The sequence below is a fragment of the Streptomyces sp. NPDC007907 genome (assembly GCF_042959365.1).
In the GTDB taxonomy this organism is placed as follows: domain Bacteria; phylum Actinomycetota; class Actinomycetes; order Streptomycetales; family Streptomycetaceae; genus Streptomyces; species Streptomyces indiaensis.
This window is the reverse complement of record NZ_JBIBKR010000008.1, coordinates 104780-160980: the sequence shown is the minus strand read 5'-3', so window position 1 is coordinate 160980 and position 56201 is coordinate 104780. Positions and strand designations below refer to the sequence as shown.

The window sequence follows — 56201 nt, the reverse complement described above, 5'->3', positions numbered from 1 at the left end:
ACCGCAAGCTGCTGCGGGAGAACCGGCGCATCGTCGCCAAGACCGACGCCCGCCTCCGGGCCGAGATCCACAAGGACTGGAAGCGGAAGGAGGCGATGGGCCGCGCCGCGATGAAGGCGAAGCGGGGCGCCCATGGGCGCGCGTAGCCGCTGCGCGACCTGCTGCCGACCCGCGTGCCCGCGGGGCATGCGGGTCCGGCCGGGCACAGCCTCGGCCCGCCGGCCCGCACCGGCCCCGTGCCCGGGCCCCGGCCCGCACCGGGAGCTGGGCCCAGGGCCCGGTTTCGGCAGGTCGTGGTGTGTCCCCTCCGCCGTGTCCGGGCACCGCCCGATCGTGGTGTCCGATTTCCGCCAGCGGGGGGCCGGGCGGCGGCGGAGACTGGAGCTGTGACGCATCAGGGAACGGACGAGGACACCAGGTACGAGGCCGTACGCAGCCGCGACGCCCGCTTCGACGGCGTGTTCTTCTTCGCCGTCGAGACGACCGGCATCTACTGCCGGCCCAGCTGCCCCGCAGTCACCCCGAAGCGGGCCAACGTACGGTTCTTCGCCACGGCCGCCGCCGCGCAGGGCTCCGGCTTCCGCGCCTGCCGGCGATGCCGTCCGGACGCCGTGCCCGGCTCCGCCGAGTGGAACGTCCGCGCGGACGTGGTCGGCCGGGCCGTCCGGCTGATCGCCGACGGCGTCGTCGACCGGGAGGGCGTCGCCGGTCTCGCCGTACGCCTCGGCTACAGCGCACGGCAGGTGCAGCGGCAGCTCACCGCCGAGCTCGGCGCCGGACCGGTCGCCCTCGCCCGGGCCCAGCGGGCCCACACGGCCCGTGTCCTCGTGCAGACCACCGACCTGCCGATCACCGAGATCGCCTTCGCGTCGGGCTTCGCCAGTGTGCGGCAGTTCAACGACACGATGCGGGCGGTGTACGCGTCGACGCCGAGCGAGCTGCGCGCCGCCGCACCGAAGCACGGCCGGGGCCGCCGTACCGCCACCCCGAACGCCGGCATCCCGCTCCGGCTCGCCCACCGCGGCCCCTACCAGGCGGGACCCGTCTTCGACCTGCTGGAACACGAGGCCGTACCCGGCATCGAGGAGGTGAGCGGCCCGCCCGGCGCCCGCACCTACCGGCGCACCCTCCGCCTCCCGTACGGCACCGGCATCGTCGCCGTCGACGAACGCCCCGGCACCGCCCGGACCGGACTCGGAGCCCACCCGGGCGGCTGGCTCGACGCCCGGCTGCACCTCACCGACCCGCGCGATCTGACCACCGCCGTCCAGCGGCTGCGGCGCCTGTTCGACCTCGACGCCGACCCCTACGCCGTCGACGAGCGCCTCGCCGCCGACCCACGGCTCGCACCCCTGGTCGCCGCCCGGCCCGGGCTGCGCTCGCCGGGCACCGCCGACCCGGAGGAACTCGCCGTGCGCGCCCTGGCCGGCCGCACGGAGGCGGAACGGCTCGTAAGGCGCTACGGCAAGGCCCTCGACGCCCCCTGCGGGAGCCTCACCCACCTCTTCCCCGAGCCGGCCGTGCTGGCCGCGGCCGAGCCCGCAGGCACCCTAGGCGCGCTCACCGCCGCCCTCGCCGACCGGGCCGTACGCCTGGACCCGGGCGCCGACCGGGACGCCGCGCAGGACGCCCTGCGGGCCGTGCCCGGTCTGGACTCCCGTACTGTCGCCGAGATCCGCGCCCGCGCCCTCGGCGACCCGGACGTGGCCCCGCCCGGCCTCGACGCACCCGACAGCTGGCGCCCCTGGCGCTCGTACGCACTGAACCACCTGCGCGCAGCAGGGGAGTGGGAGTCCCGATGACCGGCCCGACCTACTGGACGAGCGTGCCCGGCCCCCTCGGGCCGCTGCTCCTCACCGCCGCCCCGACCGGTGAGCTGACCTCGCTGTCGGTGCCCGGCCAGAAGGGCGGACGCGAGGTGCGGGACGACTGGCGGCGCGACCCCGGGCCCTTCCGGGAGGCCGAGGAGCAGCTCGCCGCGTACTTCGCCGGGGAGCTGAAGGAGTTCCGCCTGGCCTGGCGCACCGAGGGCACCGCCTTCCGCGAGAAGGTCTGGGCCGCGCTGGACGACATCCCGTACGGCGCGACCACGACCTACGGCGAGATCGCCGCGCGCATCGGAGCGCCCCGGGCCGCCGTGCGGGCGGTCGGCGGTGCGATCGGCGCGAATCCGCTGCTGGTGGTCCGCCCGTGCCACCGGGTGATCGGGGCGGGCGGGGCGCTGACCGGGTACGCCGGCGGCCTGGACCGCAAGGTACGGCTGCTGACCCACGAGGGAGTGCTGCCGGCCTGACGGCCACCCGTTCAGCCCCAGACGACGGCGCCCACCCAGGCCGCCGCGATCAGCTGGCAGGTGAACAACTCGGCCAGAATGCTCGAGCCGCCCGCGCGCATGACCGTGCGCAGGGCGGCCACCGCGTCGGCGTGACGGCCGAGGCGGAACCGTTCGAAGAGGTAGACCCCGCCCAGGAAGCCGGGGACCGCGCCGAGGACGGGGATCAGGACGAAGCCCAGGACGGAACCGGTGCCGGCGCAGGCCAGCATGCGGAGGGTGGTGCGGTTCATCCGCAGCCGGCGGGGTGGCAGCGCCCAGCGGACGGCCTGGGAGACCAGCAGCAGGGCCGTGGCCCCGACCAGCACCCACCATGCGACGGGCTGCGGGTCCTTCAGCGCCCACCACATGACCGCGGCCCACACCAGCAACGATCCCGGCATGGCGGGCAGCAGCACTCCGCACAGCCCGAGCAGGATGACCAGCCCGACCAGCAGGAGGTCCCACACTCCCATCTGACCAGACTGCCGGAACACCGGAGAACGCGCAGGTCAGGAGCGTGTCTGGGGCCCAGACCCGCAGGTCAGCCGCACGCACTGCACCGGACCCCGCCCTTCGTACGGCCGTTCTACGGCTCACCCGACGTGTCGTTCACGGCCCCTCGGCGGGCCGGTTTTTTCCACAAGCCCCGTTTTCATCCCGCTCGTGCGGTGGACAATTAGGGGCATGAGCCAGCAGGGGGGAAGGCCCACCGGTCACGAGGACGACTGGTGGAGGGAGTTGTACGACGACTCCACCGACGACACGGGCCCCACACCGGCGCGCGATTCCCTGGACGACCGGTTCGCGTCGGCGTCGGGGGCCGTGGGGGACGGGGCCCAGGAGCGCGCCGGCTCCCCGAACCGGTCGGCGGCGCGGCCCTTCGGCGCGGAGCCGGTGGTCCCGGCGCCCAGGACCGGAGCCGACGACGTACTCGACCCGCCCCGCGAGCCCGGCCGGCACCGGCAGCGCGCCCCCTGGGAGCCGCCACCGGAGCGCCCCGCGGGCCCGGTGAGCTTCCCGACCCAGCAGCAGCGGCCGCCGCAGCGGCCCGACCGAACAGCCACCGCCCCGCCCTCGCCCGAGCGACCACCCCACACGGCCCCACCGACCGACGCCCGCGCGTCGTCGAGCGGGGGAGCCGCGCCCGCGGTCGGCCCCGTTGCGCCCCCGGGCGAGCAGTCGGGCGAGGCGGCCCCGTCAGCGGCCGACCCCCGTGCGTCCTCGGGCAGCTCGGAGCGGTCGTCGTCCGCCCCGCCGGTCCCCGACCCACGGACGTCCCGGATTCCGCCACCCCCCTCGGACCCTCCGCACGCAGCCGCGTACGGCGCTCCGGCCGACCGGCCGCCCGTACCGCCCCCGCCCACCGCCGCCCCGGCGTCCGCCCCTTCGGCTCCCGCCGCCGGGGCGCCGGTACCGCCCCCGCCCGCCGAGCCGCCGTCCGCGGCTCCACAGCCCCAGGACGCCCCGTCAGCGCCCGCGCGTCCCGCCGAGCCGCCCTCCGCCGTTCCGCAACCGGAAGACACCCCGTCGGTGCTGGAGCGCCCCGCGTCCACCCCCGGACCCCGTGGCCACGTCGGTACGCGCCCGCCGACCTATGACGCCGAACCCACCGCGCTCCCGGCCGCCGATCCGGACGATCTCGACGATCTAGTGGCGGACACCGTGCTGGACGGGGCCCGGTACGGGGCCTGCACAGTGCGGGCCGTCTCCCTGCGGGGGGACTCCGCGCGGTACCGGGGGGAGCCCCGCAGGGATGCGCTGCTCACCGCCCGGTTCGGCGTGGGCGAGCACGCGCTGCTGCTGGTGGCGATGGCCACCGGGGCCCGGGCCGCGCCCGGCGCGCACCGGGCGGCCGCCGAGGCCTGTCACTGGATCGGACGAGCCGTCGGACGCAGCCACGCCCGGCTGGTCGAGGACATAAGGAACGGCCGGCGCGGCGACCTGAAGTCCGGGCTGCACCGGCTCACCGACCGCAGCCTCGGCAAGCTCCGGGCCAGCGCCTCCGAACAGGGCGTCGCCCCCGAGGAGTACGCGGCCAGCCTGCGCTGCCTGCTGCTGTCGGCGGACCCCCGGTGCCGCACCCGGGTGTTCTTCGGGGTCGGGCCGGGCGGGCTGTTCCGGTTGCGCGAGGGGGAGTGGCAGGACATCGAGCCACAGGTCGCGGAGGTCAAGGGCGAACCCGTCCTGGGCTTCGGCTCGCCGCCCTCCGAGACCCCCGAGGGCGACCGGCTCACCATGGACCTGGGCATCCCCACTCCCCCCAGCCCCTACGAACCGGCCCCGGAGCCGCCCCGCGAGCCCTTCCGCTTCCGGACGTCCGTCGCCCGCCCGGGTGACACGCTCCTGATGTGCAGCGGTGGCCTCGCCGACCCCCTGCGCGGCGAGCCCGAACTCGGCGAGTACCTCGCCGAGCGGTGGTCCCGTCCCGATCCGCCCGGCCTCGCCGCGTTCCTCGCCGACTCCCAGGTGCGGGTCAAGGGTTATGCGGACGACCGTACGGCCGCCGCGGTGTGGGAGGCGTGAGCGCGAGCCGTGTGACTTGATGGAACCCGGAGGGATCCCAGGAGACCGAAGGGGCAGACGAGAACCATGGCCAAACAGAACGTCGCGGAACAGTTCGTCGACATCCTGACCCGCGCCGGGGTCAAGCGTCTCTACGGCGTCGTCGGCGACAGCCTCAACCCGGTCGTCGACGCAGTCCGCCGCAACTCCGCCATCGACTGGATCCACGTCCGGCACGAGGAGACCGCCGCCTTCGCCGCCAGTGCCGAGGCGCAGATCACCGGCTCCCTCGCCGCCTGCGCCGGTTCCTGCGGCCCCGGCAACCTCCACCTCATCAACGGCCTCTACGACGCCCACCGCTCCATGGCCCCGGTCCTCGCCCTCGCCTCGCACATCCCCTCCAGCGAGATCGGCCTCAGCTACTTCCAGGAGACCCACCCCGACCGGCTGTTCGCCGAGTGCAGCCACTACAGCGAGATGATCTCCAGCCCGCAGCAGATGCCGCGGCTGCTGCAGACCGCCATTCAGAACGCCGTCGGCCGCAGCGGCGTCAGCGTCGTCACCCTGCCCGGCGACATCGCCGACCGGCCCGCCCCGGAGAAGGCCGCCGAGACCGCCCTCGTGACGTCCCGCCCGACGGTCCGTCCGGGTGACGCCGAGATCGACCGGCTCGTCGAGATGATCGACGAGGCCGGCAAGGTCACCCTCTTCTGCGGCAGCGGCACGGCCGGAGCGCACACCGAGGTCATGGAGTTCGCCGGGAAGATCAAGTCCCCGGTCGGACACGCCCTGCGCGGCAAGGAATGGATCCAGTACGACAACCCCTTCGACGTCGGCATGAGCGGACTGCTCGGATACGGCGCCGCCTACGAGGCCACCCACGAGTGCGACCTGCTGATCCTGCTCGGCACCGACTTCCCCTACAACGCCTTCCTCCCCGACGATGTCAAGATCGCCCAGGTCGACGTCCGGCCCGAGAACCTCGGCCGCCGCTCGAAACTGGACCTCGCGGTGTGGGGCGACGTGCGGGAGACACTGCGCTGCCTGATCCCGCGGGTGCGGGAGAAGAAGAACCGGCGCTTCCTCGACCGGATGCTGAAGAAGCACGCGGACGCGCTGGAGGGCGTGGTCAAGGCGTACACCCGCAAGGTGGAGAAGCACACGCCGATCCACCCCGAGTACGTGGCGTCCGTGCTCGATGAAGTGGCCTCCGACGATGCCGTGTTCACCGTGGACACCGGCATGTGCAACGTCTGGGCCGCCCGCTACATCTCACCCAACGGCCGTCGCCGCGTCATCGGATCCTTCTCCCACGGCTCGATGGCCAACGCCCTGCCCATGGCGATCGGCGCGCAGTTCACCGACCGCAAACGGCAGGTCGTGTCGATGTCCGGCGACGGCGGCTTCTCCATGCTGATGGGCGACTTCCTCACGCTGGTCCAGTACGACCTGCCCGTGAAGGTCGTCCTGTTCAACAACTCCTCCCTCGGCATGGTCGAGTTGGAGATGCTGGTCGCCGGTCTCCCGTCGTACGGCACCGCCAACAAGAACCCCGACTTCGCCGCCGTCGCCCGTGCCTGCGGGGCGTACGGGGTGCGCGTCGAGAAGCCCAAGGATCTCCCCGGGGCCCTGAGGGACGCGTTCAAGCACAAGGGGCCGGCCCTCGTCGACGTGGTCACCGACCCCAACGCGCTGTCCATCCCGCCGAAGATCAAGGCCGAGATGGTGACCGGGTTCGCCCTGTCGGCCTCGAAGATCGTGCTGGACGGCGGGGTCGGCCGCATGCTGCAGATGGCCCGCTCCAACCTGCGCAACGTGCCGCGGTTCTAGAGGTCCCTCAGCTGTAGGGCGTCCAGGCGCGCGCGGAGGTGTCGTACACATAGCGGGGCAGGCCCTTGATGCCGCTGGTCCGGAACGGGCGGCCGTCGTCGTCGATCCGGACCGTGCCCCTGCGGCCCTGGGAGGACCAGTCCAGCTCCAGGTACCAGCGGCAGTCGCACGCCTGGGTCCGGGCGTTGACCAGCAGCACCTCGGGGTCCCGGGCCGACACCCGGTAGGGCATGCGCACCGCCGGGATCGGCGTACCCGCGTCGCTCCCGGCGACCGCGCGGGCGAGGGGACGGTCCTTGTCCAGGTTCACGTCGAAGGAGCGCGGGGTGATCGAACCGCCGCAGCCCCGGTCCATGGCGTAGGCGTTGCCCTGCGCCGGGGCCGTCCGCCCCACCACGCGCACGCGCAGCGCCTCCAGCACGACGGCCGTGTCGGTCCGCCCCTGCACCGTCAGCTCCACGAGCGTCTCGCCGCCGTGCACCGCGTTCTGCGATGCGGCCCAGACGCCCGCGTCCTGCGGGACGGGAGGCGGCGCCACCTGCCCGGGCGGCCTGGCGATGACGTAGTCGTGAGCGCAGCCCAGCTCCCAGGCCTGGGAGTCGGCCGACCAGGTGAGGGGGACGGCGGGGCCGGCCGCGTCGGCGGGCGGTGGGGTGGTGCGGGTGGAGGGCGACGGGGAGGGCTTCGACTGCTTCGGGGTGGCGGAGGGAGAGGACCGCTGGGGGGTCGGGGAACCGCCGCTCGGCGTGGGGGAGGCGTCGCGCCGGTCCGGCGCTCTGGTCTCCGTCATGCCGGAGGGGGCCGGACCGGCCGAGCCGGCCCGGTCGCCGGCGGACGCATGCCGCCCGTCCGGCAGTGCGGCGAGGCTCCCGAGAGCCGCGAGCACCGCGCAGCCGGCAGCCAGCCCGACCGCGACGCGTCCACGGCGGTACCAGGGGCGACGGGGGAGCGGCGCCGCGACGCCGGCAGGACCACCGACGCCGAGGGGTGCGGCCGCCGGTTCTTGAGCTTCGGGCTCGACCGTGCTCTCTTCGGCCACCGGTTCCTGCGCTTGGGGGGCGCCCGCGTCGTTCTTGGTCTTCGCTTTCTGCGATGCGACGGCGACCACCCTCTCTTCGGCCACCGGTTCCTGCGCTTGGGGGGCGCCCGCGTCGTTCTTGGTCTTCGCTTTCTGCGGTGCGACGGCGACCGTGCTCTCTTCGGCCACCGGTTCCTGCGCTTGGGGGGCGCCCGCGTCGTTCTTGGCCTCCGGTTCCTGCGATGCGACGGCGGCCGTGCTGTCTTCGGCTCTCGGGTCCTCCACCCCGGCGGGCGTGGCCGCCGCGCTCGGCGTGCGGGGGCGTTGGCGTGCCGCCACCGCCAGGAGCCAGCGGCGGTGGAGCTCCAGACGTTCCTGCGGGGACGCCCCGCACAGGGCGGCGAAGCGCTCCGCGGGGGCGAAGTCGACCGGGACCGCCTCGCCGGCGCAGTAGCGGTGCAGGGTCGAGGTGTTCATGGCCAGGCGCCGGGCCAGGGAACCGTAACTGCGGTCCGTGCGCTCCTTCAGCGTCCTCAGCAGCGCCGCGAACTCCGCGACGTCGTCGACGTCGTCCTGTGCCGACACCCTTCCCCCGTCCCCGTAGGTCCGACCCGGCCCGGAACGGCATCCCAGGCACCCCATGTACCTGCACGTCAGACGGCCTGGGATGGTTCCACCGTGCCGGATCGGGTGCGGGCCGTTGCGTCCCCCGGGTGTGACCGCTGATGCTTCTGGTGTCGCACCGAGCAGACCAGGGCCGGCCGGCCGGCCTCGCGGCGGCATCGACCATCCACGCATTCACCCACGGGGGACACCCATGCCCAAGCACCTCCGAGCCAGCGCGCTCACCGCACTCACCGTCGCCGCCCTCGCGGCGGGCACGGTCCTCACGGCCCCGGCCGCCGGAGCCGCGCCGACGGCCGCCGCACCGAAGTTCCTCTCGGCGTCCCAGCTCCCGCCGCACCCGTCCTCCACCTGGACGGCCGGCCCGGTCACCGAGGGGTTCCCGGAGGCACTCGGCACCTGCGTGAGCACGGAGGGCGTGCCCTCCTACGACTACCGGTACCGGGAGTTCCGCACCGACCTGGACACCAGCGCCGTGCAGCTGACCGTCGTGGCGGACACCTCCGCCCTGGCCAAGGCCCTGGCGAAGCACTACGACGACCTGATCCGCACCTGCGCCGACCGCCTGGAGAAGAACGACCCCGACATCGAGGCCGAGGGCCGGGACTACGGTTCGCTGCCCGTCGAGGAGGGCGCCCACGTCCGCGGCGTGCACACCGAGACGTCCGGGGGCTCCACGGACATCTCGCTGCTGTCCGTCGGGCGCGACGGCAGGACGGTCACCGTCGTGCGGTGGGGCCAGATGGGCGACTTCGGAGACGCCCCCGTCGCGGCCTTCAAGAAGACGACGACCATCGCCGTCAACAAGCTCTACTGACGCGCGTCCCTCGCGAGATGCGGGGCCGTCCTCCCTCCACGGGGGTGGGGAGGACGGCCCCGTACCGGTTCCGGAGGCCGTCAAGACCGTCGTACTTCAGCCAACTTCACCGAGGCACCGCGCACCCGGTGCCCTCGCCCGGGCCCCTCCCCGTGTACGCACGGATCGGCAGTCGGCCATCGGCCCATCGTCCGATCTCCGGCGGTCAGCATCCGTCCGGGGACGACGACCGGCTACCCTCTTGTCCCCCTCCCCTCCGTCGCCGTACCGCTCGGCGGCCAACTGCCCACGCCGCCCGCGCCGTTCCGATGGCCGAACACCCGGTCGTCGACGATCCCGCATGACTGCCGCGTTCCCGATGGGGCATGGATCCCCGTGAACGTGTTCGAGCAGGAGGGGAACCGACATCGGCGCGCGGGCGGGGGTCATGGAGAGGCAGGCACGACGAGGCGGTCCCATAGCGATCGGGGGCTTCTCGGCGAAGACGGTGGAGGACAGGACCGACGATGTCACGGAACACGATCCGGCGCCGCAGTTGAGGCGCCGACTCGGGCGGGCGGACCTGCGGGCCGTCCCCGAAGCGCGCAGGGCCCTGCGGGAACTGCTCGGGCAGTGGGGGAAACACGGGCAGTCCGACGTGGCCGAACTGCTCACCAGCGAGCTCGTCACCAACGCGATCGTCCACACCGACCACGACGCGGTCCTCACGGCCACCGTCGGGCCCCGCGGACTGCGGGTGGAGGTGCGGGACTTCGTGGCCCGCAGACCCCGGCTGCGTGTACCGGTCGCCGACGACGGTACGAACGGCAGGGGCCTGCTCCTGGTGCAGTCCCTCGCGGACTCCTGGGGCGTGCGGCCGCACGGCGTGGGCAAGTCCGTCTGGTTCGAGCTGGGGGCCGGCGCGGCGTGAACGCCGAAGGGGCGCGGCCCGCAGGCCACGCCCCCTCGCCACTGTGCTCGGGCTCGGCTAACCGAACTGCTGCTCAAGGTCCTTGAGCTTGCGCTCCAGGGAGTCCAGACGCGGCAGTGCCATCGTGTCGTCCTCCGCGGTGAGGTCGACGGTCACCGCGTCAGCTCCTTTGCGCACCGGCTGAAGGGAGGGACGCGAGCGCACGGGCAGGGGCTCCGGCGCGGATATGGCAGGCTCCGCGGAGACCTGCGAGGAGCCGCGCTCCACCTGCACCTCCAGCTCCCGTCCGCCACCGCGGCCGAAGTGGCCGCGGTGACCGCGGCTGATCGCCTTCAGCTGGGCCCGCTCCACGCGCTGCTGGTCGCGCCGCCGCTGCCGGGCCTCCTCCTTCTTGCGCATGTCGTCGCGCACCTCGTCGACCGCCTCGTCCAGGCTGCGCACACCCTCCAGGAGCATCAGCGACCAGGCGCGGTAGGTCTCGCGGGGGGCCCGCAGCCAGCGCACCATGCGGATCTGCGGCAGCGGGCGGGGCACCAGACCCTGCTCCCGCAGGGCGGCGCGGCGGGTCTGCTTCAGCGCGCGGTCGAAGAGGACCGCGGCCGAGAGGGACATGCCCGCGAAGAAGTGGGGGGCACCCGCGTGGCCGACGCCCCGCGGGGCGTGCACCCAGTTGAACCAGGCCGCGGCGAAGGCGAACGTCCAGACGAGTATCCGGGAGCCGAGCGCCGCGTCACCGTGGCTGGCCTCGCGCACCGCGAGGACGGAGCAGAACATCGCCGCACCGTCCAGGCCGAACGGGACGAGGTACTGCCAGCCGCCGGACAGTCCGAGGTTCTGCTCGCCGAAACCGACCAGGCCGTGGAAGGAGAGCAGGGCGGCGACGGCCGCACAGCAGAACAGAAGAAGATAGGAGAGGGTGCCGTAGAGGGCTTCTTTGCGTCTGCGGCGTTCCTCGCTGCGCTCCCAGGAGTCGTCCGCGCTCGTGTCCTTGACCGAGGAGCGCTTGCCGCGCGCGAGCACCGCCACCGCCGCCAGCATGCCCAGGAGAAGCACGGCGCCCGGAAGCAGCCAGTTCAGCGATATGTCGGTCAGTCTCATCTGGGTGGTCCCTTGCATTGGGATAGGGCGTAACGCCCGCCATAGTGGCCCAATCCCATCGGCCCTCAGGGGGTTTCGGGGCAAGAGACCGCCAAGGAAGTGCAAGGGAATGCCCAGGACGGCGATCTGCTCGAACTGTCGCTTGAGGGGCGGGAGTTGAGTTCGAACAAGACTACCCGCACGAGTGGTTCTCCGGAAAGTTCCCGTGACCCGTGGGGATGCTGTGAATCGCCTGAGCGGGTGTGTGGTTTCGCGATGATCCTACGGGGGGCAGGCCCCCGTGTGTGCGTCAACTGGCCGTGGCGAGCAGCTTGGTGACGCGGTCCGTGTCGCAGGTGCGCGGGCAGGTGGCGCAGGTGTCCTCGGGACGCAGGGTGTAGAACATGCAGCAGCTCGCGCGGTCCCGGGTGAGCAGCGGCTCGCCGCCGGGGCCGGTCAGCTCCCGGAACGCCGCCGTGCCGACGTACGGCTTGCTCGCGCCCGGCAGGAGCAGCTCCAGTTCGCGCATCGCGCGCCGCTCCTCGGTCTCGCCGAGCAACTGGGCGACGTACCAGAGCCCTTCGACGATCTCGTCGGTCGCCATGCCCCACAGGGCGCGCCCGCGGCGGCGCATCCGGGGGCCGAAGCCGGTCAGCACCGGCTCCAGGTGCTCCGCGACCGCCGACCGGACCTCCGCCCGCAGTGCCTCCTCGTCCGGGACGACCCGGGCGCCGGGCAGCCCGGCCGCCTCGTCGCCCGGCAGGCAGGCGAAGCCGGCGGGGCGGACGGCCAGGTGCCCGAGGGCGTGGCCCGGGTCGGTGCGGTCGTAGGAGACGTGGGTCACGGGGTAGCGGGGGACCCGGCGGTGCAGGAACCACGGCACGGTGATCAGGAGGCAGGCGGGCCATGCGTAGCGGTGCAGGCCAAAGCCGGCGACGACGTCGGGCCGGGCCTGCCGGCCGTAGTCGCGCCGGATCTGGTCCACGTCCCACGCCAGGAAGCGGTCGAGGGCGGGGCCGGCGGCTGCGAGGTCGTCGGCCGCTGTCCAGCCGTCGCCGCGCGGGGTCTCGTCCGTGGCGTTCAGTTCGGTGACGGCGAGGCCCGGGAGGACGTCGGCCAGGCGGGCGTAGGCGCCGGAGACGGCCGAAACGGGCGCAGGCATGTGATCACCGATCCGTCGGGAGAAACGGGGTTCTTGAAGGTAAGCCTAACCTTACTCAAGATCGCCGGAAGTTGAAGGAGGGATTTGAACTGGGGGCTTCGGCGCTTATGGTGCTTGACGGACGAGTAACAACCCGCCGTAATGACCCCAAGTACCGATACGTCCGGAGGAGGACCCGTGAGGCAGGGAGCGCAGGGCTCTGCGGGCACGGGGGCTCCGTGGGCAGCCGCGGCGGCGTCGGCACCGGCGTCGGCTTCGCCGTCGGGATCGGCTTCGGCGGCAGCGGCTTCGCCGTCGGCTTCGGTGGCAGCGGCAGCGGCTGAGCCGGCCGGGTCCGTGCGGGTGCCGCGGCAGGTCGGGGAGGTGCGGGGGGAACACACGCACAGTGAGCCGGCCGCGCCGGTCGCCCCGCGGGTTCGGCCCGTGGTGCAGCGGGCCTCGGTGCGCGGGCAGATCCTGGACGCGTTGCGCGCCGCGCTGGTGGCGGGGGATCTGCGGCCCGGTGAGGTGTACTCTGCGCCGGTGCTCGGCGAGCGGTTCGGGGTCTCGGCGACGCCGGTCCGGGAGGCCATGCAGCAACTCGCCCTCGAAGGCGCCGTCGAGGTCGTTCCCAACCGTGGGTTCCGGGTGGTCGAGCGGGGGGCTCGGGAACTGGCGGAGCTGGCCGAGGTCCGGGCGCTGCTCGAAGTCCCGGTGATGCTGCGGCTGGCCCGCACCGTTCCCGCCGAGCGCTGGGCCGAGCTGCGCCCTCTCGCCGAGGCGACGGTCCGCGCGGCGGCCTCGGGATGCCGCGCCACCTACGCGGAGTCCGACCGGCGGTTCCACCGGGCTGTGCTGTCCCTGGCGGGCAACGCGCAGCTGGTGCAGATCGCGGAGGACCTGCACCGCAGGGCGCAGTGGCCGTTGGTCGGGGGTGCGCGCGGGGTGCGGGCGCGGGCCGATCTGCTGGCGGACGCGCATGAGCACACGGCGTTGCTGGACGCGCTGGTCGCACGGGATCTGGATGTGGTCAGGGCGCTGGTGGGGGAGCACTTCGCGGGGGCGGGTGCCGTCGGCTGACCGGCCGGGGTTCGCGCGTTTCGCCTTCTCGCCGGATGGGGGCCGGGCCGCGCCGGGGGGTGTCCGTCCTCGGAACGGCGCGATGGGCTTGCACACCGACTGACTGTTCGTTGACGGGCCAACCGCTGCGGGCGGACACCCCCCGACACGTCCCCTTCTCGCCGTACGCGGGTGTGGGCGCGCTCTGGCTCAGCAGCGGGCGGTCGTGCCGCTGGGGCGGCACGGGTCCGCCCCGGCGGCAACGCCTAAGCCGTCGCAGCCGGCGGTACCGGTGGAGCCAACTGGCGGGACAGCCACGTCGGTACGCCGCCGAGCAGCCGGAACAACCGCCTCGCTTCCTCGCGCAGTCGCGACGCCTCCGGCTCCGTCTCCGTGTCTGCGAGGGACACCAGCGCCGGGGCCGTACCGACGAGATAGCCCAGCTCCTCCCGGAGCCGCAGCGACTCCGAGAACCCGTGCCGTGCCTCCGCCAACTCCCCTTCGCGGAGGGCGAGTCCGGCCAGGTGGCGCCAGGTGAACGACAGCAGCAGCGGGTCGGAGTGCGCCGTCGCGCCCGCGTGGGCCCGGCGGTACGCGGCCCGGGCGGCCTGGGGCGCGCTCGTCAGGTTCTCCGCCAGCAGGCCGCGACGGAAGTCCAGCAGAGCCCGCGCGGGAGCACCGGGAGGAAGCAGCGCCGCCGCCCGGCCGAGCGCGGCCCGGGCCTCGTCGGCCCGGTCCCGTACCGCGAGCAGGGTCGCCGCGTAGGCCAAGTAACCGCGTTCACAAGCGGCCGCGCCCCGCTCGTCGTCGCTGTGGGCCATCGCCTCGGCCGTGCGCAGCGCGTCCTCGGCCTCCTCCCAGCCCTGCTCGGTGTACAGACACCGCTCCACCAGGAGCGACGCACGTTGCAGCGCCGCCGCCGGTGTGGCCGGCAGGAGCAGGGCGGCCGCGTCGGCCCAGCACCCGCGCGAGCGCAGCCGCCATACCGCGGTCTGGAGGGGATCGTCACCGGCGGTCGTTCCGTTACCAGACATGGCGGTATGCGCCACGTTGCCCTCCCCGAGCACGCCATCGAGCTGTTGAGTGGTGGCGGCATCTCAGCACGAATCGGCGGGCCGGGCCAAGGGGGTGGGTGAAGGATTTCACAAAGTCGTGGGATCCCGGGGTGCCCCGGGTTTGCCCCCGGGACACCCCGCGTATCAGCTCATCCGCAGTGCCAGGAAGAAGTCCAGCTTGTCCTCGAGGCGCGACAGGTCACGACTCGTCAACTGCTCGATTCGGCCGACCCGGTAGCGCAGCGTGTTGACGTGCAGGTGCAGACGGGTGGCGCAGCGGGTCCAGGAGCCGTCGCAGTCGAGGAAGGCCTCCAGGGTGGGTATCAGCTCGGCGCGGTGGCGGCGGTCGTAGTCCCGCAGGGGGTCCAGGAGGCGGGCCGTGAAAGCGCGGCGGACGTCGTCCGGGACGAAGGGCAGCAGCAGGACGTGCGAGGCCAGTTCCTGGTGGCCGGCCGCGCAGACCCGGCCCGGGCGGGCCGCGGCGACGCGCCGGGCGTGGCGGGCCTCCTCCAGCGCGCCGCGCAGCCCCTCCGCCGAGTGGACCGCCGCGCTGACGCCCAGAGTGAGCCGGCCGTCCCCGTCGAGGCCCGCCGTGAGGGGTTCCCGTACCGAGGCCAGGAGCGTGTCCCCGAGGACGCCCGGCTCCGGGCCGTCGTGCTCCGTGGGGACGGCGGGGAGCGGGACCAGGGCGATGGCCTCGTCGCCCGTGTGGGCCACCGCGATGCGGTCGGAATGCTCCGGCCCGGCGACGGCGGGGTCGACGAGGACCTCCTCCAGCAGGGCCTGCGCCACGGGGCCGCCCTCGACCCCTTCGCCCTTCCAGTCGACGCGGGCCACGACCACCTGCCAGTGCGGCGCGGAGCCCAGGCCGGGCAACAGCACCGGTGCGGCCACGCGCAGGCGGGCGGCGATCTCGGCGGGCGCCGCGCCCGCCTGGACCAGTTCCAGAACCTCCTGGGCCAGCCGGCGGCGCACCGTGCGGGCCGCGTCCCGGCGGTCCCGTTCGACGGCGATGAGCTGGGTGACGCCGTAGAGCAGATCCAGCCGCTCCTCGGGCCAGTCCCCGGCGTCCGCCTCCACGGCCAGCAGCCAGTCCGCCAGGACGGTCTCGCGGACGTCCCGGGCGGGCTGCGGGGAACGGCCCGTGGAGCGGACCGGGAACAGGGAGTACGTCGTGGCGCCCAGGACGACGCGGTGGGGGCCGCGGCGCCCCGCCCGGGTGGCGGCCAGGTGCTCCCCGGCGAGCCGGGCGCACGCCTCGGCCGGCAGGGCGGGGCCCGTCGCCTTCGAGCCCGCGATCAGGCGGCCGGTGGGGGAGAGGACCCAGGCCCGCAGGTCCAGGTCCGTGCCGAGGAGGTCCAGGACCACGTCGGGGCCGCCGCCCGCCGGTCCCGCCGTCATCATCCGGCGGTGCCGGTCGACGACCGCGGCCAGGTCGCCGGCGCGCTCGCCGGAGACCTGCCGTACGACGTGTTCGGTGATCGTCGCGAACGCCACCGACTCGTGCACCGCGAAGAGCGGCAGGCGATGCCGGGCGCAGGCCACGACCAGGTCCTCCGGCACGTCACCGAGCTCGGCCTCGCCCGCGGCGAGGGCCGTCACCCCCGCCTGCACCAGGATCCGGACGAACGGCTCCGAGTCGTCGGCGTCCCGGCGCCAGGCCAGGCCCGTGAGCACCAGTTCGCCGCCCGCGAGGTACCGGCTGGGGTCGCGCAGGTCGGTCGTCATCACACCCCGGACGGTGCGGTCCAGTTCGTCCTCGCCGCCGAGCAGCTTGAGGCCCAGCGCATCGGTCTCCAGCAGTGCGCGCAGCCGCATTCTCGTCGCCGCCGTTCTTTGTCTCGAAATCAAGCCCTGCCCCGGCTGTGTTCCAGGTCACGCGGTCGTCTCGCGTGTTTCCACAGGAGAACGAGGAGGTTTCCACGGGCCTCCGTTCATACGAATCTACAAGATGCCTGTCCTGGCCAGCCAACTCCTTCATGGTTTCCGTGACTGACTCGCTTGGCGCAACGCGCTGTGTACTGAGACCACTACGCGTTAACAGCACATGAACGAGCCGGGACCGCCGCACACGGATTGGCTCAATCTGAACGCCCTACGAAAAGACGAAGAAGAGAGCCGGTCATGGACTTCCTTCGCCCCGCCAGCTGGGAGGAGGCGCTCGCCGCGAAAGCCGAGCACCCCACAGCTGTGCCGATTGCGGGTGGCACCGACGTGATGGTCGAGGTCAACTTCGACCACCGCCGGCCCGAGTACCTCTTGGACCTGAACCGCATCGGCGACCTCTCCGAGTGGGAGGTCGGCGAGGAGAGCGTGCGGCTCGGTGCCTCCGTGCCGTACACGAAGATCATGGAGAACCTGCGCGCCGAGCTGCCGGGTCTCGCCCTCGCCTCGCACACGGTCGCCTCCCCGCAGATCCGCAACCGTGGCGGCGTCGGCGGCAACCTCGGCACCGCCTCCCCGGCCGGCGACGCCCACCCCGCCCTGCTCGCCGCGGGCGCCGAGGTGGAGGTGGAGTCGGTACGCGGGAGCCGTCTCATCCCCATCGACGCGTTCTACACCGGTGTGAAGCGCAACGCGCTGGCGGCCGACGAGCTGATCCGCGCCGTACACGTGAAGAAGGCCGACGGGCCGCAGCAGTTCTCCAAGGTGGGAACCAGGAACGCGATGGTCATCGCCGTGTGCGCCTTCGGGCTCGCCCTGCACCCCGAGACGCGCACCGTGCGGACCGGGATCGGTTCGGCCGCCCCGACACCCGTCCGGGCGAAGGCCGCCGAGGAGTTCCTGACCGCCGCACTGGAGGAGGGCGGCTTCTGGGACAACGGAAAGATCGTCACCCCGTCGGTCGCCAAGCAGTTCGCGGACCTGTGCTCCGCCGCCTGCAACCCGATCGACGACGTCCGGGGCACCGCGAGCTACCGCCGCCACGCGGTCGGCGTCATGGCCCGCCGCACGCTGACCTGGACCTGGGAGTCCTACCGCGGCACCCGCCGCACTACCGAGGGAGCTGCGTGATGCGCGTCAACTTCACGGTCAACGGCCGTCAGCAGGAAGCCGACGACGTGTGGGAGGGCGAGTCCCTGCTGTACGTGCTGAGGGAGCGCATGGGCCTTCCCGGGTCGAAGAACGCCTGTGAGCAGGGCGAGTGCGGCTCGTGCACGGTCCGTCTGGACGGCGTGCCGGTGTGCGCGTGCCTGGTCGCCGCCGGGCAGGTGGAGGGCCGCGAGGTCGTCACCGTCGAGGGGCTGGCCGACTTCGCCAAGCAGCGGTCCTGCGGGACCGGCGGCTGCGGCACGTCGCTCCAGGACTCGCAGCACTGGGACGCCAAGGGCACCGACTCGCAGACCGGCGAGGGCACCGAGCTGTCCCCGATCCAGCAGGCGTTCATCGACGCCGGCGCCGTCCAGTGCGGATTCTGCACGCCGGGCCTGCTGGTCGCGGCCGACGAGATGCTGGAGCGCAACCCCAACCCGAGCGACGCGGACATCCGTGAGGCGCTGTCGGGCAACCTGTGCCGCTGCACCGGCTACGAGAAGATCATGGACGCGGTCCGCCTCGCGGCCGCCCGGCAGTCGGAGGCGGTCTGACCATGGCTTCCCCCAGCGGAACCCCCACGAAGATCACCCAGGGCTCCCCGACCAAGGGCGGCATCGGCGAGTCCACGCTGCGCCCCGACGGCACCCTCAAGGTCACCGGCGAGTTCGCGTACTCGTCCGACATGTGGCACGAGGACATGCTGTGGGGGCAGATCCTCCGCTCGACCGTCGCGCACGCCGAGATCGTCTCCATCGACACGAGTGACGCCCTGGCCACGCCGGGCGTCTACGCCGTGCTGACGTACGACGACCTGCCCACCGACGTGAAGAACTACGGCCTGGAGATCCAGGACACCCCGGTCCTCGCCCACGGCAAGGTCCGCCACCACGGCGAGCCGGTCGCGCTCGTCGCCGCCGACCACCCGGAGACCGCGCGCCGGGCCGCCGCGAAGATCAAGGTGGACTACCGCGAGCTGCCCGTCATCACCGACGAGGCCTCCGCCACCGCCCCGGACGCGCTGCTCGTCCACGAGAACCGCGACGACCACCACGCCGGGCACGTCCCGCACCCCAACATCGTGCACCGCCAGCCGATCGTCCGCGGTGACGTGGCGGCGGCGCGCGAGCGGGCCGACGTCATCGTCGAGGGCGAGTACACCTTCGGCATGCAGGATCAGGCCTTCCTCGGCCCCGAGTCCGGCCTCGCCGTGCCGGAGGAGGACGGCGGTGTCCACCTCTACATCGCCACCCAGTGGCTGCACAGCGACCTGCGCCAGATCGCACCCGTGCTCGGCCTGCCCGAGGACAAGGTGCGCATGACGCTGTCCGGCGTCGGCGGCGCGTTCGGCGGCCGCGAGGACCTGTCGATGCAGATCCACGCCTGCCTGCTGGCCCTGCGCACCGGCAAGCCCGTCAAGATCGTCTACAACCGGTTCGAGTCGTTCTTCGGGCACGTCCACCGCCACCCAGCCAAGCTCCACTACGAGCACGGGGCCACCAAGGACGGCAAGCTCACCCACATGAAGTGCCGGATCGTCCTGGACGGCGGCGCCTACGCCTCCGCCTCTCCGGCCGTCGTCGGCAACGCCTCCTCCCTGTCCGTCGGCCCGTACGTGGTCGAGGACGTCGACATCGAGGCCATCGCCCTCTACACCAACAACCCGCCCTGCGGCGCGATGCGCGGCTTCGGCGCGGTCCAGGCCTGCTTCGCCTACGAGGCGCAGATGGACAAGCTGGCCGCGAAGCTCGGCATGGACCCGGTGGAGTTCCGCCGGCTCAACGCCATGGAGCAGGGCACTCTCCTGCCGACGGGACAGCCCGTCGACTCCCCGGCCCCGGTCGCCGAACTGCTGCGCCGCGTCAAGGCGATGCCGATGCCGCCGGAGCGGCAGTGGGAGTCCAGCGAGGGCGCCGACGTACGGCAGCTGCCGGGCGGCCTGTCCAACACCACGCACGGTGAGGGCGTCGTCCGCGGCGTCGGCTACGCGGTCGGCATCAAGAACGTCGGCTTCTCCGAGGGGTTCGACGACTACTCCACCGCCAAGGTCCGCGTGGAGGTCGTCGCCGGCGAGCCCGTCGCCACCGTGCACACCGCCATGGCGGAGGTCGGCCAGGGCGGCGTCACCGTCCACGCGCAGATCGCCCGCACCGAGCTGGGCGTCACACAGGTGACCATCCACCCGGCCGACACCCAGGTGGGCAGCGCCGGTTCGACGTCGGCCTCCCGGCAGACGTACGTCACCGGCGGCGCGGTGAAGAACTCCTGTGAGCTGGTCCGCGAGAAGGTCCTGGAGATCGGGCGCCGCAAGTTCGGCTCCTACCACCCGGCCTGGGCGACGGCCGAGCTTCTCCTGGAGGGCGGCAAGGTCGTCACCGACGGCGGCGAGGTCCTCTCCGACCTGGCCGACGTGCTGGAGGGCGAGACCGTGGAGGTCGAGGCGGAATGGCGGCACCGGCCGACGGAGCCCTTCGACCTGCGCACCGGGCAGGGCAACGGACACGTCCAGTACTCCTTCGCCGCACACCGGGCCGTCGTCGAGGTCGACACCGAGCTCGGCCTGGTCAAGGTCATCGAACTGGCCTGCGCCCAGGACGTCGGCAAGGCGCTCAACCCGCTGTCGGTGCTCGGCCAGATCCAGGGCGGCACCACCCAGGGCCTGGGCGTGGCGGTCATGGAGGAGATCGTCGTCGACCCGAAGACGGCGAAGGTCAGGAACCCCTCCTTCACCGACTACCTGATCCCGACCATCCTCGACACGCCGACCATCCCGGTCGACGTCCTCGAACTCGCCGACGAGCACGCCCCGTACGGGCTGCGCGGCATCGGTGAGGCACCGACCCTGTCGTCGACCCCGGCCGTCCTCGCGGCGATCCGGAACGCGACCGGGCTCGAGCTGAACCGGACTCCGGTGAGGCCCGAGCACCTGACGGGCACACAGCTCTCCTAGGGCTGAGCAGTCACGTCCCCCTGGGGGCTTCGCCCCCCAGGGCCCCTTGTTCGTCTCGGGCCGTCCCCCGGGTCGTGAACATCCCAACCCCCTTTGAAACTTGGGAGACGGCACCCATGACCCAGCAATCACTGGAGCCGAGGACCACAGCCGACGACGCGGGTGAAGGCACCCGCGTCCCGGCCGGACGGTCCTGGCTCGACCGGTACTTCCACATATCCCACAGAGGGTCCACGGTCGCCCGTGAAGTGCGCGGCGGCATCACGACCTTCATGGCGATGGCGTACATCCTCCTGCTCAACCCCCTGATCCTGTCCGGCAAGGACGCGGCCGGGGCCACGCTCGCCCAGCCTGCCCTGATCACCGCCACCGCGTTCGCGGCGGCCTTCACCACCCTGCTGATGGGCTTCGTCGGCAAGGTGCCCCTGGCCCTCGCCGCCGGCCTCTCGGTCTCCGGAGTCCTCGCCTCCCAGGTCGCGCCCGAGATGACCTGGCCCCAGGCGATGGGCATGTGCGTGATGTACGGCGTGATCATCATGCTGCTGGTCGTCACCGGCCTGCGCGAGATGATCATGAACGCGATCCCGCTCGCGCTCAAGCACGGCATCACCATGGGCATCGGCCTGTTCATCGCCCTCATCGGTTTCTACAAGTCGGGCTTCGTGCACCAGGGCAAGGCCACGCCGCTCGCACTGGGTCCGGCGGGCGAACTGGCCGGCTGGCCCGTGCTGCTGTTCGCCGGGACCCTGCTGCTGATCTTCATGCTCCAGGCCCGGAACATCCCGGGCGCCATCCTCATCGGCATCGTCAGCGGCACGGTCGTCGCGGCGATCCTGAACGCGGCGGGTGTCATCGCCCCCCGGCAGTGGGCGGGCGGCGCACCCGAACTGCACGGCAGCGCGGTGTCCATGCCCGACTTCTCGCTCTTCGGGGACGTGCGGTTCGGCGGCTGGGGCGAGGTCGGCGCGATGACGGTCGGGATGATCGTCTTCACGCTCGTGCTCGCCGGGTTCTTCGACGCGATGGCCACCATCATCGGTGTCGGCACCGAGGCCAAGCTCGCCGACGACAAGGGCCGCATGCCGGGCCTGTCCAAGGCGCTGTTCATCGACGGGGCCGGCGGCGCGATCGGAGGCGTGTCCGGCGGTTCCGGCCAGACGGTGTTCATCGAGTCGGCCACCGGCGTCGGCGAGGGCGCCCGCACCGGTCTGGCCTCCGTGGTCACGGGTCTGTTCTTCGCGGCCTGCCTGTTCTTCACCCCGCTCACGGCGATCGTGCCGCAGGAGGTCGCGTCCGCCGCCCTGGTCGTCATCGGCGCCATGATGCTGATGAACGCCCGGCACGTGGACTGGGCCGACCGGGCCACCGCCATCCCGGTGTTCCTCACGGTCGTGCTGATGCCGTTCACGTACACCATCACCACCGGCGTGGCCGCGGGCGTCATCTCCTACGTCGCCATCAAGTTCGCCCAGGGCAAGTGGCGCGAGATCGGCGCCTTCATGTGGATCCTCACGGCGGTGTTCGTCGTCTACTTCGCCCTCAACCCGATCGAGAGCTGGCTGGGCGTCCACTGACAGCCCCGCCCGCCGCAACCCCAAGGAGACCGAGACAGATGCTGGACATCGCCGAGGAGCTGAACCGGTGGGTCGAGCAGGGCCGTGACTTCGCCGTCGCCACCGTGGTGGCCGTCGGCGGCAGCGCGCCCCGCCAGCCCGGCGCCGCGCTCGCGGTGGACACCGAGGGCACGGCGATCGGCTCGGTCTCCGGCGGCTGCGTGGAGGGCGCGGTCTACGCACTGTGCGAGCAGGCGCTGCGGGACGGCGAAACCGTCCTGGAGCGCTTCGGCTACAGCGACGACGACGCCTTTGCCGTGGGTCTCACCTGCGGCGGCGTCATCGACATCCTGGTCACCCCGGTGCGGGCCGGCGATCCGGTCCGCCCGGTGGTCGCGTCCACGCTCGCCGCCGCCGCCCGAGGGGAGGCGGCGGCGGTGGCGCGGATCGTGTCGGGCCCGCGCGAACTGACGGGCCGCGCGCTGCTGGTCCGCCCCGACGGGTCCCGCGAGGGCGGCTTCGGCGCCCATCCGGAACTCGACCGCACGGTCGCCGCCGAGGCCGGGGCCTTCCTGGACGCCGGGCGCACCGGCACCCTGGAGATCGGCGAGCAGGGCTCGCGCTGCGGGGCGCCCCTCACGGTCCTGGTCGAGTCCTCGGTCCCCGCACCCCGCATGATCGTCTTCGGGGCGATCGACTTCGCCTCCGCCCTGGTCCGCATGGGCAAGTTCCTCGGCTACCACGTCACGGTGTGCGACGCGCGCCCCGTCTTCGCGACCCGGACGCGCTTCCCGGACGCCGACGAGATCGTCGTCGACTGGCCCCACCGCTACCTGGAAGGCACCGACGTCGACGCCCGCACGGTCCTGTGCGTCCTGACCCACGACGCCAAGTTCGACGTGCCCCTGCTCAAGCTGGCGCTGCGTCTGCCGGTGGCGTACGTCGGAGCCATGGGCTCGCGGCGCACCCACCTGGACCGCAACACCCGGCTGCGCGACGTCGGCGTCACCGAACTGGAGCTGAGCCGGCTGCACTCGCCGATCGGCCTGGACCTCGGGGCCCGTACGCCCGAGGAGACGGCCCTGTCGATCGCGTCGGAGATCGTCGCCGGCCGGCGGGGCGGCAGCGGGGTCTCCCTGACCGGGGCGCACACACCGATCCACCACGAGCCGGGCTCGGGAACGGTCGGGCGGATCGGGTCGGTGGCCTGACCCGGGGCCGGCGTGTCGAGCCCTGTCCGAGCAGGCGGTTCGGGGCGTCCTGAGCGGGCGGTTCAGGGCACCCTGAGCAGGTGGTTCAGGAGTTCGAGCACGCGGTTCACGAATGCCGGAGGAGCTGGTTCAGGGCCCGTCCGAACACATACCGCGAGGAGTGCCGCACGACGCCGTCGAAGAGCGACGGCAGGAACCGGACGCGGATCTCCTCCCGCCAGACCACCCGGGTACGGCCCCCCGGCCCGGGCCGCACCTCGAGTTCGGCCCACCCCAGCACCACACGGCCCCGCTTCTCCAGCCGGCACCTCCCCGCCGATCCGTCGACGGGCGGCTGCCACACCGTGACCTCCATGGGGTCGTCGAAGCCCAGCGGTCCGGCGCCCGAGCGGGCCACGACGAGGGTCCCCTCGCGTGTCGGCCCGGGCGGCACGACCCTGACCACCGTCAGCGGCACCGCGTCACCGTGCCGCTGCCAGCGGGTGATCCGCCGCCACGCCTCGTCGAGGGGGAGCGGGGCCGTGCGTTCGAGCAGGATGTTCGCCACGCTCCGATCGTAGGGAACCCACGCGGCGTGAGCGGTACACCTCGCCCGGCGCGCGCGGCAGTCGACGGCGCCCGAGCGAGCCGGCCGCACGCCGGTCGCCGGGCGGTCGGAGAGGGCATGCCGGGAGCACGCACGCGTGTGTACGCGCGATTCATAGTCACCGAGGTGTCCCTCGACGGGCCTGGCCTGGTGTTTGAGGGAGCCGTACCGCGGCACTCGCCAGCACGGCAGTCCGCGTACACGCCTGGCAGGAGGAGGCCACCCCGTGAGCCCGGTGAAGGCCGTGCTGTTCGACCGTGACGGCACACTCGTCGAGGACGTCCCGGACCACGCCGCCCCCGATCGGGTGCGTCCCGCCGAGGGCGCTCGCGAGGCGCTCGCGCTGCTGCGGGGGCGCGGCATCCGCACCGGTGTCCTCACCGACCAGCCGGGTGTCGCGGGTGGGCTGCTCACCGACGCCGATGTGCGCCGGGTCAACCACCGTGTGGACGAACTCCTCGGTCCCTTCGACGTGTTCGCCGTCTGTCCGCACGGCCCCGACGACGGCTGTCACTGCCGCAGGCCGCAGTCCGGCATGCTGCTGTGGGCGGGCGGCCGGATCTGCGCCGGACCCGCCGAGCTCGCCGTCATCGGCTCCACCGCGGCGGACGCCGAGGCCGCCCGCCGGGCGGGCGCCCATGGCATCCTCGTCCCGAACGGACGCACCCGCCCGGAGGAGACCACCCGGGCCGACCACGTCGCCCCGGACCTGCTCACCGCGGCCCGGGCGCTGCTGGACGGACCACCGAAGGGCCGGGTCCTCGCCGACGAACGCCCCATCCAGCATGCATTCAGGACCGGCCCGTGACCGGGGAGCGCGGGTGACGGCCTGTTCATGTCCGGCCAGTGACCAGTGTGTAGGGGCCGCGGCCCCTACATGACCGGCCCGTGACCGGGGCACGGATGACGGCCCTGAATGTCCGGCCAGTGACCGGTGGGCATGGGTCACGGCCCGTTTCACGACCGGCCAGTGACCGGTGTGTACGGGCCGCGGCCCGTACATGACCGACCCGTGGCCGTGCGCGCACCGTGACGGCTGCGGCCACATCGGGAAGCCGGGGCGGCCCCGCGGTCGGTGCCGGGGAGCCGTCGCTCACAGTGGGCCCGCGGAAGGTGCCGCACGGCACCCGATGAGCGTGTCTTCGGCGGCGGGGCCGGGGCGGGCGCGGCAGGCTGCTGGCATGACCTCGGACCAGGCGGCGCGGCCCGCCCGCCCCCGTCTCCTCGTCCTGCGCGCCCTCGGGCTCGGGGACCTGCTCGCCGGCGTCCCCGCCCTGCGCGCGCTGCGGCGGGCCCACCCGGACCACGAGCTGGTACTGGCGGCCCCCGCCGAGCTGGCGCCGGTCGCGCGGGCGACGGGAGCCGTCGACCGGCTGCTGCCCGCCTGCGCGCCGGGCCGCGAGGTCCCGCGCTCCCTCGACTGGAGCGGCCCGCCACCGGACGTCGCCGTCGACCTGCACGGCAACGGACCGCTCAGCCACCGGCTGCTGGCGGAGCTGCGCCCGGCGAGGCTGCTCGCCTTCGCCCACCCGGACACGCCGGAGATCGACGGACCGCCCTGGTACGCCGAGGAACACGAACGCGACCGCTGGTGCCGGCTGCTGCGCTGGTACGGCGTCGACGCCGACCCGCGCGACCTGCGCCTGCCCCCACCGCAGACCGCCTCGCCGGCACCCGGCGCGGCCGTCCTGCACCCCGGCGCCGGGTCGCCGGCCCGCTGCTGGCCCGTCGAGCGCTACGCGGCCGTCGCTGCCGGGCTGCGCGCCCGGGGCCTGCGGGTGGTCGTCACGGGGGGCGCCGACGAGGGCGACCTCGTGGCGCGGCTCGCCAAGCAGGCGGACCTGGCCGACACGGACGTGTTCGGCGACGGCCTGCCCTTCGGGCGGCTGTCCGCCCTCGTCGCCGCCGCGTCCTGCGTGATCAGCGGCGACACCGGCATCGCCCACCTCGCCGCCGCCCACGGCACGCCGTCCGTCACGCTGTTCGGGCCGGTCGCGCCCAGTCGCTGGGGCCCGCCACCCGATCCCCGCCACCGCGCGCTCTGGTACGGCCCGGAAGGCGACCCGCACGGCCGCCGCCCCGACCCCGCCCTGCTGCGCATCACGCCCGACGACGTGCTCCGGGCCCACAGGGAACTGCCAGGAATCGCAAGGTCGTGAGCGGGCACCCGGCCACGGTGGACGTCCAGCAGCCGGAGGCGTGCCGGGTCGGCATCGTCATCGCGACCCGCAGCCGCTGCGCGGCCCTCGCCGGGAGCCTCGCCCAGCTGCTCGCCCTCCCGGAGCGGCCCCGCGTCCTCGTCGTGGACAACGCCTCCACCGACGGTACGCGCATGATGCTCGCCCGGGACTTCCCCGAGGTGCGCCTGCTGGCCCTGCCGCTCAACCAAGGGGCCCTCGCCCGTACCCAGGGCGCCCGCCTCCTGGACACCCCCTACGTGGCCTTCAGCGACGACGACTCCTGGTGGGCGCCCGGCGCGCTGAGCCGGGCGGCACAGCTGATGGACGCGCACCCTCGGCTCGGCCTGATCGCCGCCCGCACGCTCGTCGGCCCCGCCGCCCGCCCCGACCCGCTCAACGAGGTCCTCGCCGGCTCCCCCCTCGGCCCGGCCGCCGACCTGCCCGGCACCCAGGTCCTGGGCTTCCTCGCCTGCGCCTCGGTGGTCCGCCGCAACGCCTACCTCGAGGCGGGCGGCTTCCACCGGCTGCTGTTCTTCGGCGGCGAGGAGACCCTCCTCGCCTACGACCTGGCCGCCCGCGGCTGGGGCGTCAGCCACTGCCCGGACGTCGTCGCCCACCACCACCCGGCGACCGGGCCCCGCACCGGCCGCCCGGTCGTCCAGCGCCGCAACGAAGTCCTCACCGCCTGGCTGCGCCGCCCGGTGCCGTACGCGCTCGCCCGCACCCGGGCCCTCGCCGCCGAGGCCCGCCACGACGAGCGCGCCCGGCAGGCCCTGCGTGCCACGCTCGTCCGGCTGCCGGCCGCCCTTCGCGCACGTCGGCCCCTGCCCCCGCGCGTGGAGCGGGCCGCGCGCCTGCTGGAGGAAGTGGCCGCATGACCGACCCCCGCACCACCGTCGTCGTCATCACCCACAACCGGCGCCGCGAACTGCTGCGCACCCTTGACCACCTCGCCCTGCTGCCGGAGCGCCCACCGGTGACGGTCACCGACAACGGCTCGGCCGACGGCACCGCCGAGGCCGTGGCCCGCCACCACCCGCAGGTCCGGCTGCTGCGGCCGGGCCGCAACCTCGGCGCCGTCGGTCGCAACCTCGCCATCCGGCAGGTCGGCACACCGTACGTCGCCTTCTGCGACGACGACTCCTGGTGGGCCCCCGGTTCCCTGGCCGGCGCCGCGGACCTGCTCGACGAGCACCCGGGCCTCGGCACGGTCACGGGCCGCATCGTCGTCGAGCCGGACGGCGTCGACGACCCCATCGTCGAGGAGCTGCGCCACTCACCCGTCCCCGGGCCGCCCTGGCTGCCCGGACCGGCCCTCGGCTCGTTCCTGGCCGCCGCGACCGTGCTGCGCACCGCTGCCTTCCGGGCCGCTGGCGGTTTCCACCCGCGGCTGTGGCTGGGCGGCGAGGAGGAGCTGCTCGCCGCGGACCTGGCGGCCGCGGGGTGGTGGCTGACGTACGCGGACCACCTGACGGTGCACCACCACGCCTCGGTGGCGCGCGATGCGACCCTGCGCCGCACCCACGGCATCCGCAACACCCTGTGGTTCACCTGGCTGCGCAGGCCTGCCGGTCCCGCCCTGCGCCGGACGGTGAACCTGGCCCGCACGGTCCCGCGGGACGTGGCCTCGCTGCGCGGCTTCGCCGAGGCCGCCGCCGCGCTGCCCTGGGTGCTGCGCGAACGCCGGGTCCTGCCCCACGAGGTCGAGTCCCGCCTGCGCCTGCTGGAGCCCGCGCAGCGCGCCTCCAAGGCCCGGCGCTACACAGGCTGAACCCGCAGCGCTGCGGGTCCTGGTGTCGAAGGGCGTGGGGCCGGTCAGCCGCCGCACCAGCGGCACATGAGCCGGAACGCGGAGAACAGCGTCAGCGGCCACAGCACGGCGAAGGCCCAGATCACACCCGGTTCGGAGGTGACGATGCCGGCCACCATGAGGGCCACCGACACCGCCAGCAGCAACAGGACGCTCCACCCGCGGGGGCGGTAGGAGCCGACACGGGCCAGGATCCGGGCGGGGTCGGGACGGCGGCCCAGCTGCCCGGTGCGCATCCGGCGGTCCAGGCGGCGGTCGCGGCGCAGGATGCGTTCCATCTCGTCGAGGATGCGCTGTTCGTTCTCGGGAAGTCGGCCGATGGACACGGGCTTTCTCCCTCCGGACGGCCGGACCGTCGCCTCCCGGGAACGTGCCGCGGGACGTGGGGGCGGGGGACGTGCGACGGGGGACGTACAGCGGGTGCCCCGGGAGTCCCGGGATCTAACCGGGCACGGGCCGGGCCAGTGCCTCGACGAGCCGGTCCGCGCTGTCCGGCGCCGCGCCCTCCCGGAACCCGTCACGGACCTGCCGTGCGGCCACCCGCCCGCCGGTCAGGCACCAGTCCCACCAGCGGTCCAACTGCCGCACGTCCAGCCGCTCGGCGGACACCAGCGCGGGCCAGCCACAGGCCCGGGCCTGCGCGCTGAGTTTGGCCCCGCCCTCCACCGGGTCCACGGCCAGTACCGGTGTGCCGACCCGCAGGGCGATGACCAGCCCGTGCAGCCGGTCGGTGACGACCAGGTCCAGCCGGGCCAGGACGGACTGCACTTGGGCGGGCGTGGCACTGAGGTGCCAGTCGTGGGTGTCCAGCCGGGTCTCCAGCTCCAGCCGGGCGCAGTCCTTGGCGGCCAGCCAGCGCGTCACCTCCTCGGCGACCTGACCGTGCCGCCGCAACGCCCCGTACTCGTGCTGGCCGTGGGTGAGGATCACGCCGACCACCGGCCGCGCCGGCACCTGCGGGGCGCGGGCCGCCAGGTCCTCCACCGGCTCGCGGTCCGGCGCGTCCCGGGGCAGCACCCGGTGGAAGCCGGTCACCGCCGGGCCGTCCGGGTCGATCACCGAGATGCCCACCGCGATCCGCACGCAGTGCGCGAACCGCCGGTGCAGCTCCTCCACCTGCGGTCCGTACAGCGGACCGCAGACGAACACCAGGTGCGTGTAGTCCGCGGCCCGCAGCCGGTCCAGATGCAGCGCCTCCGGCCTGAAGCCCGGGCTCCAGGCGATGTCGTACGGGATGCCCGTGCCCCGCAGGACGTCCTCCACCCTGCCCAGGGCGAGGACGTCCCCGGCGGTCGCCTCCCCGTCGGGAAAGCTGAACCATCCGGTCAGCAGCACTCTGCGCGGTCGCATGCCCTCTTGTGTCTGCACACGCCCTGAGTGCCCCGCCCGCCACCAGAGCATTCGGGACAAAACGTAAAACGCACACCACCGTACGCTGGGCACATGCCCCTCATGCCGCAGCGGACGCCGGTCTCCCTCACGGTCCGGCCGTCGTGGCCCGCCCTGGCTCCACTGATCGGGGCGATGGGCTACGCCGAGGGCCGTTTCGCGCACACCGCCGAACTGGCCCTGCCGACGGGCGCGGCGCAACTGCTGGTGAACCTCGACCGGGACGCCCTCATCTGCACACCGCTGTGCGGCGCCGGGCGCAGCACCGGTGGCGCTGCCGTGCACGGGCCGTGCACCGGGCCGTCCGTGATCGACCCGACGCAGCAGCGCGCCGTCGTCTGGGTGGCCTTCCGCCCCGCGGGACTGAGCCCCTTCCTGCCCGTCCCCGTCTGCGAGGTGCGCGACGAACTGGCCGGACTCGGCGAACTGTGGGGCGGCGACGGCGCGATACTGCGCGAGCGGCTGCTGGAGGCCGTGGCGGCCGGGGGCCCGGAGGCCGCGCTGCGGATGCTGGAAACGGCCCTGCTGGAGCAGGCGCGGCGCCCCCTGGAGCCCGACTCGGCGGTCCGTCTCGCCGCCACGCTGCTCGAACGTGGCACGCCTGTCGCCGAGGTCGCCGACCGGCTGGGCTGGACCGCCAGGCGACTGGCGCGCCGGTGCACCGACCAGCTGGGCCTCGCGCCCAAGCGGTACGCCCGTGTCCGGCGCTTCCAGCGGCTGCTGCGCCGCGTGAACGCCGGGCACGGGCCGCCGGACTGGGCGGCCCTGGCCGCTGACTGCGGCTACCACGACCAGGCGCATCTGATCCACGAGTTCCGCGCGCTGGCCGGTATCACGCCGAGCGCCTACACCCCGCGCTCGCCGGAGGAGGGCAACCACGTACCGCTTCCCGGGTGAGGGGCGCGGGGACGGCCGTTTTCTACAATCCACGGCCCCTGCGCGCACGTCACGGTGAAGGCATGACGAACGCAAGCGGCAAGCCCGCCCTCACCCGGCTCTACGCCCGGCTCGTGGTCTCCGACGGGCCGCGGGCCGTCGACTTCTACCGCACCGCGCTCGGAGCCGAGGAGATCGAGCGGTACACCGGCCCCGGGGGCCGCATCGTGCACGCCATGCTGCGGCTCGGCGACGCGCTGATCGCCGTCAAGGACGCCGGCGACGGCGACCCGGCGCCGCCCGCTCTCGGCGGCTCCCCGGTGATCCTGGCGCTCGACGTGTCCGACGCCGACGCCGTCGCCGAGGCCATGCTGCGCGCCGGGGCGACGGTGGTGCATCCGGTCGCCGACCAGCACTACGGGCAGCGCGGCGGCCGCCTCGCCGACCCGTTCGGCCACCTCTGGATGATCTCCCAGACCATCGAGGAGCTGACGCCGGAACAGATCCAGCGGCGCACGGACGAGTCGTTCACATCCTGACGGGCTCCGTCAGCGCGCCTGTGCCACCGGCTCCTGCACCTTCGCGTTCGAGTCGACCTTGCCGCCCGGATGCCGCAGGGCGCACAGGAAGGCGATGCCCAGCGCGATGGCCATGCCGTAGAACACCCACTGGTTGGCCTCCGCGAAGTCCATGCGGATCGCCGACATCGCGTCCCGGGTCGCCTCGGCGGCGGGCCCGGTGCCGGTGGGCGGCTGGGCGTCGCCGTTGCCCGTGACCGACTCGGTGACGTCGCGCGCCACGCTCTCGGCCGTCCCGGAGGGCACGCCCCGGGATTCCAGGGTGCCCGTCACGTTGTCGGTCGTGACGTGCGTCAGGATCGTGCCGAAGATCGCCATGCCCACGCTGGCCGCGAAGTTGCGCACCGTCTGGGTGATGCCGGTGACCTCGCCGTAGGAGGCGCCGATGGCCCGGTTCACCGCGTCCGTCGACGCCGGCGCCAGGATGAAGCCGATGCCGGCCCCGGCCAGCGCCGCGTAGAGCCACTGGTCGTGCATGGTCAGGTTGGTGAGTTCGCCCGCCCACAGCGCGAACCCGACGGCGCCCACCACCCCGCCCATTTTCAGGGCCGGCCGCGCGCCCTTCTTGTCGAGGATCCGGCCGCCCCACTGGGAGGCGATCGCGAAACCCACGAAGAAGTACAGCAGGAACAGCGCCGCCTGGTTCGGCGAGGCGCTCAGCGACACCTGCGCGTAGACGGAGGCGAAGAAGAACACCGGGACGAACGCGAGCATCGAGAAGAACAGCACCAGGGCGTCCACGCTGAACGCCTTGTCGCGGAAGACCCGCAGATCGATCAGCGGGTGCTCCACCCCGCGTTCGTAGCGGACGAACCCGGCCAGCACCGCGAGGCCGCCCAGGATGCACAGCCAGGTCGCCCAGCTGTCCCAGCCCCAGGAGAACGCCTGCTGGAAGCCGAGGACGCTCAGGCCCATGCCGATGGCGATGAGGACGGCACCCGGCACGTCCAGCGTGCCGGACCGCCGCCGGTCGGGGATGTGCGCCAGGGCCGTCAGCACCAGCGCCACGACCGCCACCGGGACGTTGACCCAGAACACGGCCCGCCAGGTCCAGCTGGTCAGCCAGCCGCCCAGGAGAGGTCCGACGGCGGTCAGCGCACCGGTGACACCGAAGAACAGGGCCAGGGCGCGGCCGCGCCGCTCGACCGGGAAGACGGCCACCACCACGGCCAGGGCCGCGGGGAACAGCAGCGCCGCCCCCAGCCCCTGGGTGGCCCGGAAGATGATCAGCCATGCCTGGGCGGCGCCGCCCTCGGGGACGCAGCCGCACAGCACGGACGACACGACGAACACCACGGTGCCGATGACGACGACCCGGCGCGGTCCGTACAGGTCCGCGAGCCGTCCGCCGAGCGCGAAGAACGCCGCCAGGGCCAGCAGGTAGGAGTTGACCACCCACTGCATCCCGGAGGACGACAGGCCCAGCTCGCGGACGATGTCCGGAGCAGCGATCGACACGATGGTCTGGTCGATGAACGTCATGACGACGGCGAACATCATCGCCGCCAGCGCCAGCGTCTGCTGTGGCGCGGTTCGGGAGGGGGACGCGGACCCGCGTCCCGGGCGCACGTTGCTCACCAGCCCAGTCTGCTCCCACGGGAAACATGCCGCATCACGGGGCATCTGCCGCCTCTGGCGCCACGGCAATACCGCCGAACGGGCCTTTCGGCAACCCCTCGGTCGTGTGAGGACGGCCTCCCCGGCCGTGTGACGGTGGTCCGCCACGGATACCGCGTCGACCGTGCAGGATGCGGGCACCAAGGAGGACAAGCAGATAGACGAGGAGAGGCAGACGATGGTTCCAGCGGAAGCTGAACCCCAGAGGATCGGCATTCCGGCCGAATCCGCTGCGGGCGAGACCAGGGTGGCGGCCACACCGGCCACCGTGGGCAGACTCGTCGCGCTCGGGTACGAGGTGGTGGTCGAACCGGAGGCGGGGGCCTCGTCCCGCTTCTCCGACGCGGCCTACGAGGAGGCGGGGGCCCGCCTCGGCGACCCCTGGCAGGCGGAGATCGTGCTCAAGGTCAACGGCCCCTCCAGCGAGGAGATCGGCCGGCTGCGCGACGGGGCGACCCTGGTCGCGCTGATCAGCCCCGCGTTCAACCCGGAGCTGGTCGAGGAGCTGGCCCGGCGGCCCATCACCGTGCTCGCCATGGACGCCGTGCCGCGCATCTCGCGTGCCCAGTCCCTGGACGTCCTCAGCTCGATGGCGAACATCGCCGGCTACCGGGCCGTGGTCGAGGCCGCGCACGCCTTCGGCCGGTTCTTCACCGGCCAGGTGACCGCCGCCGGCAAGGTGCCGCCCGCCAAGGTCCTGGTGGCCGGGGCCGGAGTGGCCGGCCTCGCGGCCATCGGCGCCGCCCGCAGCCTCGGCGCGGTGGTCCGTGCCACCGACCCCAGGCCCGAGGTCGCCGAGCAGGTCCGCTCGCTGGGCGGGGAGTTCCTGTCCGTCGCGACCGAGCAGGAGGTGAGCACCGACGGCTACGCGAAGGCCACCTCGGAGGACTACAACCGGCTCGCCGCGCAGCTGTACGCCGAGCAGGCCGCCGACGTCGACATCATCATCACCACCGCGCTCATCCCGGGCCGCCCGGCGCCGCGGCTGATCACCGCCGAGGACGTCGCGCGCATGAAGCCCGGCAGCGTCATCGTCGACATGGCGGCCGCCCAGGGCGGCAACGTCGAGGGGACGGTCGCCGGGAAGGCCGTCGTCACCGACAACGACGTGACGATCATCGGCTACACCGACCTGCCCGGCAGGCTCCCCGCCCAGGCCTCGCAGCTGTACGGCACCAACCTCGTCAACCTGATGAAACTGCTCACGCCGGGCAAGGACGGCCGGCTCGTCCTCGACTTCGACGACGTGGTGCAGCGGTCGATGACCGTGGTCCGCGAGGGCGAGAAGACCTGGCCGCCGCCCCCGGTCCAGGTGTCCGCCGCCCCCGCCCCGGCCGCGGCCAAGGAGCCGGAACCGGCCGCCTCCGGGACACCGGCGAAGCCCGCCCGCCCCGCCTGGTCCTCCTACGCCCTCGTCGGCGCGGGAGCCCTCGCGCTGTTCCTGGTCACGGCCTTCTCCCCGAGCGAACTGCTCGGCCACTTCACGGTGTTCGTCCTGGCGATCGTCATCGGCTTCTACGTCATCGGCAATGTGCACCACGCGCTGCACACCCCGCTGATGTCGGTCACCAACGCCATCTCCGGCATCGTCGTGGTCGGCGCGCTGCTGCAGATCGGGCAGGGCGACACCGCCGTCACCGTGCTGTCGTTCGCCGCGATCCTGCTGGCGAGCATCAACATCTTCGGCGGATTCGCCGTGACCCGCCGCATGCTCGGCATGTTCTCGAAGGGCTGATCAGGGATGACCACAGACACGGCCGCACAGGCCGCCTACGTCGTCGCGGCGCTGCTGTTCATCCTCAGCCTCGCCGGCCTCTCCCAGCACAAGACGTCCCGTTCCGGAGTCGTCTGGGGCATCGCGGGGATGGTCGTGGCCCTGGCCGCCACGGTCGGGCTCGCCTCCCGCAGCATCTCCGCGACCGGGCTGGTGCTGATCGTCGTCGCCACGGCGCTCGGCGCGGGCATCGGCCTGTGGCGGGCCCGGGTCGTCGAGATGACCGGCATGCCCGAGCTCATCGCCATCATGCACAGCCTGGTCGGTCTCGCCGCCACGTTCGTCGGCTGGAACGGCTACCTCGACGTCGACGCCGAGCTGTCCGGCTCGCTCCTGGGCATCCATCACGCCGAGGTGTTCATCGGGGTGTTCATCGGCGCGGTCACCTTCACGGGTTCCGTCGTCGCGTACCTGAAGCTCTCGGCCCGCATCAACTCCCGCCCGCTGACACTGCCCGGCAAGCACGTCCTCAACATCGGCGCGCTGGTCGCCTTCGTGGGGCTGACCATCGCGTTCGTGGCCCGCCCGAGCATGGGGCTGCTCATCGCGGTCACCGTGATCGCGCTCGCCCTCGGCGCGCACCTGGTCGCCTCGATCGGCGGCGGTGACATGCCGGTCGTGGTCTCCATGCTGAACAGCTACTCCGGCTGGGCCGCCGCCGCTTCGGGCTTCCTGCTCGCCAACAACCTGCTCATCGTCACCGGTGCGCTGGTCGGCTCCTCCGGTGCCTACCTGTCGTACATCATGTGCAAGGCGATGAACCGCTCCTTCATCTCGGTGATCGCGGGCGGCTTCGGCACCCCGGCGGCCACCGCCGACGAGGGCGAGCAGGGCGAGCACCGGGAGATCAGCGCCGAGGAGACCGCGGAACTCCTCGGCAACGCCACCTCGGTCATCATCACGCCCGGCTACGGCATGGCCGTCGCCCAGGCGCAGTACCCGGTCGCCGAACTGGCGCGCAAACTGCGCGACCGGGGCGTGGAGGTGCGCTTCGGCATCCACCCCGTCGCCGGCCGGCTGCCCGGGCACATGAACGTGCTGCTCGCCGAGGCCAACGTGCCGTACGACATCGTCCTGGAGATGGACGAGATCAACGACGACTTCGCCGCCACCTCGGTCGTGCTGGTCATCGGCGCCAACGACACGGTCAACCCGGCCGCCACCGACAACCCGTCGAGCCCCATCGCCGGCATGCCGGTGCTGCACGTGTGGGAAGCGGCGAACGTCGTCGTCTTCAAGCGGTCCATGGCCGCCGGTTACGCGGGTGTGCAGAACCCTCTGTTCTTCCGCGAGAACACGCAGATGCTGTTCGGCGACGCCCGGCAGCGTGTGGAGGACATCCTGCGCGGGCTGGACTCCCTGGACGCACCGGTCCCGGAGATGGCCGGCACGTCACGCTGAGCGCGGCCTCCCGGCATCTCAGACTGACGCGGTGCCCCGCCGGAACGGTCCGGCGGGGCACCGGCGTCCCTGGGGTGCGGTCGGCCCGGTACCGGCGTTGACTGGTGAAGAGGGCATCACGACACGCCTGGCACGCGACGGAACGACGCATCCGCGTTGCGGCACCGGCATGGTGCGGAGTCGACCATGACCCACCAGCTTCGACTACGAGTGTCCGCGGTGCTGGCCACCGCTCTGCTGGCCCTTTCCGGTGGTTGGGCGTACGGGGCCCCCGCCCGTGACGACATGGGCCAGGACATGGAGACGGCCGTGCAGGGCGTCGACGCCTTCTGGGACGCCCACTGGTCCGAGTTCTTCACCGAGACCTACGTCCCGCCCACCGTCCTGGGCGAGTACGACGGTGCCTCCGCGGACGTCCCCACCTGCGACGGCGAACCGCTGTCCGACGACAACGCCGTCTACTGCGCGACGACCGAGGACTATCTCGCCTGGGACATCGACCTCATGCGCGACGGCTACCGGTTCGGAGACGGGTTCGTGTACCTGGTCGTCGCCCACGAGTGGGGTCACGCGATACAGAACCGACTCGACGTCCGACTGCGGACGATCGACAGCGAGTTGCAGGCGGACTGCCTGGCTGGAGCGGAACTCGAGGGTGCCGCCCGGGACGGAACGATCGTCTTCGAGCCCGGGGACGTCGACGAGTTGCGTACGGCCCTCGTCCTCGTCGCCGACAAGACCCCCTGGACGAAGGCCGGAGACCACGGAAGCGCCTCCGAACGAGTTGACGCCTTCACCCTGGGGCAACAGCAGGGGGTCGAGGGATGTCTGCCGTCTGCGGTCGCGGACGACGCGGAGTCATGAAGAACGCGGGAGGCCGGCCCGACGCGATGTCGGGCCGGCCTCCCGGCGGTGCTGCGGGGTCAGTCCGTGCCGGACTCCATCGCCGCGCGGTCCAGCCATGCGTCCTCCTCCGAGACCTCGCCCCGGGAGGCGATGGCCTCGGCGCCGCCCTGCGGCAGCTCGGGCATGGTGCCGATGAGGCCGGTCGCGGCGGCCTGGGAGGCGCCGATGGTGGGGCTGCCGGTGCCGATCAGGCCGATCCCGGCGTACTGCTCCAGCTTGGCGCGGGAGTCGGCGATGTCGAGGTTGCGCATCGTGAGCTGGCCGATCCGGTCCACCGGGCCGAACGCGGAGTCCTCGGTGCGCTCCATGGACAGCTTGTCCGGGTGGTAGCTGAAGGCGGGGCCGGTGGTGTCGAGGATCGAGTAGTCCTCGCCGCGCCGCAGCCGCAGCGTCACCTCGCCGGTGACGGCGGCGCCGACCCAGCGCTGCAGCGACTCGCGGATCATCAGCGCCTGCGGGTCCAGCCAGCGGCCCTCGTACATCAGCCGGCCGAGGCGCCGGCCCTCGGTGTGGTACTGGGCGAGGGTGTCCTCGTTGTGGATCGCGTTGACGAGACGCTCGTAGGCGGCGTGCAGCAGGGCCATGCCCGGCGCCTCGTAGATGCCGCGGCTCTTGGCCTCGATGATCCGGTTCTCGATCTGGTCGGACATGCCGAGCCCGTGCCGGCCGCCGATGGCGTTGGCCTCCATGACCAGGTCGACCGGGGAGGCGAACTCCTTGCCGTTGATCGACACCGGGCGGCCCTCGGCGAAGCCGATCGTCACGTCCTCGGTGGGGATCTCGACCGACGGGTCCCAGAACCGGACGCCCATGATCGGGTCGACCGTCTCGACGCCGGTGTCCAGGTGCTCCAGCGTCTTGGCCTCGTGGGTGGCGCCCCAGATGTTGGCGTCCGTGGAGTACGCCTTCTCCGTGCTGTCCCGGTAGGGCAGTCCATGGGCCAGCAGCCACTCGGACATCTCCTTGCGGCCGCCGAGCTCGGTCACGAAGGCCGCGTCCAGCCAGGGCTTGTAGATCCGCAGGTGCGGGTTGGCGAGCAGGCCGTAGCGGTAGAACCGCTCGATGTCGTTGCCCTTGAAGGTCGAGCCGTCGCCCCAGATCTGGACGTCGTCCTCCAGCATGGCCCGCACCAGCAGCGTGCCGGTGACGGCCCGGCCGAGCGGGGTGGTGTTGAAGTACGCCCGCCCGCCCGAGCGGATGTGGAACGCGCCGCAGGTCAGCGCGGCCAGGCCCTCCTCGACCAGCGCGGCGCGGCAGTCGACCAGGCGCGCGATCTCGGCCCCGTAGGTCTTGGCACGGCCGGGCACCGAGGCGATGTCGGGCTCGTCGTACTGGCCGATGTCGGCGGTGTAGGTGCACGGGACGGCGCCCTTGTCGCGCATCCAGGCGACCGCGACGGAGGTGTCGAGACCGCCCGAGAAGGCGATGCCGACGCGCTCGCCGGCGGGCAGGGAGGTGAGGACCTTGGACATAGAAAGAGTATGTATCACTTTGCATAGTCATGCAAGCCGGGTATGCGAAAACGCCGTCCCGGCCGCTCAGGGCTCAGGAAGGCGCTGCCTCGGAACCCCCGAGCGCGGCGAGGATCCGCTCGGCGGCCAGCGTCGGGGTGAGCTCGCCCTCCCGGACCCGCTGCTCCAGCACCGGAGCCAGCGCCCGTACCGCCGGGTCGGCCTGGAGACGGCCGAGGAGCTCGTCGCGGACCATGCTCCAGGTCCAGTCGACCTGCTGGTCGCGGCGCTTCGCGGTGAGGCGGCCGGTGGAGTCCAGCAGGGTGCGGTGCTGCTCCAGGCGCTCCCACAGCGTGTCCAGACCGGTCGACTCGCGGGCGCTGCAGTGCAGCACCGGCGGCGTCCAGAACGCGTCCTTGCCGTGCATCAGCCGCAGCGCGCCCGCCAGTTCCCGCGCGGCGGCCCGGGCGTCGCGCTCGTGCGGGCCGTCCGCCTTGTTGACGGCGATCACGTCGGCCAGCTCCAGCACGCCCTTCTTGATGCCCTGGAGCTGGTCGCCGGTGCGGGCGAGGGTGAGCAGCAGGAACGTGTCGACCATGTTGGCGACGGCCGTCTCGGACTGGCCGACGCCGACCGTCTCCACCAGGATCACGTCGTAGCCGGCGGCCTCCATCACCACGATCGACTCGCGGGTGGCCTTGGCGACGCCGCCCAGCGTGCCCGCCGTGGGGGAGGGGCGCACGAACGCCGCCGGGTCCACGGCCAGGCGCTCCATCCGGGTCTTGTCACCCAGGATCGAGCCGCCCGTACGGCTGGAGGACGGGTCGACGGCCAGCACCGCGACCCGGTGTCCGAGCGAGGTCAGCAGCGTGCCGAACGCGTCGATGAACGTCGACTTGCCCACGCCCGGTACCCCGCTGACGCCGATCCGCCGGGCCCGGCCGCTGTGAGGTAGCAGCGCGGTCAGCAACTCCTGGGCCAGCGCCCGGTGCTGGGGCCGGGTCGACTCGACGAGAGTGATCGCGCGGGCGATGATCGCCCGCTTCCCGTCGAGCACGCCCTTCACATATGCGTCGACATCGATCACAGCTCGTGCCCGAGGCCGTCCGACAGCCGCTTCACCAGGTCGTACGCCGCGTCCGGGATCACCGTCCCGGGCGGGAAGACGGCGGCCGCGCCCATCTCCAGCAGCGTCGGCACGTCCTGCGGCGGGATCACGCCGCCGACCACGACCATGATGTCCTCGCGGCCCTCCTCCGCCAGCGCCTCGCGCAGCGCCGGGACGAGGGTGAGGTGACCGGCCGCCAGCGACGAGACGCCGACGATGTGCACGTCCGCCTCGACGGCCTGCCGGGCCACCTCGGCGGGCGTCTGGAACAGCGGGCCGACGTCCACGTCGAAGCCGAGGTCGGCGAAGGCCGTGGCGATCACCTTCTGGCCGCGGTCGTGACCGTCCTGGCCCATCTTGGCGACCAGGATGCGCGGGCGGCGGCCCTCGGCCTCCTCGAAGGCGGACACCAGGGTGCGGGTGCGGTCCACGCTCGGGGACTCTCCGGTTTCGTTGCGGTACACGCCGGAGATCGTACGGATCTGCCCCGCGTGCCGGCCGTACACCTTCTCCAGGGCGTCGGAGATCTCCCCGACGGTGGCCTTCGCGCGGGCCGCGTGCACGGCCAGCTCCAGCAGGTTGCCCTCGCCGCCGGCGGCCCGGGTCAGCGCGTCCAGGGCGTCCTGGCAGGCCCGCTCGTCGCGCTCCGCGCGCAGCCGCCGCAGCTTCTCGATCTGCTGCGCCCGCACGGAGGAGTTGTCGACCTTCAGGACCTCGATCTGCTCGTCGGACTCCACCCGGTACTTGTTGACGCCGATGACGGGCTGACGGCCCGAGTCGATCCGGGCCTGCGTGCGGGCCGCGGCCTCCTCGATGCGCAGCTTCGGGATGCCGGCGTCGATGGCCTTGGCCATGCCGCCCGCAACCTCGACCTCCTCGATGTGCTGCCAGGCCCGCCGCGCCAGGTCGTACGTCAGCTTCTCCACGTACGCGCTGCCGCCCCACGGGTCGATCACCCGGGTGGTGCCGGACTCCTGCTGGAGCAGCAGCTGCGTGTTGCGGGCGATGCGCGCCGAGAAGTCGGTGGGCAGCGCGAGCGCCTCGTCGAGGGCGTTGGTGTGCAGCGACTGTGTGTGCCCCTGGGTCGCGGCCATCGCCTCGACGCAGGTGCGCGTCACGTTGTTGAACACGTCCTGTGCGGTCAGCGACCAGCCCGAGGTCTGCGAATGGGTGCGCAGGGAGAGGGACTTGGCGTTCTGCGGGTCGAACTGCCTCACCAGCTTCGCCCACAGCAGGCGCGCTGCCCGCAGCTTGGCGACCTCCATGAAGAAGTTCATGCCGATCGCCCAGAAGAACGACAGCCGCGGCGCGAACGCGTCCACGTCCAGGCCCGCTTCTCGGCCCGCCCGGATGTACTCCACCCCGTCGGCGAGGGTGTACGCCAGCTCCAGGTCGGCCGTCGCGCCCGCCTCCTGGATGTGGTACCCGGAGATGGAGATGGAGTTGTAGCGCGGCATCCGCTGCGAGGTGTACGCGAAGATGTCGGAGATGATCCGCATCGACGGCTTCGGCGGATAGATGTACGTGTTGCGGACCATGAACTCCTTCAGAATGTCGTTCTGAATGGTTCCGGCCAGCTTCTCCGGCGGTACGCCCTGCTCCTCGGCGGCCACGATGTACAGCGCCAGCACCGGCAGCACGGCACCGTTCATCGTCATCGACACGGTCATCTTGTCCAGCGGGATGCCGTCGAACAGCTGCCGCATGTCGTAGATGGAGTCGATGGCCACGCCCGCCATGCCGACGTCGCCGGTCACCCGCGGGTGGTCGCTGTCGTAGCCCCGGTGCGTGGGCAGGTCGAAGGCGACCGACAGGCCCTTCTGGCCGGCCGCGAGGTTGCGCCGGTAGAAGGCGTTGGACTCCTCGGCCGTCGAGAATCCGGCGTACTGGCGGATCGTCCAGGGCTGGTTGACGTACATCGTCGGGTACGGGCCGCGCAGGTACGGCGCCGCCCCGGGGTACGTCTCAAGGAAGTCCAGGCCCTCCAGGTCACGGCCCGTGTACAGCGGCTTGACCGCGATGCCCTCCGGCGTCTCCCACAGCAGGTCGTCCCCGCCGGAGGCGTTCTTGACCGCCGTACGCCACTCGTCGGTGCCGCCGTCGGGGGCCGGGGTGCCCAGCTCGATCCCGGAGAAGTCGGGGATACCCATCACGACACTCCCATGCGGTCGAGGGTCGCGGACAGCACGGCGACGGCGTCGCAGCCCGCGAAGACGTAACTGTCGACACCCGGGTACTCCCCGGGGCGGCCCGCCAGGAACACATGCCGTGCGCCGGCGGCCTTCAGCGCCTGGACGGCCGCCTCGGCCTGCTCCGCGTACAGCGCGTCGCTGGAGCACAGCACGGCCTCCGTCGCGCCGCTCTGCTCGAAGGTGCCCTCCGCGACCGGCTCGATACCGCCGGCCTGGAAGAGGTTCGAGGCGAAGGTGAGGCGGGCGGTGTGCGCCGCGGCCGGGCCGAGCGCGGCGAGGAAGACCCGTGGCCGGGAACCCGTCGCGGCGAGGTGGGCGTCCGAGCGGGCGCGCAGCGCCTCGTACGCCTCGTCACGGCGGACGCGCGGCAGCCCGCCGGAACGCGGCTCGGGTGCGTCCGCGCGGACGACCGGCTTCTCTGCGAGGAACGGGAACTCGCTCACGCCGGTGATGGGTTCGCGCCGCTTGGCCAGCCTGCCGGCGCGGGCCTGCCAGGTCTCGGCCAGATCCCGCTCCAGGTCGCCCGACCGCAGCGCGGCCGCCATGCCGCCGAGCCGCTCGAGCCGCTGGAAGAACTCCCAGCCCGCGTGGGCGAGTTCGTCCGTGAGGCGCTCCACGTACCAGGAGCCGCCCGCCGGGTCGATCACCCGGGCCAGGTGCGACTCCTCGATGAGGATGGTCGAGGTGTTGCGGGCGATCCGGCGCGCGAACGCGTCCGGCAGGCCGAGGGCGTGGTCGAAGGGCAGCACGGTGACCGCGTCGGCACCGCCCGCGCCCGCGGCCAGGGTGGCGATCGTGGCGCGCAGCATGTTCACCCATGGGTCGCGGCGCGTCATCATCACGGGCGAGGTGACCACGTGCTGGAGCTGCGCCCCCGCGCGCGGGGCCCCGCAGGCCTCGGCCACCCGGGCCCACAGCCGGCGCGCGGCCCGCAGCTTCGCGATCGTCAGGAACTGGTCGGCGGTCGCCGCGTACCGGAACTCCAGCTGGGCACAGGCCTGTTCGACATCCAGACCGGCCTCGGTCAGCTCCCGCAGGTACGCCACGCCGGTGGCCAGCGAGCAGCCCAGCTCCTGGGCGGCCGAACCGCCGGCCTCGTGACAGGGCAGCGCGTCCACGGTCAGCGCACGCAGCCCCGGGTACTCCCCGGCGCACAGCCGCGCGAGCTCCGCCGCCGAGGCGGTGTCGCCCCGCTGACCGGTACGGGCCTCGTGCCCGAGCGGATCCGCGCCCAGGTTGCCGCGCGCGGCGTCCCGGGCCACACCCCGCTCCGCGTACACCCGGAGCAACTCCCGCGCGGCGGGCTCGGTGTCGCTCCCCGCGTCCAGGACGACGGGCGCCAGATCGAGGTACACGCCGTCGAGGACCCGGCCGAGGTCCCGCACCGCGATGCCACCCTCCCCGACCGTCAGCCAGAGCGAGGTGACGCCGTTCTCCAGGTCCCCGAGCACCGCGTCACGGTCGGCCACCGTGTGCCGTTGCCGTACGTCCCAGCCGCCGACCGTGTTCCCCTCGGGGCGGCCGCCGCGCACAAAGGGAGCGAAACCGGGGAAGCCCGGCTCGGGCGCGGAGTCGTGGGCGGTGTAGAGAGGGCGGGTGCGCAACCCGTCCTCCAGCGCGGTGGACAGGGCTTCCTCGGCCTCGGCCCCCTCGACGTCCTTGCCCGATTTGCGCAGTACACCCGCCACAAGGCGCTGCCACTGCTCATGGGGCACGTCAGGGAACTCGCCGGCCAGCTCAAGCCCGTCGTCAGGCAGGACCGTCATGCTCGGATGTTAGGCCACGTTAACGAACGAGCAGCAGAGGGAACGGCTGTGACCTTGCCCTCGCTCCCGTTGTGACCTCGCTCTCCACCCCCCGCACCCGGCGTGCGCGAGGGATGGGCGCCGCGGCCCATGCTAGCGACGGGCCCGCTTTCCGGGGCCCCGCGTGTGGCGAAGAACCGACGGCCGTCATGCGGCGCAGAGCACACGTGGCGGTGGGCCGGCGGCGGTGTGTGCGCTGAGTGCCTGGGTAGACGAACGACCGAAAGGTCACTTGGCAACACGAACAACAACGAAAGAGCCCCCGTATGGTCATCCCGCTTATGAAGCAGGCGGAAGATGAGCCGGGCGCGGACGAGCGGGCCACTCTGCGCTGCGGCGCGGTCTGGGCCGAAGGCGCGGCATGCGCTGTCGAGGCGCGCCGGGCGCTGCAAGCGTTTTTGTCGCGCGTACCGCGTACCGGCCGCTTCTCCGTGCCGGCCCCGCTGGCGATCGACGCCGAGTTGGTCGTCAGTGAACTGGTCACCAACGCGATCCGGCACGCACCCGGACCCTGCGGGATGATCATCCACCTGTCCGCGGACGGACTGTCCATCACCGTGTGGGACACCTCCGCCGAGCCGCCGGTGGTGAGGCAGCGCGACGGGCGGCGCTTCGGCGGCCACGGGATGCACGTGGTGCACACGGTCAGCGCGGACGTCGTGGTCAGTCCCTTCGGCGAGGGCAAGCAGATCACGGCCCGCCTGCTCCTGGCACGGGAGGAAGAGGCCGAAGAGGTGATCGACACCAACCCGGCGGCCTGAAGCGCTCCGGTCGTCTCGCGGGTGCAGACCCCCCGCCCGGCCGCCTCCAGGCAGGGGGTTCACCACCCGGTGAGCAGCAGATGGTTGAGGAGCAGCGCGAGCAGCCCCTGGGCGGTGAGCCACAGGCGGGGGCGGGGGAGGAGCGCGCACGCCGGCAGGAGCCACAGGGCGAAGGGGAGCCAGATGCGTTCCGTTTCCGCCTTGCTCATGCCGGACAGGTCGGCGACCAGCAGGGCCGCCAGCGCGGCGGACACGAGGAAGGCGAGGCGGACACCGGCGCGGGGCCCGCTGCGGTGCCGGAGCAGCGAGACCGTTGTCCGCCGCAGCCCCGCCACGGTCGCCGGCCCCGTGACGAGCACCGCGCAGGCCAGGTTGGCCCACACCCAGTAGCCGTAGGGACGGATGCCGCCCGCGCCCTGGCCGTAGCGCGTGACCAGCAGGCGGTAGGCTTCCCACCAGTCGAAGCCGGCGAGCGTGAACCCCGCGGGCACCACGACCAGTCCCGCGAGCAGCGACGCCAGTACGACCGGGCGCCGCCGGACCCCCCGGCGGCCGAGGACGAGGACCGCCCCGGCGATCAGCGCGACGAGCGTCAGGCCGTACGACAGGTAGCAGGTCAGGCCGAACAGCAGCCCGGACGCGCCCGCCCACCCCGGGGAGCCCCGGGTGACCGCCAGCGCCAGCAGGGCCACGGCCCAGGCCGCCACCGCCGCGAAGTACGCGTCGGCCGAGGTGCCCATCCACACCGCGGCCGGGGCCAGGACCAGGAAGGGCGCCGCACGGCGGGCGAGCACCTCGTCGGCCAGCGCGCGGAGCGCGACCAGCACGGCGACGCACGCGGTCGCCCCTGCGACGACGCACCACATCCCGGCCCACCCTCCGCCCCGCAGGCCGGCCCGGTCGAGCAGCACGAAGGTGAGGGTGGCGGCGGGCGGGTGCCCGGCGACGTGGGCCGGCCAGTTGTCGGGGGAGTCCAGCAGGATGTGTCCGGTGAAGCCCCGCAGTGCCGCCGGCACGTCGTGGAAACGGTCGATGACCTGCAAATATTCGTGGCGGGTGGTGAGCCTCTCGGCGACGCCCCGGTGCCAGCCGTCGACCAGGGCGAGGGACAGGATCCACACCACGGACGTGCCCCAGGCGGCCGGGAGCAGGGCACGCCACGGCAGACGGGCCGCCAGGACGGGCCCGTACGCCACGGTGGCGACCGCGGTCAGGACGGCGGCCGGGGTGCCGGGACCGGTGTGCGGGACCCAGGACGCCAGCACTGGCGGCCAGTCGACGAACAGCGTCCGGCGGGTGTCCTGGATGTGCCGGCCGGCCAGGACGGCCGCCGTCACGAGCAGCGCGGCGGCCCCGGCGGCGTACACATCGCGGCGCAGGTCCCGGGACGGGGCGGTGGGCGGGGTGCGGATCACACCGGCACGCTAGGCCGCGCGACCGGCCGCGGTCCGCCGACCGGGCCCGACGTCAGCGTTTCGTCATGGGTCGCGCACCCGTGCGCGGGGGGTTCGCGGCCTACCGTCGGCTCATGCGAGACGACCCACGCGATCCGCGGCTCCCCACGTCCCCCGGCTTCTGGCGCAGCCCCCTGCGAGGGCCCTGGTTCACCTCGGTGCTGGGCCTGGTCCTCCTGGCCGGCGTAACCGTGCTGTTCCTGACGGGACTCGTCTCGTACGCCGCCTACAACCCGGACCTCTCGCCGGTCAACGACAAGACCCCGGGCAAGGGGATCCTCGGCTTCTACCTGTTCGCCTGGCCCACGGACCCGCCCTGGCTGTACCGGCTGAACCAGGGCATCCACGTCACCCTCGGCGTCACCCTGATCCCCGTCCTGCTCGCCAAGCTGTGGTCCGTCGTGCCGAGGCTCTTCGCACTGCCGCCGGCCCGCTCGCTCGCGCACGCCCTGGAGCGGATCTCGCTGCTCCTGCTGGTCGGCGGCGGGCTGTTCGAGTTCGTGACCGGCGTCCTCAACGTCCAGCTCGACTACGTGTTCCCCGGCTCGTTCTACCCCCTGCACTTCTACGGCGCCTGGGTGTTCTTCGCCGCCTTCGTGGCCCACGTCCTGCTGAAGGCCCCCACGGCCCTGCGCAATCTGCGGCAGCGGGGCGAGGAGAAGAACGACCTGGTCTCCCCGCGCCCCGCCGAGCCGACCGTCTCCCGGCGAGGCGCCCTGTGGTTCGTCGGGAGCGGCTCGCTGCTGCTGTTCGCCACGACGGTGGGGCAGAACTTCGGCGGCCCGCTGCGGCGCACCGCCCTCCTCGCCCCGCACGGCGGCGGCGAACCCGGCACCGGCCCCAACGGCTTCCAGATCAACAAGACCGCCGCCTACGCCGGGATCGGCACGGCGGAGACGGCCGATGACGCTTGGCGGCTCGTCGTGACGGGGCGCACCGGAACGGTCCGCCTCAGCCGCGCCCGGCTCGCCGGACTCCCCTTGCACAGCTCGGCGTTGCCCATCGCCTGCGTGGAGGGCTGGTCCACACCCGACCAGTGGTGGCGCGGGGTACGGCTGCGCGACCTCGCGGCCCTCGTCGGGTACGAGGACGACCCGCCGGACGTGTTCGTCGAGTCCCTCCAGCGGCACGGCGCCTTCCGCAAGGCCGCGCTGCGCGCCAACCAGGTGGCCGACCCGCGTTCCCTGCTCGCCCTGTACGTCAACGGCGAGGAGCTGTCCCCCGACCACGGCTACCCGGCGCGGATCATCGTGCCCGCCGCGCCCGGCGTGCTGAACACCAAGTGGGTGGCCCGGATGACGTTCGGAGACCTGTGATGCGAGATCGCGTCGTCATCGGCAGCCCCCTGCACCTGCTGGTGCTCTGCTGCTCGTTCGCCCTGGCCGCCTACGCGGGGGTGCGCCTGCTCGCCGGGGACTGGCTCGGCGTGGCCCTGTGGGTCGTGGGCGCCGCGGTGTTGCACGACCTCGTCCTGCTGCCGCTGTACGCGGCGGCGGACCGGGCGGTGGTTCGGGGGCTCGACGGCATCCGCCGCCGGGAGTGGGCGATGTACGTGCGCGTACCGGCCGCCCTCTCCGGGCTGCTGCTGCTCGTGTGGTTCCCGCTGATCAGCTCCATGGTGGAGGCGCGCTACCGGTCCGCCACCGGCCTGCCGCCGGAGGTGTTCCTCACGCGCTGGCTGCTGATCACCGCCGCCCTCTTCGGCGGCTCGGCGCTGCTGCTGGCGATGCGGCTGCTGCGGCTGCGCAGGGCGGCGAAACGCCGCCCGCCGGCCGTCCACTGACCGGCCCGCTCCCAGCCCCGCGCGTGCCGCAGCAACGCGCGGGTGCCCAGCCGGGCCCAGGGGAACGGGGCGCCGGAGGTGGCGTGGGCATCGGTGATGTGGACGTCCACGCGTTCGTCGACGTCCGCGGGGGCGGTCTCGGCGATCAGCAGACCGCCGGGGCGCAGGAGGGCGGCGACCCGCTCCAGCAGGGCGTGCGGGTCGCCGCCGATGCCGATGTTGCCGTCCATGAGCAGCACGGTGTCCCAACGGCCCTCACCGGGCAGCGGTTCGAAGACGGAGCGCCGCAGCGCCTGCCCGCCGAGGCGGACGGTGTGCTCCACCGCCGCCCCGCTGACATCGATCCCGAGGGCGGTCCGGCCCCGGGCGGCCAGTTCCGCCACGAGCCGTCCGGGCCCGCACCCCACGTCCAGCACCGCTCCTTCGCACCGGTCCAGCACGTCCCGGTCGACCGCATCGGCCCGGGCGCACCAGCGTTCCACCTCCAGCGGCAGCAGCCAGCCGTCCGGGCGCCGCAGGAACAGCGGGCCGCGGCCGGCCCGCAGGGCGGCGTCGTAGGGGTCGGCCGCGGCCCAGGCGAGGGCGGTGGCGGGCGAGGTGCTCATCGGGGACCGGCCGTCGGTGAGACCGGCCCGGCGGAGGGGCCGGCGGACGGCCCGGCACCGGACGGCCCGCCCGGGGGCGGGCCGACATCGGACGGCTCGACCGCGGGCGGCCCTGCGGCGGGCGGCGGCCCCGCGGTGGTCGGCCCGTCCGCCGTGCACCGGGCGAGTCGCGCCGCGAAGCGCCCCCGTGGGGCCAGCGCGGCGACGGCGTGGGCGTCGGAAGCGGTGTCGACGTCACGCAGGGACGGCAGGTCCCGCACCCGCAGGCCCGCCGCGACCAGCCGCTCCCGCTGCACGGCACCCGTCACCGCCGTCGACATGGGCACCCCCCGCAGCAGAGCGGGATCCGGACAGGCCAGACCCAGCGCCCAGAAACCGCCGTCCTCCGCCGGACCGAACCAGGCGTCACAGCCGGCGAAGTCCACGGCGAGCAGTTCCGGGGTCACCTGAGGGGTGTCCATGCCGACGAGCAGGGCCGGTCCGGCGCAGTGCGCGAAGGCCGCGGCCAGCCGCTCGTCCAGACCGCCCGCGCACTGCGCCACGACGTCGAAGCCGGGCGGCAGCCACGGGCCGGGGGAGCCGTCGAGCACCAGGACGCGCCGGGTGGCGGGCGTGGCGGCCACCGCGTGCAGCGTGTCCGCGAGGGCCGCTTCGGCCAGTGCGGCCGCCTGGCGGGGGGTGAACGGCGGCGTGAGCCGTGTCTTCACCCGGCCCGGCCGTGGCTCCTTGGCGATGACGAGGAGCGTGGTCAACGGACGGTTCCCCCTTCGTGTGCCGGAGCCTCGTGTGCCGGAGCCTCGGCCAGCACGCGGCTCATGTCCCGTACGGCCTGCCACGTGCCGCGCCATGTGCCGGTCACCTTCGAGGCCCCGGTACGCGGCAGGTACGGCACGTCGTGCTCCTCGATCCGCCATCCCGCGTCGGCCGCGCGGACCACCATCTGCAGGGGATAGCCGCTGCGCCGGTCGCTCAGGCCGAGCGCGAGCAGCGATTCCCGGCGGGCGGCGCGCAGCGGGCCGAGGTCGCGCAGGCGCAGCCCGGTGCGGCGGCGCAGCATCCGCGCCAGGGCGAGATTGCCGGCCCGGGCATGCGGGGGCCAGGCGCCCCGGCCCTGCGGACGTCGCCGCCCGAGCACCAGGTCGGCCCGACCCTCGCGCACCGCGCGTACGAAGGGGACCAGGAGCCCGGGGTCGAGGGAGGCGTCGCAGTCGCAGAAGCACACCACGTCGGCGGTGGCGGCCGTGAGCCCGGCGTGGCAGGCCGCGCCGAAGCCCCGCCGCGGCTCGTGCACCACGGTCGCACCGCACGCGCGGGCGACATCGGCCGAGCCGTCCGTGGAACCGTTGTCGACGACGAGTGCGCGCCAGCCCGGCGGAATCCGTTCGAGCACCCAGGGAAGGGCCTCGGCCTCGTTCAGGCAGGGCAGCACCACGTCGACGTCCGAAGGTGTCGTCGTCACGGGTTTCACCCTACGAACGCGAACCGGACATACCGGGCCATCGGTCCTTACGAAACGCGGACGTCGGAGCCCCTCGACGGTGCTCGGGCCCCGCCCGCGATCGCGCGGTGCCAGGCTGGAGGCATGCAGCAGCAACCGTACGAGCACCCCGGCAGCGCGGGCGGGGCGCCCAGGATCCTGGTCGTCGACGACGACCCGACCGTCGCCGAGGTCGTCGCCGGCTATCTGGACCGCGCCGGTTACGCCGTCGACCGTGCCGACGACGGCCCGACCGCCCTGACTCGCGCCGCCGCGCACCGGCCGGACCTGGTCGTGCTCGACCTGATGCTGCCCGGCATGGACGGCCTGGAGGTGTGCCGGCGGATCCGCGGCCACGGCCCCGTGCCTGTCATCATGCTCACCGCGCGCGGGGACGAGGACGACCGGATCCTGGGCCTGGAGGTCGGCGCCGACGACTACGTCACCAAGCCCTTCAGCCCCCGCGAACTCGTCCTGCGCGTCGAGTCGGTGCTGCGCCGCAGCCGCCCCGCCACCACGGGGCACCGGCTCGGGGCGGCCGGCCTGACCGTGGAACCGGCGGCCCGCCGTGCCACCAAGAACGGCACCGAACTCGCTCTCACGCTGCGCGAGTTCGACCTGCTCTCGTTCTTCCTGCGGCACCCCGGGCGGGCGTTCGGCCGCGAGGACCTGATGCGGGAGGTCTGGGGGTGGGACTTCGGCGACCTGTCGACCGTCACGGTCCACGTCCGCCGGCTGCGCGGCAAGGTCGAGGACGACCCGGCCCGGCCACGGCTGATCCAGACCGTCTGGGGCGTGGGCTACCGCTTCGAACCCGGCGCATCCGGTGAACCCGGCGCATCCGGTGAACCCGGCGCATCCGGTGAACCCGGTGAACCCAGCGCACTCGATGGACCCAGTGCACCGAGTGCACCCGGTGGAGGAGACGACCGACCATGAGCGCCACCTTCCTGATCGCCCTGTACGCCTTCGCCGGTGCCGCCGTGACGGGGCTGGCCGGAGCGGGCGTGCTGCGTCTGATCCGCCGCCGTTCGCTGACCGTCTCCCTCGCCGTGGTGGCGGCCGTCGGCGTCGTCGCGATGCTCGCGGGCACGCTCGCCGTCGCCTGGGCGATGTTCCTGTCGGCGCACGACCTGACCGTCGTCACCACCGTCGTCGCCATGGCGGCCGTCGTCTCCCTGGCCACCGCCCTGCTGCTGGGCCGCTGGGTCGTCGCCCGCAGCCGTGAACTCGCGGTCGCCGCACGCTCCTTCGGCGACGGCGGGGACTTCGCCGCACCCGACGGGCCCGCCACCGCCGAACTCGCCGCGGTGAGCCGCGAGCTGGCGGCCACCAGCGCCCGACTCGCCGAGTCCCGGGAGCGCGAACGCGCCCTGGAGGCCTCCCGGCGCGAACTCGTCGCCTGGATCTCGCACGACCTGCGCACGCCGCTGGCCGGTCTGCGCGCCATGTCGGAGGCCCTGGAGGACGGTGTCGCCGCCGACCCGAAGCGCTATCTCCAGCAGATGCGCACCGAGGTCGAACGCCTCAACGACATGGTCGGCGACCTCTTCGAACTGTCCCGCATCCACGCCGGGGCCCTGGCGCTGACACCCACCCGGATCTCCTTGTACGACCTCGTCGGCGACGCCCTCGCCGGTGTCGACCCCCTCGCCCGCGAGTACGGGGTGCGGCTGGTGGGCGGCCGGATCGAGCCGGTGCCGGTGGAGGTGGACGGCAAGGAGATGAGCCGCGTCCTGGGCAATCTGCTCGTCAACGCCATCCGCCGGACCCCCGCCGACGGAACGGTCGCCATCGCCGCCGAGCGTTCGCCCGAGGGCGTCGTCCTGTCCGTGACGGACGCCTGCGGCGGGATCCCCGAGGAGGACCTGCCGCGCGTGTTCGACACCGGCTGGCGCGGCACGCACGCCCGGACGCCCCCGGCCGGGGCCGGCCTGGGCCTCGCCATCGTCCGCGGCATCGTCGAGGCCCACCAGGGCCGGACCGGCGTACGCAACATCCCCGGGGGCTGCCGCTTCGAGGTGGTGCTGCCGGCCGCCGCGTCCTGAACCAGGCCGGAGCCGCCGCGTCCTGAACCAAGCCCGGAGCCGCGGGCTGCGCGACGCAGGTGCGGGCAGGCAGGGGGCACGCTATCCCTCGCGCATGCCGGCCCGCGCGAACTCCGTCATGCCCTCGGAGAAGCCGACCTCGGGCTTCCACCCCAGCTCCGTCCGCAGCCGCGACGAGTCCGCGGTGATGTGCCGTACGTCCCCGAGCCGGTACTCGCCCGTGACGACCGGCTCGGGTCCCCCGTACGCGACGGCCAGCGCCCGGGCCATCTCGCCGACGGTGTGCGGGTCGCCGCTGCCGGTGTTGTGGGCGGTGAGCGTGCCGGGGGCGGCGGTCCGCGCCTCCAGTGCCACGGCGTTGGCCGCCGCCACGTCCCGTACGTGCACGAAGTCCCTGCGCTGCCGTCCGTCCTCGAACACCCGGGGTGCCTCGCCCCGGGCGAGCGCCGAGCGGAAGAAGGAGGCGACCCCGGCGTAGGGGGTGTCCCGGGGCATGCCGGGCCCGTACACGTTGTGGTAGCGCAACGACACCGCCGACCCGCCGGTGCAGCGGGCCCATGCGGCCGCCAGATGCTCCTGGGCGAGCTTGGTCGTCGCGTACACGTTCCGCGGATCGGCCGGGGCGTCCTCGCGGACCAGCCCGGGGGCCAGGTCCGCCCCGCACCCCGGGCACAGGGGCTCGAACCGGCCCGCGTCGAGATCGGCCACGGCCCGCGGCCCGGGCCTCACCACCCCGTGCCGCTCGCACACGTACCGCCCCTCCCCGTAGACCACCATCGACCCGGCGAGCACGAGGCTCCGCACCCCCGCCTCCGCCATGGCCGCGAGCAGGACGGCTGTCCCCAGGTCGTTGTGCGAGACGTAGTCCGCCGCGTCGGCGACGCCGTCGCCGAGCCCGACCTTCGCGGCCTGGTGGCACACCGCGTCCACACCGGCCAGGGCGCGGCCCACCGCGGCGGGGTCCCGCACATCGGCCGCGGGATCCTCCCGCACGTCGAACACGATCGCCTCGTGCCCCCGCTCCCGCAGGGCGGCGACCACATGGGACCCGATGAACCCGGCACCGCCGGTGACCAGTACGCGCATACGGGCACGCTAGGCGCAGATCGGCGCCGGACCACGGGAGCGCGGCGGTACGTCATGACTCCGTAAGACGGGCACGGGTGCGCCGAACCGCAGCAAATCGGGCCCGGCGCGAGAACCTGACCCCATGACAGCTTCCCCCGCACCCGAAGCGGCCCACCGCTACGACGACCTGACGGCCCTTTACATCAACTGCACCCTCAAACCGTCCCCGCAGCTCAGCCACACCCAGGGTCTGATCGACAAGAGCCGGTCGATCATGGACGCCGCCGGTGTGACCACGGAACTCGTCCGCGCCGTCGACCACGACATCGCACCCGGCGTCTACCCCGACATGACCGAGCACGGCTTCGCCACGGACGCCTGGCCGGCCCTGTACGAGAAGGTCATGGCGGCGGACATCCTGGTCCTGGCCGGGCCGATCTGGCTCGGCGACAACAGCTCCGTCACCAAGCAGGTCATCGAGCGCCTCTACGCCTGCTCCTCGCTGCTCAACGACCGGGGGCAGTACGCCTACTACGGCCGGGCCGGCGGGTGTCTCATCACCGGCAACGAGGACGGCATCAAGCACTGCGCGATGAACGTCCTCTACAGCCTCCAGCACCTCGGCTACACGATCCCGCCCCAGGCGGACGCGGGCTGGATCGGCGCGGCAGGCCCCGGCCCCTCGTACCTCGACCCGGACTCGGGCGGCCCGGAGAACGACTTCACCAACCGCAACACGAGCTTCATGACCTGGAACCTGATGCACATCGCGGCCCTGCTGAAGCGAGCCGGAGGGGTCCCCGCCTACGGCAACCAGCGCTCGGAGTGGGACGCCGGCTGCCGCCCCGGCGCGGACAACCCCGAGCACCGCTGACGGCCGGGGCGGACACGGAGGGGCCAATCCTTACGCGACGGTGACGCGCGCCCGGAACCGATGGCCGCCCTTCGTCCCACCAGCCACGGTGGTCACACCTGACACACGAACGGAAGGACCACCATGAACCGGGGACACAGGCGCAACCGCAAGCGTCGCAACGCGTTCGTCCTGCTCGCAGGGCTGGCCGCGGGCGGTGTCGGACTCGCGTTGGTCAGCATGCAGGCCAACGCGACCGATGCCCCGCGCGCCACCACCCGCTCCGCCGCACCCTTGTCCGGGCCGGGGGTGAAGCCGGCGCCGGCCGCCGGCAACGGGCCGGTGCGCGCGGACTTCGTGGACATCACCAAGGTCGCCCCCAACGTGCCGGCCCGGCCCCGCAACGGCGGCAACGCCTCCAAGGGCCTCTTCAAGACCCGCTGCGGTGTCAACGCGGAAGGCCGGCACAACTCCGACAACGTGATCGTCGCCCCGGGGGTGGGCAACGGAGCCCACCACACCCACGACTACGTCGGTGCCATCGGCGTCGACGCCTTCACCACCGACGACACCCTCGCCGCGGCCCGCACCACCTGCACCAACGGCGACCGGTCGACCTACTACTGGCCGGTACTGCGCGACCGCGCGGGAGTCGAGAGGGCGGACGCGGGCAAGCCCGGCGGGGGAGCCGAGGGCAACGTCGGCAAGATCCTCACCCCCACGTCCGCGAGCCTCACCTTCGTCGGCAGTCCCGCCACCAAGGTGGTCGCCATGCCGCGCTTCCTGCGCATCATCACCGGTGACGCGAAGGCCAACGCGAACGGCGGCGCCAACGCCAACGCGGCCTGGTCCTGCACCGGCTTCGAGAACCGGGTCCAGCTCAAGGACAAGTACCCGATCTGTCCGGCGGGCAGCCAGGTGGTCCGCACCGAGCGCTTCCAGAGTTGCTGGGACGGCCGGAACACCGACAGCGCCGACCACCGCAGCCACGTCGCCTTCACCGACGCCCGGGGCAGGTGCCCGGCCGGGTTCAAGGCGGTCCCGCAGCTCGTGCAGCGCCTCACCTACAGCGGTCTGGCCGGAAGTACCCGCTTCGCCGTGGACAGCTTCCCCGAGTCGCTGCACAAGCCGGTCACCGACCACGGCGACTTCATCAACGCGATGCCCGACCGGCTGATGAAGCGGGCCGTCGCCTGCATCAACTCCGGCCGCCGCTGCGGCTGAACCCCGCGGGGCGAGCGGGCGACGACCGCCGTACGGGTCTCAGTGCTCACCGGGCGTGAACTCGGTCTCCTTCGCCGTGGTGATCCGGGCGCCCATGTTGCGCCCCATCATCTCCAGGGCCGCGGACGCCAGATGAGGATGGATGGAGGCCACGGCGTCCTTCGGGACCGAGACGTCCAGGTGGCGGATGTGTGCGTCCAGGGCGGAGTACAGGACGCACTGCTCGGTGACCTGGCCGGTCAGGATCACATGCCCGACGTCCAGGCTCCACAGCAGATAGGACAAGGGGGTCTCGAAGAAGACCGAATGGCGGGCCTTCATCACGAAGAGCGACCGGTCGTCGGGCCGGATCGGCTCGATCAGATGGGCGTTCGGCTGGGACAGGGCGGCGTCCAGCAGCTCTCCGTGGTGTGAGCGCCACAGCCCGAAGTTGTCGTTCACGTAGATCACGGGGACGTCGGCCTCACGGGCCCGGCCGATCAGCTCCGTCAGAACGGGCACGACCTGCTCGACGGACGGCACGAGGAGCTCCGCGTCCTCGTGGTCGTAGGTGTTGATCATGTCGATCACGATCAGAGCCGATCGTGCCGGGTCGGCGCCACGCCCTCTGCCCTCGGCCGCCCCTTCGGTGCTGTCACTCATGGGATGCGGCGGGATCGCGTTGCGGAAGAGGTCGGAACATCGGATCTCCCGGGTGGAGCGTGTGGTGCGGGGTGCGGGAACGCACCTCTGAGTACCCGGCGGCGCGGCTGGACTAACAACCCGCCCGGAAGCCCCCCGGCCCGTGATCACGGCGTCCTTGGCGATACCGGCGACGTACGGGAACGAACGCCTCGGGAAAGCCTCCGGCGGCCCCCGTCCGGAGTCGCGGACAGAGCCTGTCCGCAACCCCCGCTACCGTGCCTCACATGACGAACAGCAAGCGGAGCGTCACCGGCACGCCACCCCTGCTCGGCGCGCGTGCCCTGAACCGGGCGACCCTCGACCGGCAGTTGCTGCTGCGCCCCGCCCGGCTCTCGGCCGCGGCGGCCGTCGAGCACCTGCTCGGGCTCCAGGCGCAGAACGTCACGCCGCCGTACTACGCGCTCGCCGCCCGGCTCGACGGGTTCGCCCCCGAGGACCTGTCCCGGCTGATGGCCGGCCGCGAGGCCGTCCGGATCGTCACGATGCGCTCCACCATCCACACCCACACCGCGGACGACTGCCTCACCCTGCGGCCGCTGGTGCAACCCGCCCGCGACCGGGAACTCGTCACCTTCCGCAAGGGGCTCGCCGGGGTCGACCTGGAACGGCTCGCCGCGCTCGCCCGTGACCTCGTCGAGACCGAGCCCCGTACGATGGGGCAACTGCGCGAGGCCCTGCTCGAGGAGTGGCCCCACGCCGATCCGCAGGCCCTGGCCGTCGCCGCCCGCTGCCGCCTCCCGCTCGTGCAGGTGACGCCCCGCGGGCTGTGGGGGCGCAGTGGGCAGGTCCGACTCACCACCGCCGAGCACTGGCTCGGCCGGCCCGCGCAGCCCGCCCCCGCGCCCGACGCGGTCGTCCTGCGCTATCTCGCCGCTTTCGGCCCGGCCTCGGTGAAGGACATGCAGGCCTGGGCCGGTATGACCCGGCTGCGCGACGCCTTCGAACGCCTCCGCCCGCGGCTCGTGACCTTCCGGGACGACGGCGGCGTCGAACTCTTCGACCTCCCGGACGCCCCCCGCCCCGACCCGGACACCCCGGCACCGCCGCGTTTCCTGCCCGAGTTCGACAACCTGCTGCTCTCGCACGCCGACCGCGGCCGCGTCGTCCCGCCCGAGTACCGGGGCCGCTCGTGGAAGGGCAACATGGCCTACCGCACGCTCCTCGTCGACGGTTTCCTCGCGGGGCTGTGGCGGCTGGAGGAGGACGCGCTCGTGATCGAGCCCTTCGACCGCCTCACCCGCACGCAGCGGGACGAGGTCACCGCCGAGGGGGAGCGGATGCTGCACGTCATGCACCCGGGGTCGGCGTACGACATCCGGTTCGGCGTCGTACGGACCTGAGACGCCCGGCGACATGGAGAGGGGGGGGGGGGGGGGGGGGGGGGGGGGGGGCGCCGGGCCCCCCCCCCCCGGGGGGGGGGGGGGGGGGGGGGCGCGGGGCCGGCGGCGGGGGGCCGGGCCCCGGGCGGCGCCGGCGG

The 56201-nt window shown here is 73.2% G+C and carries 49 protein-coding genes (1 of these 49 cut by a window edge); 29 read left to right on the top strand and 20 right to left on the bottom strand.

The window, feature by feature from the left end:
• From rsgA to ACFZDI_RS30270, 3 genes are all read left to right on the top strand, one after another.
• On the top strand, positions 1-146 hold the end of the coding sequence (rsgA, locus tag ACFZDI_RS30280) for a ribosome small subunit-dependent GTPase A (protein WP_391254747.1). It extends 961 nt beyond the left edge of the window; the window shows 146 of its 1107 coding nt (coding positions 962-1107); its start codon lies beyond the left edge, outside the window; its stop codon occupies positions 144-146.
• Between the two features lie 240 nt (positions 147-386).
• On the top strand, positions 387-1802 hold the full coding sequence (locus ACFZDI_RS30275) for an AlkA N-terminal domain-containing protein (protein ID WP_391254746.1): 1416 nt from the start codon (positions 387-389) through the stop codon (positions 1800-1802).
• Positions 1799-2293, top strand: a complete 495-nt coding sequence (locus ACFZDI_RS30270) for a methylated-DNA--[protein]-cysteine S-methyltransferase (protein WP_391254744.1) — start codon at positions 1799-1801, stop codon at positions 2291-2293. Before ACFZDI_RS30275 ends, ACFZDI_RS30270 begins: the two co-directional genes overlap by 4 nt.
• An 11-nt stretch (positions 2294-2304) precedes the next feature.
• On the opposite strand, the gene ACFZDI_RS30265 is transcribed toward ACFZDI_RS30270, so the two are convergent.
• Positions 2305-2787, bottom strand: a complete 483-nt coding sequence (locus ACFZDI_RS30265; protein ID WP_234850562.1) for a DUF456 domain-containing protein — start codon at positions 2785-2787, stop codon at positions 2305-2307.
• 211 nt (positions 2788-2998) lie between these two features.
• Between ACFZDI_RS30265 and ACFZDI_RS30260 the strand changes: the two genes are divergently transcribed.
• Positions 2999-4837, top strand: a complete 1839-nt coding sequence (locus ACFZDI_RS30260; protein ID WP_391254742.1) for a protein phosphatase 2C domain-containing protein — start codon at positions 2999-3001, stop codon at positions 4835-4837.
• A 66-nt stretch (positions 4838-4903) separates the two neighbouring features.
• Complete coding sequence (locus tag ACFZDI_RS30255) at positions 4904-6646, top strand: pyruvate dehydrogenase (protein WP_391254739.1); 1743 nt, start codon at positions 4904-4906, stop codon at positions 6644-6646.
• Positions 6647-6653: 7 nt separating this feature from the next.
• Here ACFZDI_RS30255 and ACFZDI_RS30250 read toward each other — a convergent pair whose 3' ends face one another.
• On the bottom strand, positions 6654-8306 hold the full coding sequence (locus ACFZDI_RS30250) for a helix-turn-helix domain-containing protein (protein ID WP_391254736.1): 1653 nt from the start codon (positions 8304-8306) through the stop codon (positions 6654-6656).
• Between the two features lie 175 nt (positions 8307-8481).
• Between ACFZDI_RS30250 and ACFZDI_RS30245 the strand changes: the two genes are divergently transcribed.
• A complete protein-coding gene (locus ACFZDI_RS30245; RefSeq protein ID WP_391254733.1) occupies positions 8482-9105 on the top strand; it encodes a hypothetical protein in 624 nt (207 codons plus the stop codon).
• Positions 9106-9532: 427 nt separating this feature from the next.
• A complete protein-coding gene (locus tag ACFZDI_RS30240) occupies positions 9533-10015 on the top strand; it encodes an ATP-binding protein (protein WP_234850080.1) in 483 nt (160 codons plus the stop codon).
• Positions 10016-10072: 57 nt separating this feature from the next.
• Here ACFZDI_RS30240 and ACFZDI_RS30235 read toward each other — a convergent pair whose 3' ends face one another.
• Entirely contained in the window at positions 10073-11113 is a 1041-nt protein-coding gene (locus tag ACFZDI_RS30235) for a DUF2637 domain-containing protein (protein WP_361110193.1), read from the bottom strand.
• 289 nt (positions 11114-11402) lie between these two features.
• Positions 11403-12254 (bottom strand): (2Fe-2S)-binding protein, encoded by an 852-nt coding sequence (locus ACFZDI_RS30230; protein WP_234850082.1) that lies wholly within the window; start codon positions 12252-12254, stop codon positions 11403-11405.
• A 303-nt stretch (positions 12255-12557) separates the two neighbouring features.
• On the opposite strand from ACFZDI_RS30230, the gene ACFZDI_RS30225 reads away from it, so the two are divergent.
• On the top strand, positions 12558-13313 hold the full coding sequence (locus tag ACFZDI_RS30225; RefSeq protein WP_391254728.1) for an FCD domain-containing protein: 756 nt from the start codon (positions 12558-12560) through the stop codon (positions 13311-13313).
• Between the two features lie 245 nt (positions 13314-13558).
• Here ACFZDI_RS30225 and ACFZDI_RS30220 read toward each other — a convergent pair whose 3' ends face one another.
• Positions 13559-14326 (bottom strand): hypothetical protein, encoded by a 768-nt coding sequence (locus tag ACFZDI_RS30220; RefSeq protein WP_361110199.1) that lies wholly within the window; start codon positions 14324-14326, stop codon positions 13559-13561.
• A gap of 165 nt (positions 14327-14491) precedes the next feature.
• Positions 14492-16165 carry a PucR family transcriptional regulator ligand-binding domain-containing protein gene (locus ACFZDI_RS30215; protein WP_391254725.1) on the bottom strand — a complete coding sequence of 558 codons (1674 nt, stop codon included), beginning with the start codon at positions 16163-16165 and terminating at the stop codon, positions 14492-14494.
• A gap of 306 nt (positions 16166-16471) precedes the next feature.
• Between ACFZDI_RS30215 and ACFZDI_RS30210 the strand changes: the two genes are divergently transcribed.
• From ACFZDI_RS30210 to ACFZDI_RS30190, 5 genes are all read left to right on the top strand, one after another.
• Entirely contained in the window at positions 16472-17362 is an 891-nt protein-coding gene (locus tag ACFZDI_RS30210) for an FAD binding domain-containing protein (RefSeq protein ID WP_391254722.1), read from the top strand.
• A complete protein-coding gene (locus tag ACFZDI_RS30205; protein ID WP_234850087.1) occupies positions 17362-17934 on the top strand; it encodes a (2Fe-2S)-binding protein in 573 nt (190 codons plus the stop codon). Before ACFZDI_RS30210 ends, ACFZDI_RS30205 begins: the two co-directional genes overlap by 1 nt.
• A gap of 2 nt (positions 17935-17936) precedes the next feature.
• A complete protein-coding gene (locus ACFZDI_RS30200) occupies positions 17937-20330 on the top strand; it encodes a molybdopterin cofactor-binding domain-containing protein (protein ID WP_391254719.1) in 2394 nt (797 codons plus the stop codon).
• 116 nt (positions 20331-20446) lie between these two features.
• Positions 20447-21904, top strand: coding sequence for a solute carrier family 23 protein (locus ACFZDI_RS30195; protein WP_391254717.1), 1458 nt, complete (start codon positions 20447-20449; stop codon positions 21902-21904).
• Positions 21905-21942: 38 nt separating this feature from the next.
• Positions 21943-23094 carry an XdhC family protein gene (locus ACFZDI_RS30190; RefSeq protein ID WP_391254715.1) on the top strand — a complete coding sequence of 384 codons (1152 nt, stop codon included), beginning with the start codon at positions 21943-21945 and terminating at the stop codon, positions 23092-23094.
• 106 nt (positions 23095-23200) lie between these two features.
• On the opposite strand, the gene ACFZDI_RS30185 is transcribed toward ACFZDI_RS30190, so the two are convergent.
• Positions 23201-23641 (bottom strand): SRPBCC family protein, encoded by a 441-nt coding sequence (locus ACFZDI_RS30185; RefSeq protein WP_391254713.1) that lies wholly within the window; start codon positions 23639-23641, stop codon positions 23201-23203.
• Between the two features lie 265 nt (positions 23642-23906).
• Here ACFZDI_RS30185 and ACFZDI_RS30180 point away from each other — a divergent pair, with 265 nt between their 5' ends.
• The 4 genes from ACFZDI_RS30180 (at position 23907) to ACFZDI_RS30165 (ending at position 27631) form a co-directional block, all read left to right on the top strand.
• Complete coding sequence (locus ACFZDI_RS30180) at positions 23907-24488, top strand: HAD-IIIA family hydrolase (RefSeq protein WP_391254712.1); 582 nt, start codon at positions 23907-23909, stop codon at positions 24486-24488.
• Positions 24489-24861: 373 nt separating this feature from the next.
• A complete protein-coding gene (locus ACFZDI_RS30175; RefSeq protein ID WP_391254710.1) occupies positions 24862-25839 on the top strand; it encodes a glycosyltransferase family 9 protein in 978 nt (325 codons plus the stop codon).
• A complete protein-coding gene (locus ACFZDI_RS30170; RefSeq protein WP_391254707.1) occupies positions 25836-26738 on the top strand; it encodes a glycosyltransferase in 903 nt (300 codons plus the stop codon). Before ACFZDI_RS30175 ends, ACFZDI_RS30170 begins: the two co-directional genes overlap by 4 nt.
• Positions 26735-27631 (top strand): glycosyltransferase, encoded by an 897-nt coding sequence (locus ACFZDI_RS30165; RefSeq protein WP_391254704.1) that lies wholly within the window; start codon positions 26735-26737, stop codon positions 27629-27631. The genes ACFZDI_RS30170 and ACFZDI_RS30165 overlap by 4 nt, the downstream gene beginning before the upstream one ends.
• 44 nt (positions 27632-27675) lie before the next feature.
• On the opposite strand, the gene ACFZDI_RS30160 is transcribed toward ACFZDI_RS30165, so the two are convergent.
• Positions 27676-27996 carry a DUF3040 domain-containing protein gene (locus ACFZDI_RS30160; RefSeq protein ID WP_234850785.1) on the bottom strand — a complete coding sequence of 107 codons (321 nt, stop codon included), beginning with the start codon at positions 27994-27996 and terminating at the stop codon, positions 27676-27678.
• 115 nt (positions 27997-28111) lie between these two features.
• A complete protein-coding gene (locus ACFZDI_RS30155) occupies positions 28112-29020 on the bottom strand; it encodes a polysaccharide pyruvyl transferase family protein (RefSeq protein ID WP_234850784.1) in 909 nt (302 codons plus the stop codon).
• A 93-nt stretch (positions 29021-29113) separates the two neighbouring features.
• On the opposite strand from ACFZDI_RS30155, the gene ACFZDI_RS30150 reads away from it, so the two are divergent.
• Positions 29114-29956 carry a helix-turn-helix domain-containing protein gene (locus ACFZDI_RS30150; RefSeq protein WP_391254701.1) on the top strand — a complete coding sequence of 281 codons (843 nt, stop codon included), beginning with the start codon at positions 29114-29116 and terminating at the stop codon, positions 29954-29956.
• A 62-nt stretch (positions 29957-30018) separates the two neighbouring features.
• The gene (locus ACFZDI_RS30145; RefSeq protein WP_234850782.1) at positions 30019-30474 is read left to right on the top strand and encodes a VOC family protein; all 456 of its coding nucleotides are present in this window, start codon (positions 30019-30021) and stop codon (positions 30472-30474) included.
• A 9-nt stretch (positions 30475-30483) separates the two neighbouring features.
• Here ACFZDI_RS30145 and ACFZDI_RS30140 read toward each other — a convergent pair whose 3' ends face one another.
• A complete protein-coding gene (locus ACFZDI_RS30140; protein ID WP_234850787.1) occupies positions 30484-32013 on the bottom strand; it encodes an MFS transporter in 1530 nt (509 codons plus the stop codon).
• 295 nt (positions 32014-32308) lie between these two features.
• Here ACFZDI_RS30140 and ACFZDI_RS30135 point away from each other — a divergent pair, with 295 nt between their 5' ends.
• The 3 genes from ACFZDI_RS30135 to ACFZDI_RS30125 all read left to right on the top strand — a co-directional run bounded on the left by ACFZDI_RS30135 (position 32309) and on the right by ACFZDI_RS30125 (position 36169).
• Entirely contained in the window at positions 32309-33865 is a 1557-nt protein-coding gene (locus ACFZDI_RS30135) for a Re/Si-specific NAD(P)(+) transhydrogenase subunit alpha (RefSeq protein WP_344369892.1), read from the top strand.
• Between the two features lie 6 nt (positions 33866-33871).
• Positions 33872-35305, top strand: coding sequence for a Re/Si-specific NAD(P)(+) transhydrogenase subunit beta (gene pntB, locus ACFZDI_RS30130; RefSeq protein ID WP_234845742.1), 1434 nt, complete (start codon positions 33872-33874; stop codon positions 35303-35305).
• Between the two features lie 186 nt (positions 35306-35491).
• On the top strand, positions 35492-36169 hold the full coding sequence (locus ACFZDI_RS30125; RefSeq protein WP_234845741.1) for a hypothetical protein: 678 nt from the start codon (positions 35492-35494) through the stop codon (positions 36167-36169).
• Positions 36170-36228: 59 nt separating this feature from the next.
• Here ACFZDI_RS30125 and argG read toward each other — a convergent pair whose 3' ends face one another.
• From argG to ACFZDI_RS30105, 4 genes are all read right to left on the bottom strand, one after another.
• Positions 36229-37683, bottom strand: a complete 1455-nt coding sequence (gene argG, locus ACFZDI_RS30120; protein ID WP_234845740.1) for an argininosuccinate synthase — start codon at positions 37681-37683, stop codon at positions 36229-36231.
• Positions 37684-37756: 73 nt separating this feature from the next.
• A complete protein-coding gene (meaB, locus tag ACFZDI_RS30115) occupies positions 37757-38749 on the bottom strand; it encodes a methylmalonyl Co-A mutase-associated GTPase MeaB (protein ID WP_234845739.1) in 993 nt (330 codons plus the stop codon).
• Complete coding sequence (gene scpA / locus ACFZDI_RS30110) at positions 38746-40920, bottom strand: methylmalonyl-CoA mutase (protein ID WP_391254694.1); 2175 nt, start codon at positions 40918-40920, stop codon at positions 38746-38748. Before scpA ends, meaB begins: the two co-directional genes overlap by 4 nt.
• A complete protein-coding gene (locus ACFZDI_RS30105) occupies positions 40920-42728 on the bottom strand; it encodes a methylmalonyl-CoA mutase family protein (RefSeq protein WP_234845737.1) in 1809 nt (602 codons plus the stop codon). Before ACFZDI_RS30105 ends, scpA begins: the two co-directional genes overlap by 1 nt.
• Positions 42729-43033: 305 nt before the next feature.
• Between ACFZDI_RS30105 and ACFZDI_RS30100 the strand changes: the two genes are divergently transcribed.
• Positions 43034-43528: an ATP-binding protein gene (locus ACFZDI_RS30100; protein ID WP_234845736.1), complete on the top strand. Its 495-nt coding sequence runs from the start codon at positions 43034-43036 to the stop codon at positions 43526-43528.
• Positions 43529-43587: 59 nt separating this feature from the next.
• On the opposite strand, the gene ACFZDI_RS30095 is transcribed toward ACFZDI_RS30100, so the two are convergent.
• Positions 43588-44943, bottom strand: coding sequence for a hypothetical protein (locus ACFZDI_RS30095; RefSeq protein ID WP_234845735.1), 1356 nt, complete (start codon positions 44941-44943; stop codon positions 43588-43590).
• 113 nt (positions 44944-45056) lie between these two features.
• Between ACFZDI_RS30095 and ACFZDI_RS30090 the strand changes: the two genes are divergently transcribed.
• On the top strand, positions 45057-46298 hold the full coding sequence (locus tag ACFZDI_RS30090; protein WP_234845734.1) for a molybdopterin-dependent oxidoreductase: 1242 nt from the start codon (positions 45057-45059) through the stop codon (positions 46296-46298).
• 313 nt (positions 46299-46611) lie between these two features.
• On the opposite strand, the gene ACFZDI_RS30085 is transcribed toward ACFZDI_RS30090, so the two are convergent.
• From ACFZDI_RS30085 to ACFZDI_RS30075, 3 genes are read right to left on the bottom strand one after another with little or no spacing between them, the layout of a single operon-like run.
• Positions 46612-47370, bottom strand: a complete 759-nt coding sequence (locus tag ACFZDI_RS30085; protein ID WP_391254688.1) for a methyltransferase domain-containing protein — start codon at positions 47368-47370, stop codon at positions 46612-46614.
• Positions 47367-48122 carry a DUF2064 domain-containing protein gene (locus tag ACFZDI_RS30080; protein ID WP_391254686.1) on the bottom strand — a complete coding sequence of 252 codons (756 nt, stop codon included), beginning with the start codon at positions 48120-48122 and terminating at the stop codon, positions 47367-47369. The genes ACFZDI_RS30085 and ACFZDI_RS30080 overlap by 4 nt, the downstream gene beginning before the upstream one ends.
• On the bottom strand, positions 48119-48838 hold the full coding sequence (locus ACFZDI_RS30075; RefSeq protein ID WP_234845731.1) for a glycosyltransferase family 2 protein: 720 nt from the start codon (positions 48836-48838) through the stop codon (positions 48119-48121). The genes ACFZDI_RS30080 and ACFZDI_RS30075 overlap by 4 nt, the downstream gene beginning before the upstream one ends.
• 114 nt (positions 48839-48952) lie before the next feature.
• Between ACFZDI_RS30075 and ACFZDI_RS30070 the strand changes: the two genes are divergently transcribed.
• Positions 48953-49786: a response regulator gene (locus ACFZDI_RS30070; RefSeq protein WP_391254683.1), complete on the top strand. Its 834-nt coding sequence runs from the start codon at positions 48953-48955 to the stop codon at positions 49784-49786.
• Positions 49783-50895 carry a sensor histidine kinase KdpD gene (locus ACFZDI_RS30065; protein WP_234845729.1) on the top strand — a complete coding sequence of 371 codons (1113 nt, stop codon included), beginning with the start codon at positions 49783-49785 and terminating at the stop codon, positions 50893-50895. The genes ACFZDI_RS30070 and ACFZDI_RS30065 overlap by 4 nt, the downstream gene beginning before the upstream one ends.
• 81 nt (positions 50896-50976) lie before the next feature.
• Here the strand turns inward: ACFZDI_RS30065 and ACFZDI_RS30060 are convergent, their stop codons facing one another.
• Positions 50977-51981 (bottom strand): NAD(P)-dependent oxidoreductase, encoded by a 1005-nt coding sequence (locus tag ACFZDI_RS30060; RefSeq protein ID WP_234845728.1) that lies wholly within the window; start codon positions 51979-51981, stop codon positions 50977-50979.
• 124 nt (positions 51982-52105) lie between these two features.
• Here ACFZDI_RS30060 and ACFZDI_RS30055 point away from each other — a divergent pair, with 124 nt between their 5' ends.
• Positions 52106-52837 (top strand): flavodoxin family protein, encoded by a 732-nt coding sequence (locus ACFZDI_RS30055; protein ID WP_234845727.1) that lies wholly within the window; start codon positions 52106-52108, stop codon positions 52835-52837.
• Between the two features lie 123 nt (positions 52838-52960).
• Positions 52961-54040, top strand: a complete 1080-nt coding sequence (locus ACFZDI_RS30050) for a DUF1996 domain-containing protein (RefSeq protein WP_391254681.1) — start codon at positions 52961-52963, stop codon at positions 54038-54040.
• Between the two features lie 39 nt (positions 54041-54079).
• On the opposite strand, the gene ACFZDI_RS30045 is transcribed toward ACFZDI_RS30050, so the two are convergent.
• The gene (locus tag ACFZDI_RS30045; protein WP_391254680.1) at positions 54080-54682 is read right to left on the bottom strand and encodes an isochorismatase family protein; all 603 of its coding nucleotides are present in this window, start codon (positions 54680-54682) and stop codon (positions 54080-54082) included.
• Between the two features lie 266 nt (positions 54683-54948).
• Here ACFZDI_RS30045 and ACFZDI_RS30040 point away from each other — a divergent pair, with 266 nt between their 5' ends.
• Positions 54949-56064 (top strand): DNA glycosylase AlkZ-like family protein, encoded by a 1116-nt coding sequence (locus tag ACFZDI_RS30040; RefSeq protein ID WP_391254678.1) that lies wholly within the window; start codon positions 54949-54951, stop codon positions 56062-56064.
• Positions 56065-56201 lie beyond the last annotated feature (137 nt).

Excerpts from the sequence above, each read along its gene's own strand:
- ACFZDI_RS30270 (WP_391254744.1), top strand. The coding sequence starts at position 1,799 with ATGACCGGCCCGACCTACTGGACGAGCGTGCCCGGCCCCCTCGGGCCG.
- ACFZDI_RS30265 (WP_234850562.1), bottom strand. The coding sequence starts at position 2,787 with ATGGGAGTGTGGGACCTCCTGCTGGTCGGGCTGGTCATCCTGCTCGGG.
- ACFZDI_RS30260 (WP_391254742.1), top strand. The coding sequence starts at position 2,999 with ATGAGCCAGCAGGGGGGAAGGCCCACCGGTCACGAGGACGACTGGTGG.
- ACFZDI_RS30255 (WP_391254739.1), top strand. The coding sequence starts at position 4,904 with ATGGCCAAACAGAACGTCGCGGAACAGTTCGTCGACATCCTGACCCGC.
- ACFZDI_RS30250 (WP_391254736.1), bottom strand. The coding sequence starts at position 8,306 with ATGGGGTGCCTGGGATGCCGTTCCGGGCCGGGTCGGACCTACGGGGAC.
- ACFZDI_RS30245 (WP_391254733.1), top strand. The coding sequence starts at position 8,482 with ATGCCCAAGCACCTCCGAGCCAGCGCGCTCACCGCACTCACCGTCGCC.
- ACFZDI_RS30240 (WP_234850080.1), top strand. The coding sequence starts at position 9,533 with ATGGAGAGGCAGGCACGACGAGGCGGTCCCATAGCGATCGGGGGCTTC.
- ACFZDI_RS30235 (WP_361110193.1), bottom strand. The coding sequence starts at position 11,113 with ATGAGACTGACCGACATATCGCTGAACTGGCTGCTTCCGGGCGCCGTG.
- ACFZDI_RS30230 (WP_234850082.1), bottom strand. The coding sequence starts at position 12,254 with ATGCCTGCGCCCGTTTCGGCCGTCTCCGGCGCCTACGCCCGCCTGGCC.
- ACFZDI_RS30220 (WP_361110199.1), bottom strand. The coding sequence starts at position 14,326 with ATGTCTGGTAACGGAACGACCGCCGGTGACGATCCCCTCCAGACCGCG.
- ACFZDI_RS30215 (WP_391254725.1), bottom strand. The coding sequence starts at position 16,165 with ATGCGGCTGCGCGCACTGCTGGAGACCGATGCGCTGGGCCTCAAGCTG.
- ACFZDI_RS30210 (WP_391254722.1), top strand. The coding sequence starts at position 16,472 with ATGGACTTCCTTCGCCCCGCCAGCTGGGAGGAGGCGCTCGCCGCGAAA.
- ACFZDI_RS30205 (WP_234850087.1), top strand. The coding sequence starts at position 17,362 with ATGCGCGTCAACTTCACGGTCAACGGCCGTCAGCAGGAAGCCGACGAC.
- ACFZDI_RS30200 (WP_391254719.1), top strand. The coding sequence starts at position 17,937 with ATGGCTTCCCCCAGCGGAACCCCCACGAAGATCACCCAGGGCTCCCCG.
- ACFZDI_RS30195 (WP_391254717.1), top strand. The coding sequence starts at position 20,447 with ATGACCCAGCAATCACTGGAGCCGAGGACCACAGCCGACGACGCGGGT.
- ACFZDI_RS30190 (WP_391254715.1), top strand. The coding sequence starts at position 21,943 with ATGCTGGACATCGCCGAGGAGCTGAACCGGTGGGTCGAGCAGGGCCGT.
- ACFZDI_RS30175 (WP_391254710.1), top strand. The coding sequence starts at position 24,862 with ATGACCTCGGACCAGGCGGCGCGGCCCGCCCGCCCCCGTCTCCTCGTC.
- ACFZDI_RS30165 (WP_391254704.1), top strand. The coding sequence starts at position 26,735 with ATGACCGACCCCCGCACCACCGTCGTCGTCATCACCCACAACCGGCGC.
- ACFZDI_RS30155 (WP_234850784.1), bottom strand. The coding sequence starts at position 29,020 with ATGCGACCGCGCAGAGTGCTGCTGACCGGATGGTTCAGCTTTCCCGAC.
- ACFZDI_RS30150 (WP_391254701.1), top strand. The coding sequence starts at position 29,114 with ATGCCCCTCATGCCGCAGCGGACGCCGGTCTCCCTCACGGTCCGGCCG.
- ACFZDI_RS30145 (WP_234850782.1), top strand. The coding sequence starts at position 30,019 with ATGACGAACGCAAGCGGCAAGCCCGCCCTCACCCGGCTCTACGCCCGG.
- ACFZDI_RS30140 (WP_234850787.1), bottom strand. The coding sequence starts at position 32,013 with ATGATGTTCGCCGTCGTCATGACGTTCATCGACCAGACCATCGTGTCG.
- ACFZDI_RS30135 (WP_344369892.1), top strand. The coding sequence starts at position 32,309 with ATGGTTCCAGCGGAAGCTGAACCCCAGAGGATCGGCATTCCGGCCGAA.
- pntB (WP_234845742.1), top strand. The coding sequence starts at position 33,872 with ATGACCACAGACACGGCCGCACAGGCCGCCTACGTCGTCGCGGCGCTG.
- ACFZDI_RS30125 (WP_234845741.1), top strand. The coding sequence starts at position 35,492 with ATGACCCACCAGCTTCGACTACGAGTGTCCGCGGTGCTGGCCACCGCT.
- argG (WP_234845740.1), bottom strand. The coding sequence starts at position 37,683 with ATGTCCAAGGTCCTCACCTCCCTGCCCGCCGGCGAGCGCGTCGGCATC.
- scpA (WP_391254694.1), bottom strand. The coding sequence starts at position 40,920 with ATGGGTATCCCCGACTTCTCCGGGATCGAGCTGGGCACCCCGGCCCCC.
- ACFZDI_RS30105 (WP_234845737.1), bottom strand. The coding sequence starts at position 42,728 with ATGACGGTCCTGCCTGACGACGGGCTTGAGCTGGCCGGCGAGTTCCCT.
- ACFZDI_RS30100 (WP_234845736.1), top strand. The coding sequence starts at position 43,034 with ATGGTCATCCCGCTTATGAAGCAGGCGGAAGATGAGCCGGGCGCGGAC.
- ACFZDI_RS30090 (WP_234845734.1), top strand. The coding sequence starts at position 45,057 with ATGCGAGACGACCCACGCGATCCGCGGCTCCCCACGTCCCCCGGCTTC.
- ACFZDI_RS30085 (WP_391254688.1), bottom strand. The coding sequence starts at position 47,370 with ATGAGCACCTCGCCCGCCACCGCCCTCGCCTGGGCCGCGGCCGACCCC.
- ACFZDI_RS30070 (WP_391254683.1), top strand. The coding sequence starts at position 48,953 with ATGCAGCAGCAACCGTACGAGCACCCCGGCAGCGCGGGCGGGGCGCCC.
- ACFZDI_RS30065 (WP_234845729.1), top strand. The coding sequence starts at position 49,783 with ATGAGCGCCACCTTCCTGATCGCCCTGTACGCCTTCGCCGGTGCCGCC.
- ACFZDI_RS30060 (WP_234845728.1), bottom strand. The coding sequence starts at position 51,981 with ATGCGCGTACTGGTCACCGGCGGTGCCGGGTTCATCGGGTCCCATGTG.
- ACFZDI_RS30055 (WP_234845727.1), top strand. The coding sequence starts at position 52,106 with ATGACAGCTTCCCCCGCACCCGAAGCGGCCCACCGCTACGACGACCTG.
- ACFZDI_RS30050 (WP_391254681.1), top strand. The coding sequence starts at position 52,961 with ATGAACCGGGGACACAGGCGCAACCGCAAGCGTCGCAACGCGTTCGTC.
- ACFZDI_RS30045 (WP_391254680.1), bottom strand. The coding sequence starts at position 54,682 with ATGAGTGACAGCACCGAAGGGGCGGCCGAGGGCAGAGGGCGTGGCGCC.
- ACFZDI_RS30040 (WP_391254678.1), top strand. The coding sequence starts at position 54,949 with ATGACGAACAGCAAGCGGAGCGTCACCGGCACGCCACCCCTGCTCGGC.